The 51,351-nt window shown below is 74.6% G+C and carries 48 protein-coding genes, 1 pseudogene and 1 riboswitch (1 of these 50 running past the window's edge); of the genes and pseudogenes, 32 read left to right on the top strand and 17 right to left on the bottom strand.

The genetic code is table 11. The features are described from left to right. Window positions 1-2,089, top strand: partial view of a transglycosylase domain-containing protein gene (locus tag BLP29_RS18850; protein WP_243470096.1) — the 3' portion only. The gene continues 299 nt to the left of window position 1, outside the view; the window shows 2,089 of its 2,388 coding nt (coding positions 300-2,388); its start codon lies beyond the left edge, outside the window; it ends in the stop codon at window positions 2,087-2,089. A gap of 26 nt (window positions 2,090-2,115) precedes the next feature. Next, complete coding sequence (locus tag BLP29_RS18855; RefSeq protein WP_243470097.1) at window positions 2,116-3,702, top strand: glycosyltransferase family 87 protein; 1,587 nt, start codon at window positions 2,116-2,118, stop codon at window positions 3,700-3,702. Window positions 3,703-3,743: 41 nt separating this feature from the next. On the opposite strand, the gene BLP29_RS18860 is transcribed toward BLP29_RS18855, so the two are convergent. After that, a complete protein-coding gene (locus BLP29_RS18860; RefSeq protein ID WP_092807392.1) occupies window positions 3,744-4,556 on the bottom strand; it encodes a deoxyribonuclease IV in 813 nt (270 codons plus the stop codon). A 145-nt stretch (window positions 4,557-4,701) separates the two neighbouring features. Here BLP29_RS18860 and BLP29_RS18865 point away from each other — a divergent pair, with 145 nt between their 5' ends. From BLP29_RS18865 to BLP29_RS18895, 7 genes are all read left to right on the top strand, one after another. Then, window positions 4,702-5,724: a hypothetical protein gene (locus tag BLP29_RS18865; RefSeq protein ID WP_092807394.1), complete on the top strand. Its 1,023-nt coding sequence runs from the start codon at window positions 4,702-4,704 to the stop codon at window positions 5,722-5,724. Window positions 5,725-5,840: 116 nt separating this feature from the next. After that, window positions 5,841-6,140 (top strand): 30S ribosomal protein S6, encoded by a 300-nt coding sequence (gene rpsF / locus BLP29_RS18870; protein WP_279385469.1) that lies wholly within the window; start codon window positions 5,841-5,843, stop codon window positions 6,138-6,140. 2 nt (window positions 6,141-6,142) lie between these two features. Further along, window positions 6,143-6,643, top strand: coding sequence for a single-stranded DNA-binding protein (locus tag BLP29_RS18875; RefSeq protein WP_092807396.1), 501 nt, complete (start codon window positions 6,143-6,145; stop codon window positions 6,641-6,643). Window positions 6,644-6,674: 31 nt separating this feature from the next. Next, on the top strand, window positions 6,675-6,911 hold the full coding sequence (gene rpsR / locus BLP29_RS18880) for a 30S ribosomal protein S18 (protein ID WP_056296079.1): 237 nt from the start codon (window positions 6,675-6,677) through the stop codon (window positions 6,909-6,911). A gap of 2 nt (window positions 6,912-6,913) precedes the next feature. Further along, window positions 6,914-7,369 carry a 50S ribosomal protein L9 gene (gene rplI / locus BLP29_RS18885; protein WP_092807398.1) on the top strand — a complete coding sequence of 152 codons (456 nt, stop codon included), beginning with the start codon at window positions 6,914-6,916 and terminating at the stop codon, window positions 7,367-7,369. Between the two features lie 534 nt (window positions 7,370-7,903). Further along, window positions 7,904-9,274: a replicative DNA helicase gene (gene dnaB, locus BLP29_RS18890; RefSeq protein ID WP_207798595.1), complete on the top strand. Its 1,371-nt coding sequence runs from the start codon at window positions 7,904-7,906 to the stop codon at window positions 9,272-9,274. Between the two features lie 53 nt (window positions 9,275-9,327). After that, a complete protein-coding gene (locus BLP29_RS18895; protein ID WP_092807402.1) occupies window positions 9,328-10,176 on the top strand; it encodes an aminoglycoside phosphotransferase family protein in 849 nt (282 codons plus the stop codon). Between the two features lie 107 nt (window positions 10,177-10,283). Here BLP29_RS18895 and BLP29_RS18900 read toward each other — a convergent pair whose 3' ends face one another. Continuing rightward, window positions 10,284-10,568, bottom strand: a complete 285-nt coding sequence (locus BLP29_RS18900) for a hypothetical protein (protein WP_133379295.1) — start codon at window positions 10,566-10,568, stop codon at window positions 10,284-10,286. Between the two features lie 111 nt (window positions 10,569-10,679). Between BLP29_RS18900 and BLP29_RS18905 the strand changes: the two genes are divergently transcribed. After that, window positions 10,680-11,384, top strand: a complete 705-nt coding sequence (locus tag BLP29_RS18905; RefSeq protein ID WP_092807406.1) for a VOC family protein — start codon at window positions 10,680-10,682, stop codon at window positions 11,382-11,384. Here the strand turns inward: BLP29_RS18905 and BLP29_RS18910 are convergent. Next, window positions 11,368-11,826 (bottom strand): cupin domain-containing protein, encoded by a 459-nt coding sequence (locus BLP29_RS18910; protein WP_092807408.1) that lies wholly within the window; start codon window positions 11,824-11,826, stop codon window positions 11,368-11,370. The genes BLP29_RS18905 and BLP29_RS18910 overlap by 17 nt on opposite strands. A gap of 82 nt (window positions 11,827-11,908) precedes the next feature. On the opposite strand from BLP29_RS18910, the pseudogene BLP29_RS21355 reads away from it, so the two are divergent. Further along, a pseudogene (locus BLP29_RS21355) lies at window positions 11,909-12,730 on the top strand (alpha/beta hydrolase fold domain-containing protein). Window positions 12,731-12,750: 20 nt separating this feature from the next. Further along, window positions 12,751-13,140: an MmcQ/YjbR family DNA-binding protein gene (locus BLP29_RS18920; protein WP_092807552.1), complete on the top strand. Its 390-nt coding sequence runs from the start codon at window positions 12,751-12,753 to the stop codon at window positions 13,138-13,140. A gap of 55 nt (window positions 13,141-13,195) precedes the next feature. Here BLP29_RS18920 and BLP29_RS18925 read toward each other — a convergent pair whose 3' ends face one another. Then, window positions 13,196-13,867, bottom strand: coding sequence for an NUDIX hydrolase (locus tag BLP29_RS18925; RefSeq protein WP_092807410.1), 672 nt, complete (start codon window positions 13,865-13,867; stop codon window positions 13,196-13,198). 39 nt (window positions 13,868-13,906) lie between these two features. Here BLP29_RS18925 and BLP29_RS18930 point away from each other — a divergent pair, with 39 nt between their 5' ends. Both BLP29_RS18930 and BLP29_RS18935 read left to right on the top strand, forming a co-directional pair. Next, the gene (locus BLP29_RS18930) at window positions 13,907-14,947 is read left to right on the top strand and encodes an SPFH domain-containing protein (protein ID WP_243470098.1); all 1,041 of its coding nucleotides are present in this window, start codon (window positions 13,907-13,909) and stop codon (window positions 14,945-14,947) included. After that, window positions 14,944-15,822, top strand: coding sequence for an NAD(+)/NADH kinase (locus BLP29_RS18935; RefSeq protein ID WP_092807413.1), 879 nt, complete (start codon window positions 14,944-14,946; stop codon window positions 15,820-15,822). Before BLP29_RS18930 ends, BLP29_RS18935 begins: the two co-directional genes overlap by 4 nt. 18 nt (window positions 15,823-15,840) lie before the next feature. Here the strand turns inward: BLP29_RS18935 and BLP29_RS18940 are convergent, their stop codons facing one another. Then, complete coding sequence (locus BLP29_RS18940; RefSeq protein WP_092807415.1) at window positions 15,841-16,431, bottom strand: class I SAM-dependent methyltransferase; 591 nt, start codon at window positions 16,429-16,431, stop codon at window positions 15,841-15,843. 11 nt (window positions 16,432-16,442) lie between these two features. Continuing rightward, entirely contained in the window at window positions 16,443-17,681 is a 1,239-nt protein-coding gene (locus tag BLP29_RS18945) for an alpha-hydroxy acid oxidase (protein ID WP_243470099.1), read from the bottom strand. A gap of 55 nt (window positions 17,682-17,736) precedes the next feature. On the opposite strand from BLP29_RS18945, the gene BLP29_RS18950 reads away from it, so the two are divergent. After that, a complete protein-coding gene (locus tag BLP29_RS18950; RefSeq protein WP_092807556.1) occupies window positions 17,737-19,107 on the top strand; it encodes a DNA polymerase IV in 1,371 nt (456 codons plus the stop codon). Here the strand turns inward: BLP29_RS18950 and BLP29_RS18955 are convergent. The 4 genes from BLP29_RS18955 to thiM form a co-directional block, all read right to left on the bottom strand. Beyond that, a complete protein-coding gene (locus BLP29_RS18955) occupies window positions 19,026-19,703 on the bottom strand; it encodes a TenA family protein (protein WP_092807417.1) in 678 nt (225 codons plus the stop codon). The two genes, BLP29_RS18950 and BLP29_RS18955, sit on opposite strands and share 82 nt — an antisense overlap. Continuing rightward, window positions 19,700-20,548: a bifunctional hydroxymethylpyrimidine kinase/phosphomethylpyrimidine kinase gene (thiD, locus tag BLP29_RS18960; RefSeq protein WP_092807419.1), complete on the bottom strand. Its 849-nt coding sequence runs from the start codon at window positions 20,546-20,548 to the stop codon at window positions 19,700-19,702. The genes BLP29_RS18955 and thiD overlap by 4 nt, the downstream gene beginning before the upstream one ends. Then, window positions 20,545-21,177, bottom strand: coding sequence for a thiamine phosphate synthase (thiE, locus tag BLP29_RS18965; RefSeq protein WP_092807421.1), 633 nt, complete (start codon window positions 21,175-21,177; stop codon window positions 20,545-20,547). Before thiE ends, thiD begins: the two co-directional genes overlap by 4 nt. Beyond that, window positions 21,174-21,953, bottom strand: coding sequence for a hydroxyethylthiazole kinase (gene thiM, locus BLP29_RS18970; protein WP_092807423.1), 780 nt, complete (start codon window positions 21,951-21,953; stop codon window positions 21,174-21,176). Before thiM ends, thiE begins: the two co-directional genes overlap by 4 nt. Further along, a riboswitch (TPP riboswitch) is annotated at window positions 21,948-22,044 on the bottom strand. (Overlaps the previous gene by 6 nt.) 117 nt (window positions 22,045-22,161) lie before the next feature. Here thiM and BLP29_RS18975 point away from each other — a divergent pair. Genes BLP29_RS18975 through BLP29_RS18985 form a run of 3 tightly spaced genes read left to right on the top strand, consistent with a single transcriptional unit; the run spans window position 22,162 to window position 24,693 of the window. Further along, window positions 22,162-22,707: a hypothetical protein gene (locus BLP29_RS18975; protein WP_092807425.1), complete on the top strand. Its 546-nt coding sequence runs from the start codon at window positions 22,162-22,164 to the stop codon at window positions 22,705-22,707. Beyond that, the gene (locus tag BLP29_RS18980) at window positions 22,704-24,230 is read left to right on the top strand and encodes a flotillin family protein (protein WP_092807427.1); all 1,527 of its coding nucleotides are present in this window, start codon (window positions 22,704-22,706) and stop codon (window positions 24,228-24,230) included. Before BLP29_RS18975 ends, BLP29_RS18980 begins: the two co-directional genes overlap by 4 nt. A gap of 22 nt (window positions 24,231-24,252) precedes the next feature. Continuing rightward, a complete protein-coding gene (locus tag BLP29_RS18985; RefSeq protein WP_207798599.1) occupies window positions 24,253-24,693 on the top strand; it encodes a GNAT family N-acetyltransferase in 441 nt (146 codons plus the stop codon). Between the two features lie 81 nt (window positions 24,694-24,774). Here BLP29_RS18985 and BLP29_RS18990 read toward each other — a convergent pair whose 3' ends face one another. Both BLP29_RS18990 and BLP29_RS18995 read right to left on the bottom strand, forming a co-directional pair. Next, window positions 24,775-26,646: a DEAD/DEAH box helicase gene (locus BLP29_RS18990; protein WP_243470100.1), complete on the bottom strand. Its 1,872-nt coding sequence runs from the start codon at window positions 26,644-26,646 to the stop codon at window positions 24,775-24,777. A 37-nt stretch (window positions 26,647-26,683) separates the two neighbouring features. Next, window positions 26,684-27,388 (bottom strand): glutamine amidotransferase-related protein, encoded by a 705-nt coding sequence (locus BLP29_RS18995; RefSeq protein WP_165839452.1) that lies wholly within the window; start codon window positions 27,386-27,388, stop codon window positions 26,684-26,686. 81 nt (window positions 27,389-27,469) lie between these two features. Here BLP29_RS18995 and BLP29_RS19000 point away from each other — a divergent pair, with 81 nt between their 5' ends. Both BLP29_RS19000 and BLP29_RS19005 read left to right on the top strand, forming a co-directional pair. After that, on the top strand, window positions 27,470-28,303 hold the full coding sequence (locus BLP29_RS19000; protein ID WP_165839453.1) for an ATP-grasp domain-containing protein: 834 nt from the start codon (window positions 27,470-27,472) through the stop codon (window positions 28,301-28,303). Beyond that, a complete protein-coding gene (locus BLP29_RS19005) occupies window positions 28,300-29,175 on the top strand; it encodes an alpha/beta fold hydrolase (protein ID WP_092807433.1) in 876 nt (291 codons plus the stop codon). Before BLP29_RS19000 ends, BLP29_RS19005 begins: the two co-directional genes overlap by 4 nt. Window positions 29,176-29,245: 70 nt before the next feature. Here the strand turns inward: BLP29_RS19005 and BLP29_RS19010 are convergent, their stop codons facing one another. Beyond that, window positions 29,246-32,554: a DEAD/DEAH box helicase gene (locus BLP29_RS19010; RefSeq protein WP_133379297.1), complete on the bottom strand. Its 3,309-nt coding sequence runs from the start codon at window positions 32,552-32,554 to the stop codon at window positions 29,246-29,248. A gap of 147 nt (window positions 32,555-32,701) precedes the next feature. Here BLP29_RS19010 and BLP29_RS21870 point away from each other — a divergent pair, with 147 nt between their 5' ends. Both BLP29_RS21870 and pgm read left to right on the top strand, forming a co-directional pair. Beyond that, window positions 32,702-33,256: a DUF4190 domain-containing protein gene (locus BLP29_RS21870; protein ID WP_092807437.1), complete on the top strand. Its 555-nt coding sequence runs from the start codon at window positions 32,702-32,704 to the stop codon at window positions 33,254-33,256. 46 nt (window positions 33,257-33,302) lie between these two features. Further along, the gene (pgm, locus tag BLP29_RS19020) at window positions 33,303-34,937 is read left to right on the top strand and encodes a phosphoglucomutase (alpha-D-glucose-1,6-bisphosphate-dependent) (protein ID WP_092807439.1); all 1,635 of its coding nucleotides are present in this window, start codon (window positions 33,303-33,305) and stop codon (window positions 34,935-34,937) included. 68 nt (window positions 34,938-35,005) lie between these two features. Here pgm and glpK (BLP29_RS19025) read toward each other — a convergent pair whose 3' ends face one another. Both glpK (BLP29_RS19025) and BLP29_RS19030 read right to left on the bottom strand, forming a co-directional pair. Beyond that, entirely contained in the window at window positions 35,006-36,526 is a 1,521-nt protein-coding gene (gene glpK, locus BLP29_RS19025; protein WP_092807441.1) for a glycerol kinase GlpK, read from the bottom strand. A 37-nt stretch (window positions 36,527-36,563) separates the two neighbouring features. Continuing rightward, the gene (locus BLP29_RS19030) at window positions 36,564-37,304 is read right to left on the bottom strand and encodes an MIP/aquaporin family protein (RefSeq protein ID WP_243470101.1); all 741 of its coding nucleotides are present in this window, start codon (window positions 37,302-37,304) and stop codon (window positions 36,564-36,566) included. A gap of 180 nt (window positions 37,305-37,484) precedes the next feature. On the opposite strand from BLP29_RS19030, the gene BLP29_RS19035 reads away from it, so the two are divergent. Both BLP29_RS19035 and glpK (BLP29_RS19040) read left to right on the top strand, forming a co-directional pair. Beyond that, window positions 37,485-38,201, top strand: coding sequence for an IclR family transcriptional regulator (locus BLP29_RS19035; RefSeq protein WP_092807443.1), 717 nt, complete (start codon window positions 37,485-37,487; stop codon window positions 38,199-38,201). Between the two features lie 69 nt (window positions 38,202-38,270). Next, a complete protein-coding gene (gene glpK, locus BLP29_RS19040; protein WP_207798600.1) occupies window positions 38,271-39,773 on the top strand; it encodes a glycerol kinase GlpK in 1,503 nt (500 codons plus the stop codon). Here glpK (BLP29_RS19040) and BLP29_RS19045 read toward each other — a convergent pair. Then, complete coding sequence (locus BLP29_RS19045) at window positions 39,770-41,005, bottom strand: APC family permease (RefSeq protein WP_243470102.1); 1,236 nt, start codon at window positions 41,003-41,005, stop codon at window positions 39,770-39,772. The two genes, glpK (BLP29_RS19040) and BLP29_RS19045, sit on opposite strands and share 4 nt — an antisense overlap. Window positions 41,006-41,134: 129 nt before the next feature. Between BLP29_RS19045 and BLP29_RS19050 the strand changes: the two genes are divergently transcribed. From BLP29_RS19050 to BLP29_RS19075, 6 genes are all read left to right on the top strand, one after another. Beyond that, entirely contained in the window at window positions 41,135-42,865 is a 1,731-nt protein-coding gene (locus BLP29_RS19050) for a glycerol-3-phosphate dehydrogenase/oxidase (RefSeq protein WP_092807449.1), read from the top strand. 194 nt (window positions 42,866-43,059) lie between these two features. After that, complete coding sequence (locus BLP29_RS19055; protein WP_092807452.1) at window positions 43,060-43,494, top strand: SRPBCC family protein; 435 nt, start codon at window positions 43,060-43,062, stop codon at window positions 43,492-43,494. A 123-nt stretch (window positions 43,495-43,617) separates the two neighbouring features. Continuing rightward, complete coding sequence (locus BLP29_RS19060) at window positions 43,618-44,235, top strand: TetR/AcrR family transcriptional regulator (protein ID WP_165839454.1); 618 nt, start codon at window positions 43,618-43,620, stop codon at window positions 44,233-44,235. Window positions 44,236-44,245: 10 nt separating this feature from the next. After that, the gene (locus tag BLP29_RS19065) at window positions 44,246-46,528 is read left to right on the top strand and encodes an MMPL family transporter (RefSeq protein WP_092807456.1); all 2,283 of its coding nucleotides are present in this window, start codon (window positions 44,246-44,248) and stop codon (window positions 46,526-46,528) included. A gap of 34 nt (window positions 46,529-46,562) precedes the next feature. Continuing rightward, a complete protein-coding gene (locus tag BLP29_RS19070) occupies window positions 46,563-47,252 on the top strand; it encodes a hypothetical protein (RefSeq protein ID WP_092807458.1) in 690 nt (229 codons plus the stop codon). A gap of 30 nt (window positions 47,253-47,282) precedes the next feature. Then, window positions 47,283-48,383: a M20 family metallopeptidase gene (locus BLP29_RS19075; protein ID WP_243470103.1), complete on the top strand. Its 1,101-nt coding sequence runs from the start codon at window positions 47,283-47,285 to the stop codon at window positions 48,381-48,383. Here BLP29_RS19075 and BLP29_RS19080 read toward each other — a convergent pair. Beyond that, window positions 48,367-49,368 (bottom strand): LacI family DNA-binding transcriptional regulator, encoded by a 1,002-nt coding sequence (locus BLP29_RS19080; protein WP_243470104.1) that lies wholly within the window; start codon window positions 49,366-49,368, stop codon window positions 48,367-48,369. The two genes, BLP29_RS19075 and BLP29_RS19080, sit on opposite strands and share 17 nt — an antisense overlap. A 206-nt stretch (window positions 49,369-49,574) precedes the next feature. Between BLP29_RS19080 and BLP29_RS19085 the strand changes: the two genes are divergently transcribed. Then, a complete protein-coding gene (locus BLP29_RS19085; RefSeq protein ID WP_243470105.1) occupies window positions 49,575-50,414 on the top strand; it encodes a BtpA/SgcQ family protein in 840 nt (279 codons plus the stop codon). Then, window positions 50,411-51,289: a carbohydrate kinase family protein gene (locus tag BLP29_RS19090; RefSeq protein WP_165839455.1), complete on the top strand. Its 879-nt coding sequence runs from the start codon at window positions 50,411-50,413 to the stop codon at window positions 51,287-51,289. Before BLP29_RS19085 ends, BLP29_RS19090 begins: the two co-directional genes overlap by 4 nt. The last annotated feature ends 62 nt before the right edge of the window (window positions 51,290-51,351 follow it).

Below are 51,351 nucleotides of genomic sequence, written 5' to 3' on the forward strand. Positions count from 1 at the left end.
GCTGCTCGGGGTCTTCGTGGGCGTGGTCTACGCCAACACCAAGGTGCCCAGCCTCGACGACGTCTCGCAGGCCCAGACCACGATCGTCTACTACTCCGACGGCACCACCGAGATGGCCCGGCTGGGCAGCGAGAACCGCATCGCGGTGAGCCTGGACCAGGTCTCCGAGCCTGCCCGCGACGCGATCCTCGCCGCGGAGAACCGCAACTTCTACTCCGACCCCGGCATCTCGGTCACCGGCATCGCCCGGGCGGCCTGGAACAACCTCACCGGTGGTGCCACCCAGGGCGGGTCGACGATCACGCAGCAGTACGTGAAGAACACGCTGCTCACGGCCGACCAGACGTTCAGCCGCAAGTTCCAGGAGCTGTTCCTGGCGGTCAAGCTGGACAACAACTACTCGAAGGACGAGATCCTCGAGGGCTACCTGAACACCATCTACTTCGGTCGCGGGGCCTACGGCATCCAGGCCGCGGCGCAGACCTACTTCGGCGTCGACGCCAGTGCGCTGACCGCCCAGCAGGGCGCCGTCCTCGCCGTCCTCATCCGCAGCCCCAGTGCCTACGACCCGGCGAACAACCCCGAGGGCGCCCAGGACCGGTGGGGCCTGGTGCTCGACGGCATGGTCGAGCAGGACTGGCTGAGCCAGGCCGACCGCGACGCCTCCACCTACCCCGCGGTGCTGCCGGTGACCGGGTCCTCCCTCGGCCTGCCCGACGGCCCCGAGGGGCTGATCGTGCAGCAGGCGCTGGCCGAGATGGAGTCGCGGCTGAGCCTGACCCAGGACGAGGTCCTGAGCGGCGGGTACCGGATCGTGACCACGGTCAACCCCGCTTACCAGCAGGCCGCCGTCGAGACGGTCGCCTCGGTGATGGAGGGCGAGCCCGAGACGCTGCGCCAGGCGCTCGTCGCCGTCGAGCCGCGCACCGGAGCCGTGCTCGCCTACTACGGCGGCACCACCGGCACCGGCTTCGACTACGCGCAGGCGCAGCGGCCGCCGGGCTCGTCGTTCAAGCCGTACGCGATGGCCACCGCGCTGGAACAGGGCATCTCGATCAGCTCCCGGCGCGACGGCAGCTCGCCGCAGACCTTCTCCGACCGTGAGCAGCCGGTGCGCAACTCCGGTGGGGCCTCCTGCGGCGACTGCACCCTCGTGCAGGCGATGACCCGATCGCTGAACACCACGTTCTACGGCCTGGCCCTCGAGGTCGGCCCGGAGAACGTACGCGCCACCGCCCTGGCCGCGATGGGGCTGGGCGACACGTGGCAGTCGGGCACCCTCGCCGGCGCGAAGACGCTGGCCAACAGCGAGGGCTTCACCGGCTCGGCGATCGGCATCGGTGAGTACGAGGTCCGCCCGATCGACCAGGCGGTGGGCTTCGCCACGCTGGCGAACGGCGGGGTCCGGCACGCCACGCACTTCATCCAGCAGGTCACCGACTCCGAGGGCGGTGTGGTCGTCTCCCCCGAGTCCGTGGTCGACGCCGGCACCCAGGCGATCCCGGCCGACGTGGCCAGCGACACCACGCTGTCCACCGAGGGCGTCGCCGCGTACTCCAAGCGCAGCCTGGACGGCGACCGCCCGGTGGCCAGCAAGACCGGTACCCAGGGTCTGCAGGGGTCGACCAGCGACAACACCGATGCCTGGATGGTCGGCTACACCCCGTCGATCTCCACCGCGGTGTGGATGGGCTCGGACACCCCGTCGGCGATCGAGAACGCCAGCGGCGGGCCGATCTTCGGGTCGGGACTGCCGGGGCAGATCTGGCAGGAGTTCATGGACCGGGTGCTCGACGGCACCCCGGTCGAGGAGCTGCCCACCGAGCAGCTGATCGACGGCGACACGGGCAACAGCAACGCCGTCCCCGACCCCACCACCGAGGCCCCGCGGACCACCGAGGCGCCGGCGCCGAGCACCACCCAGGCCCCGGCTCCGGCCCCGACCACCGAGGCCCCGACCACGACGGTGCCCCCGACCACGGCGCCGCCCACCACGGCGCCCCCGACGACCCAGCCCGCGCCCGGCGGGGGCGGGGGCGGGCTGGTCCCGGTGCCGGGGCAGCCCGGCAACGGGCAAGGGGGCGGCTGACCGACCCGGCACGGCAGGATGACGCCGTGAGCACGCACGACACGGGCCCGTCCCCGGCCGACCAGCCGGAGGGCGGGCCCGCGCCGTCCCCGCAGCCCCTCCCCCAGCGCAGTGCCCCGCCGCAGATCGCGGCCCCGCCGTGGCCCGACCGGGTGGTGCCCACCTGGACCGACCGGGTCGCCGCCCAGGCCAGCGAGGCCGTGGGCGGCCCGTGGGGCCGGCACGCCGTCACCGGGCGCGCGCTGTTCTGGACGCCGCTGCGCGCCTGCCTGCTGTTCTGCGTGGTCGGCCTGGCGCTGGCCTGGGCCAAGCAGAACCCGTGCGCGGACGGCGACTGGACGGGCTCCAAGCAGTACACCCACCTCTGCTACTCCGACACCGTGCCGCTGTTCGGCCTGCGCGGTCTGGCCGAGGGCCGGGTGCCCTACCTGGAGTCGCCGCTGGAGTACCCGGTGCTCACCGGTGGCTTCATGTGGGTGGCCTCGGTGCTGGCCCGCGGCTACGACTCGCTGGCCTCGACCGTGGGCCTGCTGCCGACGGTCGTGCCCGTGCAGAGCTACTACGTCGTCACCTGCCTGATGCTCAGCATCTGCGCGCTGCTGATCACGCGTTCGGTGGTCGGGCTGGCCGGTCGCCGTCCCTGGGACGCCGCGATGATCGGGCTCTCACCCCTGCTGGTCGTGCACGCCTTCACCAACTGGGACCTGTTCGCGGTCGCCCTCGCCACCCTGGCGATGTGGGCGTGGGCGCGCGAGCACCCGGCCCTGGCCGGCGTCCTCGTCGGCCTCGGGACGGCGGCCAAGCTCTACCCGGTGCTGCTGCTGGGCGTGCTGCTCGTGCTCTGCCTGCGCACCGGCAAGCTGCGGGCCTGGGCGGTCACCACCGTCGCGGCCGTCGGCGCGTGGGTGCTGGTCAACGCACCGATCGCGGTGCTGGCGCCGGAGAACTGGCGGGAGTTCTTCACGCTCAACGACAGCCGGCCGGCCGACCCGGACACGCTGTGGAACATCGCGCTGAACGCCACCGACTTCCGGCTGTTCGACGGCCCGCTCGCCGCGGGTCAGTCGCCCACCGTGCTCAACACCTGGGTGGCGGTGGCCACGGTGGCTGTCTGCGCCGCGGTGGGCTGGGTGGGGCTGGCGGCGCCGGTGCGGCCGCGCGTGGCCCAGCTGGCGTTCCTGCTGGTGGCCGGGTTCCTGCTGGTCAACAAGGTGTGGAGCCCGCAGTACTCGCTGTGGCTGCTGCCGCTGGCGGTGCTGGCCCGCCCGGCCTGGCGGTCGCTGCTGGCCTGGCAGGTCACCGAGGCGCTCGTCTGGGTGCCCCGGATGCTCTGGTACCTGGGCACCGACAACAAGGGCGTCGACGTCCAGTGGTTCTTCCTGGCCGTCGGGGTGCGCGACGTCGCCGTCCTCGTGCTGGTCGGGCTCGTGCTGCGCGACGTCTGGCACCCCGAGCTGGACCGCGTGCGGCGCAGCTGGCCGGGCACCGACGACCCCGCCGGCGGCGTCCTGGACGGCGCCGACGACCGGTGGGTGCTGTCCCGACGAGGGGGGCTCGGAGGGTCCCGCGAGGAGGGACGGACGCGCTCGTCGGCGGTGGGGGACGGCACCTGATCGCGGTGCGATCCGGAGGATCGCGATGTCGTGGGCCGACCTCAGCCCAGTGCTCGGCGCACCATGGCGATCTCGGCCGCGTGGCTCGGCCCGTCGCCGGGGGTCTCGAGGACGACGGGGCACCCGGCGGTCCGCGCCACCTCGAGCAGCAGGTCCACCGGGATCTGCCCCTCGCCGAGGGGGGCGTGCCGGTCGCGCATCGAGCCGGCCTCGTCGCGGCTGTCGTTGAGGTGCACCAGGTCGATGCGGCCGGTGATCGCCCGCACGTCGTCGACCACGGTGGCGAGGTCCCAGCCGGCCGCCCAGGCGTGGCAGGTGTCGAGCACGAACCCCGCCCCGAACTCGCCGACCGCGTCCCAGAGCCGGGCCAGCGCCTCGAGCTCGCGGGCCATGGCCTTCTCGCCGCCGGCGGTGTTCTCGACGAGCACCGGCACGGGGAAGCCGCCGTCGTCGGCCTGCCGCTCGAAGAGCTTGCGCCAGTTGTCGAAGCCTGCGGCCGGGTCGTCCCCGCCGGTCACGTGCCCGCCGTGCACCACCATGCCGGCGGCACCGATGGCCGCCGACGCGGCCGCGTGCTGACCCAGGAGCTTGCGGCTGGGGATGCGGATGCGGTTGTTCGTCGACGCCACGTTGAGCACGTAGGGCGCGTGCACGACGACGGTGAGGTCGGCGGCCCGCAGCTCCTCGGCGTCGGGACGCGGCTTGGGCGCCTTCCAGCCCTGCGGGTCGGCGAGGAACACCTGGACGGCGCTCGCGTCGACCTCCGCGGCGCGGGCCAGCACCCCGTCGTCCGCGACCTCGCCGTCCTCGGTGAGACCGGAACCGACGTGCACTCCTACCGGCTGTGACGACATGCTCCCGACCGTAGGCGGTGGGTCCGACGTCGAGATGCGTGCGTATCTCGCAGGTCACACACTCGTTCTGGGATGTGATAGGTGTTACTCACAGGTACTACCAACGGGTAACCAGGCTCGGGTCTCGACGGAGAGGCACAGGACGATGCAGAGCGGACGGATCGGGCGGACGGCACGGCGCGGGGTCGCCGTCCTCACGCTGGGGTGGCTGCTGGCCATGGCCGGCTCGGTGCTGGCCGCGCCCACGGCGAGCGCGGCGCCCACGGCGACGGTCGAGATCCGCACGCTGACCCCGCCCGTGGTGAGCATCGACGCCGGCGGCACGGCCACCTTCGTCAACTCGGTGGCCTCCTACCCGGCCAGCATCACCCTGCCGCTGGTGGGCACCCTGGGCGCGACGGTGTACACCGACATCGCGGTCAGCTTCAACGGCAGCACGCAGACGCTGCAGCCGGGCCAGTCGGCCAGCTACACCTTCCCGGGCAGCACGGTCGGGTCGATCACCTACACCTACCGGGTGGTCTCGGGCACCAACCTGTCCGCGGCCGTGCTCAACCAGCTGGTCAACGGCATCGTCGGCACGCTCCCGCCGCTGCCGGTGGGCACGCCCTTCGTCGTCAACACCCTGGTGCCGCTGCCCAACCTGCCCTCGGCCAACCTGCCCACGCTGCCGCCGGTGAACGTCGCGGTGCCGACCACACCGGGTACCGCTCCCACCGCACCGCCGGTCACCGGCACCGACCCGGGTACCGCGCCGGTCGCCGAGCAGCCCGCGACCGAGGCCCCGGCCGCCGGCGACGGAACCGGGTACCAGTACTCGCTGCCCGGCTCCGGTGGCGGCCAGCTGGCGCCGGTCGACACCTCCGCCGCCGCCGCCTTCGACCCCTCCCGCTTCACCACCAGCGACGCCGCCTCCTCGGCCCGCAGCGGTGGCGGCGGCGGCCCGGGCAGCTACGACGGCGCCTCGGTGCCGGTCTTCGGCCAGCTGGCCGGGCTGAACGGCTCGTCGCTGCCCAGCGGTGGCGACGACGTCGAGATCGCGTCGGACACCTCCAGCCGCCCGGACCCGGCGTTGTCGGTGCCCGCACTGGCCGCGGTGGTCGCGCTGGCCGGGGTCACCGCGGCCCTGGTGCGCACCCACCTGGCGCAGCGCGCCGCCAAGCGCTGACGGCCTGCTAACCTGGCCGTTGCGCTCCTGACCGGTTGCAGTTCCGGGCCGTCGGGGGCGCGACGCGTGCTAGCCCTCCTGCTGCAGACATCCTGCAGCCGCCGAGACCAGAGGAGGTGGGGTTCTCCGTGCGTCACTACGAATTGATGATCATCCTCGATCCCGAGCTGGAGGAGCGTTCGATCGCTCCCAGCCTCGATCGGTTCCTCTCCGTCGTCACCAACTCCGGTGGCACCGCGAAGACCGAGATCTGGGGCCGTCGCCGCCTGGCGTACGAGATCAAGAAGAACGTCGAGGGCATCTACGCCATCGTCGACATCCAGGCCGAGCCCGCTGCGGTCGCCGAGCTGGACCGTCAGCTCAACCTGAACGAGTCCATCCTGCGCACGAAGCTGATGCGGCCCGAGGTCCACTGACCATGGCCGGCGAAACCGTCATCACCGTCATCGGCAACCTCACCGCCGACCCGGAGTTGCGTTTCACGCCGTCCGGCGCCGCCGTCGCGAACTTCACCGTGGCCTCCACGCCGCGGACCTTCGACCGTCAGACGTCGGAGTGGAAGGACGGCGAGGCCCTCTTCCTGCGGTGCAACGTGTGGCGCCAGGCGGCCGAGAACGTCGCCGAGTCGCTCACCCGTGGCTCCCGGGTCATCGTCAGCGGTCGTCTGAAGCAGCGTTCCTTCGACACGAAGGAAGGCGAGAAGCGCACCGTCATCGAGCTCGAGGTCGACGAGATCGGCCCCTCGCTCCGCTACGCCACCGCGAAGGTCACCAAGGCCAACCGCGGCGGCGACGGCGGCGGGTTCGGTGGCGGCTCCGGCGGTGGCGGGGGCTTCGGCTCCTCCGGCGGCGGGGGCGGCAACTCCTCCAGCGACCCCTGGTCGACCCCGGCGTCGTCGTCCGACGAGCCCCCGTTCTGATCTCGTAGCAAAGCCCTAGAAAGAGAAACCTGTGCCCAAGCCTCCCATTCGCAAGCCGAAGAAGAAGGTCTGCCAGTTCTGCAAGGACAAGGCGACCGGCGTCGACTACAAGGACACGACCCTGCTGCGGAAGTTCATCTCCGACCGCGGCAAGATCCGTGCCCGTCGCGTCAGCGGCAACTGCTCCCAGCACCAGCGCGACGTCGCCGTGGCCGTGAAGAACAGCCGCGAGATGGCCCTGCTGCCCTACACCTCGACGGCGCGCTGATCATGAGTGCATCGAAGCTGATCCTGACCCAGGAGGTCACCGGCCTCGGTTCCGCCGGGGACACCGTCGAGGTGAAGGGCGGGTACGCCCGCAACTACCTCCTGCCCCGCGGCCTGGCCATCGTGGCCACCCGCGGTGCCGAGAAGCAGGTCGCCGGCCTGCGTCGCGCCCGGGCCGCCCGGGACGTCGCCACGCTGGACGAGGCCAAGCAGGTCGCCGGCCAGCTGGCCGGCCTGACCGTCACCGTCCCGGCCAAGGCCGGCAACGGCGGTCGCCTGTTCGGCTCGATCACCACGGCCGACGTCGTCGCCGCGGTGACCGCCGCCGGTGGTCCCTCGCTGGACCGTCGTCGCGTCGAGCTGCCCAGCTCGATCAAGTCGACCGGCTCGCACACCGTCACGGTGCGCGTGCACCCCGAGGTCAGCGCCACGCTGGCCATCGAGGTCGTCGCCGCGTAGTCAGCACCACCCCGGAGGGGCGTCGGACCGCGAGGTCCGGCGCCCCTTCGGCGTTCCCGGGGTCTCCCGCCCAGCGTTGATCAGGGGGGTGCACGATCGTCCGTCCCCCTCCACCGGATCTCGTGGATGGGGACGGACTTCCGTGGAGGGAGACGGTGGTCGGACGGCGCTTGGGGCAGGTGGGACGACGACGCGCCCGGGCGTGGTCGCGAGCGAGATTTATCTTCCGTCCACAGCGGGGGGACAGCCGCGGGGCAGGTGACGGGCCCCTTTCCGTCAGGTGACGGGAGCCCGTCCCGCGGCCCTCCACACGGCTACCCACCCCGTCCACGGGTCCGTCCACAAGTTGTGCAGAGCCCTGTGCACAGCGCTCGTGGACGACGGCCCCCGCTGTGCATAACGTCCTCCCCCGGTGCCGGCGGGGCGGCTGTTGAGCAGGAACTGTCGGTGCCCCGCGGTAGCAAGGGACCACGCCGTCGCCCCCCGGGTGCGCGGCGATGGTGGGTGAACGACGAAGGACGGGAGTCTCCTCAGGTGGCAGTGGTCGACGACATCAGCAGGCCGGTGGCCACGCCTCCCCAGTACGACCGTCAGCCCCCTCAAGACGTCGCTGCCGAGCAGTCGGTCCTGGGCGGCATGCTGCTGAGCAAGGACGCCATCGCCGACGTCGTGGAGGTCCTGGCCGGGGGCGACTTCTACCGCCCGGCGCACCAGGTCGTCTTCGACTGCATCCTCGACCTCTACGGCCGCGGCGAGCCCGCCGACGCGATCACCGTCGCCGCCGAGCTCAACCGCACCGACCAGCTGTCCAAGATGGGCGGCGCGGTCTACCTGCACACGCTCATCCAGTCCACGCCCACCGCGGCCAACGCCGGCTACTACGCCGCGATCGTCGCCGAGCAGGCCGTGCTCCGCCGCCTGGTCGAGGCCGGCACGCGCGTGGTCCAGCTGGGCTACGGCGCCGCCGGCGGCAAGGGCGACGTCGACGACATCGTCGACCGGGCCCAGCAGGAGATCTACGACGTCACCGAGAAGCGCATGAGCGAGGACTACTCGCGTCTTGAGGACGTCCTGCAGCCCACCATGGACGAGCTCGACGCCATCGCCAGCCGCGGTGGCACCGCGCGCGGTGTGCCCACCGGCATCCGCGACCTCGACGAGCTCACCAACGGCCTGCAGGCCGGCCAGATGATCGTCATCGCGGCCCGCCCCGGTGTCGGCAAGAGCACGCTGGGGCTCGACATCGCGCGCAACGCCTCGGTGAAGCACCACCAGGCCGCCTGCATCTTCTCCCTCGAGATGAGCAAGCACGAGATCACCATGCGTCTGCTGTCGGCCGAGGCGAAGGTGCCGCTGCACCACATGCGCGCCGGGTCGCTGAGCGACGAGGACTGGTCGAAGCTGGCCCGCCGCATGGGCGAGGTCGCCGACGCCCCGCTGTACATCGACGACTCCCCGAACATGACGATGATGGAGATCCGGGCCAAGGCGCGGCGGCTCAAGCAGCGCAACGACCTGAAGCTGGTGGTCATCGACTACCTGCAGCTGATGACCTCGGGCAAGCGCGTCGAGTCCCGCCAGCAGGAGGTCTCGGAGTTCTCCCGTGCGCTCAAGCTGCTGGCCAAGGAGCTCGAGGTCCCCGTGATCGCGATGAGCCAGCTCAACCGTGGCTCCGAGCAGCGCCAGGACAAGAAGCCGATGCTCTCCGACCTGCGTGAGTCCGGCTCGATCGAGCAGGACGCCGACATGGTCATGATGATCCACCGCGAGGACATGTACGAGAAGGAGTCCCCGCGGGCCGGCGAGGCCGACATCATGCTGGTCAAGCACCGCAACGGCCCCACCGCCAACGTCACGGTGGCCTTCCAGGGCCACTACTCCCGCTTCGTCGACATGGCCAACTGACCCCGGGGACCGGGCCCGCGGTCCACCATCAGGCAGAGCCGGCAGGAGAGCTGATGGATGCGGGCACGGTGCGCGCCCTGGTCGCCGAGCAGTTCCCGCAGTGGGCGGACCTGTCCGTCACCCCCGTGGCGCAGCAGGGCAACGACAACCGCACCTTCCGACTCGGCGACGGACTGGCTGCCCGGTTGCCGGCCGGGCCCGAGTACGCCGCGGCCGTCGAGAAGGAGGACCGCTGGCTGCCCGTGATCGGCCGCCACGTCACCGTCGCCGTCCCGGAGGTGGTGGCGACCGGGCGTCCGGGCCAGGGCTACCCCCACTCCTGGTCGGTACGGCGCTGGCTGCCCGGAGACGTCCTGCCCGCCGCCGGCCCGGTCGACGACGCACGGCTGGGCGCCGACCTGGGTGGCTTCCTCCGCGAGCTGCAGCGCACCCCAGCCACCGGCGGGCCGCCGGCCGGCGCGCACTCGTTCGACCGCGGCCGGCACCCGAGCCGCTACGAGGGCGAGGTGCGTGCGGCGCTGGCGCGGCTGGGGTCCACCGTCGACCAGGCCGCCTGCGCTGCGGTGTGGGCCGACGCGCAACCGACCTCCTGGTCCGGTGACCCGGTCTGGTTCCACGGCGACCTGGCCCCGGGCAACCTGCTGGTCCGCGGCGGGCGGTTGTCGGCGGTGATCGACTTCGGCGTCTGCGGGGTCGGGGACCCCGCCTGCGACCTGGTCATCGCCTGGACCTGGCTGGGCGACGCGGGCCGTGCGGCGTTCCGCGACGCCGTCGACCTCGACGAGGGCACCTGGGCCCGCGCCCGCGGCTGGGCGCTGTGGAAGGCGCTGATCACCGACCCGGGCTCACCGCTGCACGGTGAGCAGCGGCGCGCTCGGACGGCACTGCTCAACGGCCGGTAGCGGGTCCTGCACGGCCAGCCGCCCGCGGTGGCCCAGCACCGGGAGGCACAGCGCGGCGGTCACGACGCAGATCCCCTGCCAGGCAGTGGAGCCAGCGCTCCAAGAGGTCACCGCCGTGGCCGGGAGCAGCAGCATGGCCACCGTCCGGGCGAGGGCCGCCCGCCCGTGCCGCAGTGACCAGGTGCGGCCAACGCCAGGCCGAGGAAGGCGAGTCCGCCCGCGGTCAGGGGCAGGAGGGCGATCGCGCCGGCGTACCACCGGACGGCGGCGTCGAGGTCGCCGCCGACGAGCGGCGCGGCGGTGGCCAGTCGTCGGGCCATCCCGGCCAGCGACACGGTGTTCAGGCCGGCGGCGCAGACGACGGAGAGACCGAGGTAGGGGGCGCGGGTCATGACGTCCAGCGTCACCGCAGGGCCCGGCCCGCACCTGAGAAGTCCTACCCGGTCGTGCTCGGGGGCCGCACCCGACCCGGTTCGTCGGACCCAGGGGGCAGCATGCCCGGCATGGACGACGACGCCACGCCGATCACCCGCACCGAGGCGCAGGGCGCCGTGACCGAGCTCGGGTGGCGGCTGCTGCTCGGCGAGCTGGTCACCGTCGTCCCGCTGGACTCGCTCGCCGAGGGCGCCGGCCTGCTGGCCGCGGTCACGGCCGAGCTGGGCGCCGGGGGCGACGCGCACCTGCGCGCCGACCTGCGACCCGACCGCCTGCGGCTCGCCCTGCAGCACCGGGCCAGCGGGCGCGTGACCGCCGCCGATCTCGCCCTGGCCCTGCGGGTGACCGGCGTGCTCGACCGGCCGATGACTCCGGTGGGCGACCACCGCACCGACCCGGTGCAGGAGCTCGAGATCGCCGTCGACGCGCTCGACGTCGCCGCCGTCCGCCCGTTCTGGGCCGCCGTGCTGGGGATGGTCCCCCAGCCCGGCGACGACGATGCCCTGGTCGACCCGGCCGGTCGGCTGCCCGCGGTCTGGTTCCAGCAGATGGACGCCGAGCGGCCGCAGCGCAACCGCATCCACCTCGACATCACCGTGCCGCACGACGTCGCCGAGCAGCGTGTGGCCGCGGCCCTGGCGGCGGGCGGCACCCTGCTGTCCGCCGACGCAGCCCGCGCCTTCTGGGTGCTGGCCGACGCCGAGGGCAACGAGGTCTGCGTGTGCACCTGGCAGGACCGCGACCGGCCCGGCCAGATCAGTCCCGCAGGTTGAGCTGGTCGTACCGGGCGGCCAGCTCGTCGAGCTCCTCGGTGGTCGGCACCCGCCCGCCGGCCCGCAGCTCGACCATGCCGCGGAAGTAGTCCTCCCGCGGTGCGCCGGGGGTGAACAGGATCAGGAACCGGCACCCGGCGTCGTCGTCCGCGGCTCGGAACCCGTGCACCCCCGACCGGGGGACGTAGACCAGGTCGCCCGGCCCGGCCGTCGTCCAGGTGTCGCCGTCGAGCACCGCGAGCCGGCCCTCCAGCACGTGGAACGACTCGCTGAACGTGCGGTGCACGTGCGGCCCCGGCCCGCCGCCACCGGGCGGCAGGGTGACCTCGAACAGCCCGAAGTCGCCCTGGGTCTGCGCGCCGGTGGCCACGAAGCGGGTCCGGCCCGCCACCTCCTGGTCAGCGTGCCGGGAGACGGTGGCGGCGCCGGGCAGGTAGCTCATGCGCTCGTCCTACCCGAACCGGTCGGGCACGTGCACGCGAACCCCGGGCGTGCGGATCGGCGACCGGCTGCAGGCCATGGCGATGCACGCGACCGCGCGCTGGACGGTCCGGTACGGGGAGGAGCTCCGGTTCGCGGGGTCCGAGCTGCCCGCGCCGGCCGTCGTCCGGGTGGGCACCCGGCACGGCCGGGTGCCCGTGCACGTGTACGGCAATGGCACGGACGGCGGGACCTCGGCGCACGTGCACCTGCACGGCGGCGCCTGGCTCATGCGGTACCCGCAGATGGACGACTGGTGGTGCCGCTACCTCGCCGCCACCACCGGTGCGGTGGTGCACGACGTCGACTTCCGCGCCGGCCCCTAGGTCGCCTACCCGGTCGCCCAGGAGCAGGCGCACGACGTCGCCGCGTGGGTGGCCGCACGCCACGCCCGCACGTCGGTCGGCGGGTTCTCCTCGGGCGGAGGGATGGCCGCGGCGGTCGCCCTGATGGCCCGCGACCTGGGCTCGTTCACCCCGGCCCTCCAGGTGCTGGGCATCCCGGCCCTGGACATGGCCTCCGAGGTGCCCGCCGGCGCCGGGATGATCTCGCCGTCGCTGCGGGCGCTGGTGCGCCGGGTCTACTTCCCCGACGTCGCGAGCCGCCGCGAGCCCTACGCCTCACCGCTGCTGGCCCCCGACCTCACCGGCCTGCCCCCGGCGCTCGTGCTCACCGCCGGCCGGGACACCCTGCGACCCGACGGTGTCGCCTACGCCCAGCGGCTGCGGGAGGCCGGGGTCGACGTCTGGCACCACGACACCCCCGGCGTCGACCACTACTTCCTGACCGAGGACCCGGTGCGGGCCCGCGACACCATGGCCCAGGTCGCCGACCGCGTCCGGGCAGCCCTTGCCCCCCAGCCCTGACGGAGGCCAGGGTGGGCGGCATGGCCACCTGGGCGGACGTCGAACGCATCGCCACCGGACTGCCGGCGGTCGAGGAGAGCACCACCTGGGGCAACCGCTGCTGGAAGGTCGGCGGGAAGACCTTCGTGTGGGTGCGGCCGCTGGGGAAGAAGGACCGCGCCGACCTCGGTGACGCCGTGCCCGACGGCGAGGTCATGGCCGTGCGCGTGGACGGCGAGGGAGGCAAGGCCGAGCTGCTGGCCGCCGAGCCCGAGGTCTGCTTCACCGTCCCGCACTTCGACGGCTTCCCCGCGGTCCTGGTCAGGCTCGACGACGTCGAGGGGACGCTGCTGACCGAGCTGGTCGAGGACGCCTGGCAGGTGATGGCCCCGCCGAAGGTGCGCAGCGACCACGGACCCCGGGACGCCTGAGCACGGCGCGGCGCTCGCACAGGTCCGTGATCGACTCGGGCACGGGGGTCAGGGCTCAGGTGTCGGCGCGCAGCAGCGGGGGGTGCAGTTGCTCGGCCGGGCCGCGGCGGTAGAGCTGGGCCGGGCGGCCGCCGTCCCGCGTGGTGGTCTCCCCCGTGGGGTCGAGCAGGCCGGGGGTGCCGGTGACCTTGCGGTGGAAGTTCCGGGGGTCCAGCGCCCGGCCCCAGACCACCTCGTAGACGCGGCGCAGCTGGGCGACGGTGAACTCGGGGCCGCAGAACGCCGTGGCCAGGGCGGTGTACTCGAGCTTCGCGCGGGCCCGCTCGACCCCGTCGGCGAGCACCCGGTCGTGGTCGAAGGCCAGCTCGCGGGCCTGCGCCACCGGCACCCAGCGGGCGTCGGCGGCATCCGTGCCGGCGGTGGGCGCCGGCTGGTCGGGCACCAGGGCCAGGTGCGCCACGGTGACCACGCGTTGGCGGGGGTCGCGGTCGGGGGCGCCGTAGGAGGCCAGCTGCTCGAGGTGGCCGACGTCCAGGCCGGTCTCCTCGGCGAGCTCCCGGGTGGCAGCTGCCGCGAGGTCCTCGTCGGGCCGGACGAAGCCGCCGGGCAGCGCATCGCGCCCGAGGAAGGGCTCCTCGCCGCGGCGCACCAGCAGGGCGCACAGGTCGTCGCCGCGCACGGTCAGCACCACGAGGTCGACCGTCACCGCGAACGGGGGGAACGCCATGCCGCCACCCTAACGTCAAGTTGACGACAAGGTCTTCTCGTGCTTATCGTCGTGATGACGACAACGAACGAGGAGGACGTCATGGCCGACATCGCCCGCTATCCCTTCACCCGCCACCTCCGTGGCTCGGCGACCGCCTACGTGCAGCACGTGACCGCCGGCCGCACGCGGCACGCCGGCACCGGGGCCAGCTTCTGGTTCCGCCCGCTCTCGGCCGTGCTCAGCGAGATCCCGGTCGACGACCGCGAGCTCCCGCTGCTGTTCCACGCCCGGACGGCGGACTTCCAGGACGTCACCGTGCAGATGACGCTGACCTTCCGTTTCGCCGACCCGGCCCTGGCCGCAGGCCGCGTGGACTTCTCGATCGACCCCGACACCGGCCTGTGGCGCGGCACCCCCCTCGAGCAGGTCGCCGGACTGCTCACCGAGTCGGCGCAGCAGCACGCCATCGACCTGCTCGCCGGCGCCGTGCTCACCGCCGCGCTCACCGGTGGCGTCGGGCCGGTGCGGGAGGCGGTGGCCGCCGGTCTGGCCGCCGACCCGCGGCTGGTGGAGACCGGCATCGTGGTGGTCGACGTCCGGGTGGTGGCGATCCGGCCCGAACCCGAGATGGAGCGGGCCCTGCGGACGCCGACCCGCGAGCAGGTGCAGGCCGACGCCGACGCCGCGACCTACGCCCGGCGGGCCACGGCCGTCGAGCGCGAGCGGGCGATCAGCGAGAACGAGCTGGCCAACCAGGTCGAGCTCGCCCGGCGCGAGGAGGAGCTGGTCGGCCAGCGCGGCGTCAACGCCCGGCGGGAGGCCGAGAACGCCGCAGCCGCCGCCGAGGTCGCCGCGGAGTCGAAGGCCCGCCGGGACCGCGCCGCCGCGGTGGTCGAGGCCGAGCGCACCCGGGTGCAGGGCGAGGCCCGCGGCGCGGCCAACCGCGCCGAGTGGGCGGTCTGGGTCGACATGCCGGTCGAGACTGTGCACGCGCTGGCCCTGCGGCAGCTGGCCAGCAACCTGCCGCAGATCCAGAACCTCACCGTCACCCCGGACATGCTGACCGGGCTGCTGGCCAAGCTCGGGACCGACCGGTGAGCCTGGCCCCCCGTGTGGTGCTCGTGACCCGGGCCACCGAGCTCACCGAACTGGTGGCCCGGCACGGCACCCGCGGGCAGGCCGCGTTCTTCCTGCGCAGCCGGGGCCGCGACGTCGACGAGGTGGCCGCACGCGACGCCGCCCAGCAGGCCGCGGTCGCCGCGGCGCTCGCCCAGGTGCCGCTGGACTGGCGGCGGGGCAGCGTCGAGCGGGGTGACCTGCCACGGTTCCTGTTCGCGCCCGACGACGTCGTCCTCGTGGTGGGGCAGGACGGCCTGGTGGCCAACGTGGCCAAGTACCTCGACGGCCAGCCGGTGGTGGGTGTCGACCCCGAGCCCGGCCGCAACGCCGGGGTGCTGGTGCGGCACCGGGCCGAGGAGGTCGGCGAGCTGCTGGCGGCCCGCGACCGCGCCGACGCGCTGACGATGGTGCAGGCGCGCACCGACGACGGGCAGGTGCTGACCGCGCTCAACGAGGTCTACCTGGGCCAGCCCACCCACCAGACCGCCCGCTACCGGCTGCGCGCCCCCGGCGGGGAGCCCGAGCGGCAGGCGTCGTCGGGGCTGCTGGTGTCGACCGGCACCGGGGCCACCGGGTGGTGCCGGTCGGCCTGGCTCGAACGGCACAGCGCCCTCGCCCTGCCCGGGCCCACCGATCCGGCGCTGGCCTGGTTCGTGCGCGAGGCGTGGCCGTCACCGGTCACCGGCACGACCTGCACCGAGGGCCTGCTCGGCCCGGACGACGAGCTGGCGCTGACCGTCGAGAGCGACCGCCTGGTGGCCTTCGGCGACGGCCTGGAGGACGACCACCTCACGCTGACCTGGGGCCAGCAGGTCACCGTGGGCCGGGCGCCCCGCCGGCTGCGGTTGGTCTGATCCACGCTGGGGCGACGGCTACGCGGGGCGGAGGAGGGCGACGAGGAAGTCGGACTCCGCGGTGAACGGGCGGAGGTCCCAGGTGGACAGCAGCACGTCCTCGGCCCAGCCGGTCGCGGCGGCGTCGGCGCGGAACTCGTCGAACCCGTAGCCGCGGTGGTCGCCGAACCCGATCGCCATGCGTCCACCGGGCTCGAGGTGGGCCAGCAGCCGGGTGAGCGCGGTACGGCGCGACGTGGGGTGGACGAAGGTGATCACGTTGCCGGCGCACACGATGCCGTCGAAGGTCTCGCCGAGGTCGAACGTCGTCAGGTCCTCGACCAGCCAGCGGGGGCCCGGGTGGTCGACCTCGGCGGCGGCCACCAGCACGGGGTCGCCGTCCACACCGGTGACGACGTGGCCGGCGCGGTGCAGCGCGCCGCCGACCCGGCCCGGCCCGCAGCCGGCGTCGAGCACCCGTGAGCCGCGCGGCAGCAGCGCGTCGACCAGCCGCGCCTCGCCGTCGAGGTCGGCGCCCTCGGCGGCCAGGCCGCGGAAGCGGTCGACGTACCACTGCGAGTGGTCGGGGTCGGCGGCGACGATCTCGGCCCAGCTGGCGTTGTCCTCCACGTCCCCCATCCTCAGCCCCGGGGCAGCAGGCGGTGCAGCTGGGTGACGTGGCGTGGCTCGAGCTCGGCGATCGAGCTGACGCCCAGCAGCCGCATGGTGCGCACGACCTCGGTGCGCAGGATCTCGATCGTGCGGTCGACGCCCTCGCGCCCGCCGGCCATGAGGCCGTAGAGGTAGGCGCGGCCGATCATCGTGAACGAGGCGCCCAGGGCCATGGCGGCCACGACGTCGGCGCCGTTCATGATGCCGGTGTCGACCATGACGCAGGCGTCCGCGCCGAGCTCCTTGCGCACCGCGGGCAGCAGGTGGAAGGGCACCGGGGCGCGGTCGAGCTGGCGGCCGCCGTGGTTGGACAGCACGATGCCGTCGACCCCGGCGTCCATGAGCTTGGCGGCGTCGGCGACCGACTGCACGCCCTTGACCACCAGCTTGCCCGGCCACATGCCGCGGATGACGTCGAGGTCGTCGTAGCTGATGGTCGGGTCCATCGCCCAGTCCAGCAGCTCGGCGACGGTGCCCCCGGTGGTCGACAGCGAGGCGAACTCGAGCTTCGGGGTGGTCAGGAAGTCGAACCACCACCACGGTCGGACGGCGGCGTCGAGCACCGTGCTGGCCGTCAGCTGGGGCGGGATGGAGAACCCGTTGCGCTTGTCCCGCAGGCGGGCGCCGGCGATCGGGGTGTCGACGGTGAACTGCAGGGTGTCGAACCCGGCGGCCGCCGCGCGCTCGACCAGGCCGTAGGAGATCGACCGGTCGCGCATGACGTAGAGCTGGAACCAGTTGCGGCCGTGCGGGTTGGCCGCCCGGACGTCCTCGATGGTCGTCGTCCCCAGCGTGGAGAGCGTGAACGGGATGCCCGCCGCGCCCGCGGCGCCGGCGCCGGCCGACTCGCCCTCGGTCTGCATCAGCCGGGTGAACCCGGTCGGGGCGATCCCGAACGGCAGGGCGCTGGGCCCGTCCAGGACCTCGACCGAGGTGTCGACGTCGACGGCGGGCCGCAGGACGTCGGGGTGGAACTCGACGTCGGCGAACGCCTGCCGGGCGCGGGCCAGGGACAGCTCGCCCTCGGCGGCACCGTCGGTGTAGTCGAAGGCGGCCCGCGGGGTGCGCCGCTGGGCGATCGTGCGCAGGTCGGCGATGGTCAGCGCCGACTCCAGGCGGCGCTTCTTCCCGTTCAGCTCGGGCTTCTTGAACCTCACCAGCTCCAGGAGCTCGGCCGGACGGGGAGCTTGACGGCGGGTTCGTGGCACGGGCTCTCCTCGGGTCATGGGCGCCTGACCGCCACCCGAGGGCATCATGCACGGGGTGCGATCCGAGGCCAGCGTGCTCCACCTGGACCTCGACGCCTTCTTCGCCGCCGTCGAGCAGCGCGACAAGCCCTCGCTGCGCGGCAGACCGGTCATCGTCGGCGGCACCGGCGGTCGCGGCGTCGTCGCCACCGCCTCGTACGAGGCCCGTGCCTACGGGGCGCGCAGCGCGATGTCCGGCGGCGAGGCCCGCCGCCGGTGCCCCCCGGGGACGGCGTTCCTGGGCGGACGGTTCGCCGCGTACTCGATCACGTCGCGGGTGGTGATGGACCAGCTGCGCGAGCTGTCGCCGCTGGTCGAGCAGGTGAGCGTCGACGAGGCCTACGTCGACCTCGCCGCGGGCGGCCACGACCTCGGCACCGAGGGGCTCACCGCCCTGGGTGCCGACGTCAAGCAGCGCATCCACGAGGCGACCGGTGGGGTGCGCGCCTCGGTGGGCATCGCCTCGTCGAAGACCCTGGCCAAGATCGCCAGCGAGCTGGACAAGCCCGACGGGCTGCGGGTGATCCCGGCCGGCACCGAGCTCGACGTCCTCCACCCGTTGCCGGTGCGCTCGCTGCCCGGGGTCGGCCCGGCCACCGGTGACCGGCTGTCCGCGGTCGGCGTCCGCACCGTCGCCGACCTGCACGAGAGGTCCCTGGCCGACCTGGTCACACTGGTCGGGCAGGCGCACGGCAGCGGGCTGTTCCGGCTGGCCCGGGCGCTGGACGACCGGCCGATCGTGCCCGACCGCGAGGCCAAGAGCGTCTCCGCCGAGCGCACCTACGCCACCGACCTGACCGACCTCGGCCGGCTGGAGTCCGAGATCCGCTGGCTGGCCGACCGCGTGGTCACCCGGCTGCAGAAGGACGGGACGGCCGGCCGCACCGTCACGCTGAAGTTCCGCCGCTACGACTTCACCACCCTCACGCGCTCGCAGACGCTCCCCCAACCCGTCGACGACGCCCGCACGATCGCCGAGGTCGCCCGCCGGCTGCTGGCCGGCATCGACCGCACCGGCGGCGTCCGGCTGCTCGGCGTCGGCGTCTCGGGGCTGGCCGACTACGTGCAGGGCGACCTGTTCGCCGCGGACGACGACCTGCCCGATGTCGACACGGGGGCCGACGGGGCCGCCGAGGGCGACGTCGTCCCCGACGACCCGCACCCCGGTCCGACGGCGCCGGTGTGGCATCCCGGGCAGGACGTCGAGCACGCCCGGATGGGCCGCGGTTGGGTGTGGGGCAGCGGCCTGGGCCGGGTGACGGTGCGCTTCGAGGGTCCGCGGACGCCGCCCGGCCCGGTGCGCACCTACGCCACCGACGACCCCGACCTGAGCCCGGCCGATCCCCCCGACTGGCGGGGCACCGACGACCAGAAGTCGCGTTCGTAGGCCGTGGCGATCGCGAACGCGCGCAGCATCGCCGGCGCCGTCTCCGGGGTGGCCGCGGCGTCGGTGAGCTCGCGGGCGCGCCGGGTCGACTGCTGGAACGCGGGGTCGTCGTAGGTGGTCACCCAGCGCAGGTACGGGTGGTCGACGACCGCCCGGGCCGCGGGGGCCAGCCGGGCGCCGGTGTGCGCGTAGACCCAGAAGCAGGGCAGCACCGCCGCGCACCCGACCGCGTAGGGCTCGGTCGCGGTGGTGGCCACCAGGTAGGAGACGTAGGCCAGGCACGTGGGGCTGTGCTCCGTGGTGCGTTCGCCCCCGCCGAGCAGCTCCAGCAGGTCGCCGTGCAGCGCGGTCTCGACCACCGCCGCGGTGTGCGCCGAGCTCGCCCAGAACGACGCCGCCTGCGGGTCCGGGGCGCGGGCCGCCAGCAGCGCCAGAGCCTTGGCGTAGCCGGCCAGGTAGAGGGCGTCCTGCTCGAGGTAGCACCGGAAGGCTGCCGACGACAGGGTGCCGTCGGCCAGCTCGGCCAGGAAGGGCAGCGCGTCGATCTCGGCGCGCACGGCTGCGGTGGCTGCCCAGGCGTCGTCGGTGACGCTCACAGCTCGCCCCAGGCGTACGCCCCGTGGGACACCGGTCCGTTGCCCGACCCGACGCCCAACCGGTCGGCGTGCAGCAGACCTGCCTGCAGCACGTCCCGGGCCTCCTCGACCAGCGCCGGCCAGTCCGGGGCGGCGCCGGTCGTGCCGGCCGTGGTCGCCCCGGCCGCGAGCGCCGCGGACAACGTGCAGCCGGTGCCGTGGGTGTTCGAGGTGGCGACCAGCGGACGACGGCTGAGGTGCACCGACGTCCCGCCGCCGGGTCCGCGCACGGCCAGGACGTCGGTGCTCTCGCCCAGCGCGTGCGCGAGGTGGCCGCCCTTGACCAGGACCGCTCCCGGACCGAGGTCGAGCAGCGCGACGGCCTGGTCGCGCAGGTCGTCGACGGCGCGGGCCTGTTCCACGTGCAACAACCGGGCCGCCTCGGGCACGTTGGGCGTCAGCAGGTCGCAGATCGGGAGCAGCGCCGTGCGGACCGCGTCCACGGCGTCGTCGTCGATCAGCTGGTCCCCGCTGGTCGCCACCATCACCGGGTCGACGACGAGCGGGCCCACCGGCCGTCGCGAGAGCACGTCGACGACCGCGTGCACCACGTCGGCCGAGCCGAGCATCCCGGTCTTGGCGGCGTGCACGGTGACGTCGTCGAGCAGGGTCTCCAGCTGCTGGGCGACGAAGGCGGCCGGGACCGGGTGGACCCCGGTGACTCCGCGGGTGTTCTGCGCGGTGAGCGCGGTGACGACGGCGCAGCCGTAGGTGGTGCGCCCGGCGAAGGTCGCCAGGTCGGCCTGGATCCCGGCGCCCCCGCTGGGGTCGGAGCCGGCGACGGTCAGCGCCACCCGCGCGCTCATCGCAGGGCCTTGCGCAGGGCGGCTGCGGCGGCGCGGGGGTCGGCAGCGGCGCAGATGTCGCTCACCACGCAGATCCCGTCGACCCCGGTGGCGGCCACCGCGGCGGCCCGGTCGGCGTGGATGCCGCCGATCGCGACCGTGGTCAGCCCACCGGCGCCGCGCACCAGCTCGGCCAGTCCCTCGGGGCCCAGGGCCGCGGTGGCCTCCGGCTTGGTCGGCGTGGCCCACACCGGGCCCAGGCCGAGCAGGTCGACCGTGCCCGCCGGCAGGGCGAGCGCCGCGGCGAGCTCGTCGGGGGCGCCCACGGACAACCCCAGGTGCAGCCGGGGCGCCAGCGCCCGGACGTCGGTGACGGGGAGGTCGGACTGGCCCACGTGCACGCCGTCCGCCCCGGCCAGCAGGGCGACGTCCAGGGCGTCGTCGACGACCACCGCGACGTCGCGCCGGTCGGCGAGCACCGCCTGCACCGACCGGGTCAGCGCGAGCAGCTCGCGCCGCGAGGCGGTCTTGTCCCGCACCTGGACGGCGGTGACCCCGCCGGCGACCGCGGCCGCGACCACCTCGGGCACCGAGCGCGGGGCGCAGAGGGCGGTGTCGGTGACCAGGTAGAGGGTGGGGTCGAACCTCACCGCAGGTCCGCGGCGGCGAGGTCGTCGACGGCGTCGAGCGCGTCGAGCCAGGCGGTCGCGAACGAGCCGGGGCCCCCCGCGGTGGCGGCGGCGCGCTCGGCGGCCAGCGCCACGTGCGCGTGCGCGGCCACCGCGCCGACCAGCCCCGGGGCGGCCGCGGCGTAGGCGGCGACGACCGCGCCGAGCGCGCAGCCGGCGCCGGTGGTGCGGGTCAGCCACACGTGCCCACCACCGACCCGCACGCCGGTCGCGCCGTCGGTGACGTAGTCGGTCACCCCGCTGACCGCCACCACCCCGCCCGTGCGCCGGGCGAGCTCGTCGGCGACGTCCACGGCGTCGTCCGAGCTGGTCGTGCTGTCGGTGCCCCGGCCCCCGGCGCCGGCGCCCGCCAGCGCGAGCACCTCGGAGGCGTTGCCGCGGACGACGGCCGGCCGCAGCTCGAGCAGCTCGGCCGCCAGGTCGGTGCGCCAGCGCAGCCCACCCACCGCCACCGGGTCCAGGACCCAGGGCGTGCCGGCCTCGGCGGCCGCGCGCACCGCCAGCAGCATCGCCTCGGCGGTGTCGTCGTGCGGGGTGCCCAGGTTCACCAGCACCGCGGAGGCGATGCGGGCGAAGTCGGCGGCCTCGTGCGGGTTGTCCACCATCGCCGGGGAGGCGCCCACGGCCAGCAGTGCGTTCGCGCTGATGGTCTGGACGACGGTGTTGGTCAGGCACTGCACGAGCGGTGCCGTGCCGGCGACCCCCGTGCGCGCCGCGGTCAGGTCAGCAGGATCCATCGAGCTCGACATCCCTTCGCCAGTACGAGCTGGAGCAGGTTCGACGGGTGTCATCTCAGCCCCCTCGGTGGGGGCACCCCGTGTCGCCGCCGATCCTGGCACGCCTCCCCCGGACGGGTGAGCGCGGCCGGGGTTCCGGCACCCGCCTTGCTCGCATCGGTGGCGCTCTGTGAGGCTGGGCGCCCGCAGCCCGCCCGGGAGGAGACCGTTGGACGCCACCGCGATCGCGTTCCTCGCCGTGGGCGGCGTCGGCGTCGGCGTCCTGCTGCTCTCGCTCGTCGTCGGCGAACTGGGCGACCTCGGCCACGGCGACGCCGACGGCCCCTTCTCGCTGCCGGCTATCGCGGCGTTCCTCGGCGGGGTCGGGTTCGGCGGGGCCGCCGCCTCCGCCCTGCTGCCCGCCCTGCCCGGCGGGATCACCGTGCTGCTGTGCCTGCTGGTCGGGCTGGTCGTCGCGCTCCCGTTGGCCGCCGGGGCGGTCAAGCTGTCGTCGTCCCTGCGCGACATGAACACCACGCCCACCCTCACCAGCGGCGACCTGCTCGGCGCCCAGGGCGTGGTGGTCTCCGCCGTCCCGGCCGGCGGGTTCGGCGAGGTGCGGCTCGCCCTGCACGGGCAACAGCTGAAGTACGCCGCGCGCAGCGAGGTCCCGCTGCCGACCGGCACACCCGTCTACGTCGTCGACACCCCGTCGCCGACCTCGGTGGAGGTCGTCTCGACCGCCCCGGACCCGTCAGGAGGCACCATCCCGTGACCCTGCTCTACGCGATCGGCGGCATCGCCGTCCTCGTCGTCCTGCTCGTGCTGCTGGTGCTCTCCCGCATCAAGGTGGCCGGGCCCAACCAGGCGTTCCTGGTCACCGGGCGGCAGGGCCGCTCGGTGACCGGCGCCGACGGCACGGTCAGCCGCGACATGAGCGGGCAGAAGGTCGTCATGGGCGCGAGCGTCTTCGTGCTCCCGGTCGTGCAGAAGCTGCACACCCTCGACCTCTCCAGCCGCCGCATCCCGGTGGGCATCCGCGGCGCGGTGAGCAAGCAGGGCGTGAAGTGCGACCTCGAGGGCGTCGCGATCGTCAAGGTCGGCGGCAACGAGTCCTCGATCCGGGCCGCCGCGCAGCGCTTCCTGCAGCAGCAGCAGGGCATCGACACCTTCACCTCGGAGGTGCTGGCCGGTGCGCTGCGCTCGATCGTCGGCCGGCTGACGATCGAGGAGATCATCCGCGACCGCGCCGCGTTCGCCTCCGCCGTCGCCGAGGAGGCCGAGACCTCGCTCACCGGCCAGGGCCTGGTGCTGGACACCTTCCAGCTGCAGGACATCCAGGCCGAGGGCACCTACCTCGCCGACCTCGGCCGCCCCGAGGCCGCCCGCGTTCTCAAGGAGGCCTCGATCGCCGAGGCCCGCGCCCGCCAGGCCGCCCAGCAGGAGCAGCTGCTCGCCGACGAGGCGATCGCGGTGTCGCAGCGTCAGCTCGCGCTCAAGCAGGCCGAGATCGACTCCGAGATCGACGCCGCGAAGGCCCGCGCCGCGGCCGCCGGTCCGCTGGCCCAGGCCGCCCAGGACCAGCAGGTGCTCGCCGAGCAGGAGAAGGTCGCCGAGCGCACCGCGACCCTGACCCAGGCCCAGCTCGACACCCAGGTGCGCCGTCCGGCCGACGCCGAGCGGTACCGCGTCGAGCAGGAGGCCGAGGGCCGCAAGAACTCGAAGATCCTCACCGCGGAGGCCGACCGGCAGGCCACCATCGCCGCCGCCCAGGCCGCGGCCGAGCAGGCCAAGCTGTCCGGTGAGGGTGAGCGGGCCCGCCGCTCGGCGCTGGCCGAGGCCGAGGCCATCGAGGGCGCCAAGCGCGGTGAGGCCGAGAAGCTGCGCCGCGAGGCCATCGCCGACGCCGTCGAGCGCGAGGGTGCCGCCGAGGCCGCCGCGATCCTGGCCAAGGGCAAGGCCGAGGCCGAGTCGATGGACGCCCGCTCGCAGGCGTTCAGCACCTACGGCGAGGCCGCGATCCTCGACCTGCTGGTCAAGGTCCTGCCCGAGGTCGTCTCCGCCGCGGCCGCGCCGCTGTCCAGCGTGGACAAGATGACCGTGATCAGCGCCGACGGCCCGGGGTCGCTGTCGAAGTCGGTGGCCTCGAACGTCGCCCAGGGCCTGCAGCTGTCCGGCGACCTGACCGGTATCGACGTGCCCGCCCTGCTCAAGCGGCTCTCGGGCTCCGCGGCCCAGGGCATGGGCGCGGCCCCGGCGCAGCAGGTGGCCGTGGACGGCGACGGCACGCACGGCTGACCGGCGGGCGAGGATGGTCGGCGTGATCGTCGAGAAGCGGTTCGCCGACCTGACCCCTGCCGAGCTGTACGGCCTGCTGAAGCTGCGGGTCGACGTGTTCGTGGTGGAGCAGACCTGCCCCTACCCCGAGCTCGACGGCCGGGACGCCGAGCCGGGCACCCTGCACGTCTGGGTGCCCGGTGACGGCGGCGAGGTGCTGTCCTGCATCCGCGTGCTGGAGAACGGCGAGGACCGGGCCATCGGGCGGGTCGCCACGGCGGCGTCCGCCCGGGGCCGGGGCCTGTCCGCCCAGCTGGTCGCGCGGGGCCTGGAGGTGTGCGCCGGCCGCACGGTCGACATCGGCGCCCAGGCCCACCTGGAGACCTGGTACGCGAGGTTCGGCTTCGGGCGGTCCGGTCCGGACTACGTCGAGGACGGCATCCCCCACCTCCCGATGCGAACGGTCGCCCCCCTCCCCCGTTGACCATGCAGAACGGCAACGCCGCCACGCCGTGCACCGGCGCGTCGTCGGTGCGGTTCTGCATGGTCGACAGACATCCCTGCTTCAGTCGGCGCCGGTGAGGGAGGCCTGCGGGAGCCAGTCGGCGTCCAGCAGCTCCGCGATCTGCTGCAGGCCCGCGGTGTCGCCGCCGGCGGTCGAGCCCGTGACGGCCAGGCGCTCGACCATCACCTTGGCCACCTGCTCCTCGACGGTGTCCTCGGCGTAGGCGATGCGCCAGGGCGACACCTGGTGGTCGCGGTGCGTGCGGCCGGTGACCTGCCGGGCGGCGATGCCGGAGAACCGCGGCTGGTGGAACAGGCCCACCCGCGGGGTGCTCGAGGCCGTCCGTCCGCCGGGCAGCTGCTCACCGGCGTGCAGGCTGATCGAGGCGGTGACGGTGAAGACGCACACCTGCGACTCCCCCGTCTGGAACCGCAGCCGCTCGGCCTCGACGTCGAACCGGTCCCGGCCGAAGATCCCCGACACCCCGATGCCGGCGGCCAGCAGGGCCTCCCGGATCGGGTCGGCGGCGGTCTCCACGAACTCCACCGACACCGCGACCTGCCGGCCGGCCTCGACCTGCGCCCTCACCCAGTCGACGGTGGCCGGCACCCGGATCAGCCCCGCCTTCTGCCGGAACCGCAGCAGCGCCGCCCGCCCGCGCGCGGTCTGCTTCGCCCGCCGGGCCAGCTGCATCTCGGCCCTGAAGGAGCTCCACTCCTGCTCGTAGGCCGCCCGCTCGGCGGGGGTGAGCGCCACCGGCGTCCCGGTCACCTGGACGTCGCCCCACGGTGCCGGCCGGTGCAGCGTGGCTGGCGGGTCGGTGTCGGCCAGCCAGCTGCGCAGCAGCGTGAGGTCGGCCCGGCGCTCGTCGGGGTCCTCGGTCCAGGTGCTGCCGTAGCGACCGCGTTCCACGTGGAACCCGTGCTCGGCCAATCGGGCGGGCAGGTCGGCCCAGGCGCGCAGCGGCTCGCCGTGCAGCGTGGCGAAGTGCGGCGCCAGGTAGGGCAGCTCGAGCGGTGAGTGCGCCGGGGTCGCCGTCGCCAGCAGCACGAACGGGGCGTCCTTGACCCGGCCCGACCCGGAGACCGCCTTCCAGTGCTTCCAGCGCTGGGTGGTGGTGTGCCGCACCATGTGCGCCTCGTCGGCGACGACGACGTCGAAGTGCAGGTCGCGGACCTTCGCCAGCCGGTCCCAGGTGGTGACGCACCAACGCAGGTCGCCGGCGCCGAAGGCGGTGATGGAGCGCGTCCAGTGCGGGACGGTGATGGCGGCCGGCCGGTCGGCGACCACGAGCACGCTGCGGGCACCGCGGCGCGCGGCGATCTGCTGGACGGCGAGCACGGCGGTGCCGGTCTTGCCGACGCCGGGGTCGTCGCCGAGCAGGAACATGCGCCCGCCGGCGGCCTCGTGCGCGGCGACCACCTCGGCGCCGGTGACCTGCTCGGCGCGCGGGGTCATCCGGTCACCGGCAGGGAGCGGGCGGGGGGTCTCGTTCAGCTCGTCCTCGAGGAACCGCTCGAACGTGTGCGGTCCGGGGACGTAGCCGGCCAGCTCGGGCGGCGGGCTGGTCCCGACCCAGACGTGGGCCTGCAGGTCCTTGTCCCAGACCGCACCCGGGGCCGGGGCCCGGAACGGGACGGCGAGCACCCAGACCCGCTCCCCCGGCCCGGCGACCGGCCTCCCGGCCGGTGCCTTCCGAGCAGCTGCCGTGCGGGGCGCGGCCGAGCGGGGTGCGGCCTTCCGGGCAGCTGCGCCCGTGGTCGTCGCCTTCTTCGGGGTCGCCTTCTTCGGGGCCGCCTTCTTCGGGGCCGCCGTGCTCGCGGCCTTCTTCGCCGCGGTCGCAGCCGTGCCGGTGGTGGCCGCGCCGGATGCGGCCGTGCGGGTGGCGGCCGTGCGGGTGGTCCTGCGGGTGGTCCTGCGGCGTCCGGGCACGGCGTCCGACGCTACGTGCCGCCGGGCCCGACGGCGGTCAGGCGGCGAGCGCGCCGAGCGGCCGGGCGACGCCGGCGGCGGACAGCACGGCGGTGAGGGCCCGGACCGGGTCGACCTCGCCGGAGGCCGGCGGCGCGTCGGGCACGTCGAGCATCGTGCGGAAGGCCGCGGTGGCCCGCTCGCACTGCTCGGCGGTGAGCTCGGGGTGGAACTGGACGCCGACCGCCCGGGTGCCGACGGCGAAGCCCTGCACCGTGCTGACCGGGCTGCTCCACAGCAGCCGCACGTCGGGGTCGGTGAGCACCCCGGCCGGCACCTCCTGCACGTGCGCGGTGGGCACGGTCAGGTCGGGCACCCCGTGGCCGCGCACGGTGGTCACCCCGGCCTCGCCGCCGCAGCTCACCGGCAGCGGACCGGTGCCCGCGGCGACGGCGGCCAGCATCTGCGCGCCCAGGCAGACCCCGAGCACCGCGGCGTCCCCCTCGCGAGCGGCGGTCAGGGCGGCGCGGACGGCGTCCAGGCGCTCGGCCATGGCCGCCGTCCCGGAGTCCACCGCCTCGAGGCCGCCGCTGAACACGTGCAGCACGTCGGTGCGGCCCCGGTGCTCACCGGCGGGATCACCCCACGGCACGAGCGAGACCCGCCAGCCGAGCGCGGCCAACAGATCGGCGAGGGGCTCGCCCCAGCCGACCCCCGACCAGGCCGTACCGCTGCCCGCCCACACCACCGCCTCGTCGACCACGCCGATCACCATGGGCGGCTGCGGCGCCGTCGCCGGAGCACGACACGGCTGCCGGGCGCGGGTCGCGGTCACACTGGTCCCGTGCTGCTCCTCCTGCCCCGTGACCCGCTCGCGCCCCGCCGCGCCGACGAGCACTTCGCCCCGGAGGCGGCCGCGGCCGCGGAGCTGGGGCTGCCGACCGCGCTGGTCGACCACGACGAGCTGACCGCGACCGAGCCCGACCCGGCGCGGGCGGTGCGCGGCGTCCCGGCCGACGCGGACGCGGTCTACCGCGGCTGGATGCTGCGCTCGGAGCAGTACGCGGCGATGGCCGGGGCGCTGGCGGCGCGGGGAGTGCGGCTGCGCACCTCGCCCGAGCAGTACCGCGCCGCCCACGAGCTGCCGGGCTGGTACGCCGCACTGTCGGACGTGACGCCGGAGTCGCGGTGGGACACCGACGGCGACGTCGGCTGGCTGGGCAGCGGCGCGGCCGTGCTGCGCGACCACACGAAGTCGCTCAAGCACGCCTGGTCCGAGGCGTGCCTGGTCCCCGACGTCACCGACGCGGCGGCGGCGCAGCGGGTGGTGGCGAGGTTCCGCGAGCTGCGCGGGGAGGACCTGGTGGGGTCGGTCGTGGTCCGCCGGTTCGAGGAGTTCATCGGGCCCGAGGCGCGCACCTGGTGGGTGGGCGGCCGCTGCGTGCTGGTGACCGCGCACCCCGACACCCCCGACGAGCTGCCGGCCGACCCGGACCTCGAGCTGGCCGCACCGGCGGTGGCGACGCTGGGGTTGCCGTTCGTGACGGTCGACCTGGTGCGCCGGGCGGACGGACGGTGGCGGGTGGTCGAGCTGGGCGACGGCCAGGTGAGCGACCGGCCCTCGACCACCCCACCGGTCGAGCTGCTGACCGCGCTGGCCGCCGGCGGCGCCGCGTGAGCGCCGACCTCGAACTGTCGACCCGCACGATCGGCGACGCCGGCCCGCGGCTGGCGTTCGTGCACGGTCTGTTCGGGCAGGGCCGCAACTGGACGACGATCGCGCGCCGGCTGGCCGAGCCCGCCGACGGCGGCCCCGGGCGCCGCGTGACGCTGGTCGACCTGCCCAACCACGGTCACTCGCCGTGGACCGACCGGGTGGACTACGTCGACATGGCCGGGGCGGTGGCCGACCTGCTGGCCGGGTTCGGCGAGCAGGTGACGCTGGTGGGGCACTCGATGGGCGGCAAGGTGGCCATGCAGGTGGCCCTGCGGCACCCGGAGCTGCTGCGCGGGCTGGTGGTCGTGGACATCTCGCCGTCGGTCTACCCCGAGACCGGGGGCCGCACCGACGACCCGGACGAGGAGGCGTCGCCGTTCGCCGCGTTCATCGCGGCCATGCAGGCGATCGACCTGGACGGGCTGGCGTCGCGCGAGGACGCCGACGCCGCGCTGCGGGCGGCGGTGCCCAGCGACATGGTGCGGGCCTTCCTGCTGCAGTCGCTGGTCCGCGACGGAGCGGTCGGGGGTGGTGGGGCGGGTGGCAGCAGGGGATGGCGGTGGCGGCTGAACCTTGAGGTGCTGGGCCAGGACCTGGGCGTGCTGCGCGGCTTCCCCGACCCGCCGCCGGGTGCGGTGTTCGACGGTCCGGTGCTGTGGATCGCCGGTGCCGACTCGACCTACGTGCTGGACCGGGACCGGCCCCGGATGGAGGAGCTCTTCCCGCGGGTGCGCCTGGTGCGGGTGAAGAACGCCGGCCACTGGGTGCACTCGGAGGCGCCCGAGGTGTTCACCGAGGCGGTCCGCCGCTTCCTGGTGCAGGTCGGGGGCTGATCATCCCGGGTCGGGTGCTGCCTCGCGGCCCCCGAGGCGGCGCCTGACCCGTGGTGATCGTGCGCTCGGGTCAGGCGAACAGGCCCCGGATGTCGTCGGCGGTGAGCGGGGCGGACAGCACGCCGTCGTCGTCGACCACCTGGTCGAAGACGGCCTGCTTGCGGGCCTTGAGGGCCATCACCTTCTCCTCGATGGTGTCCTTGGCGACCAGCCGGTAGACCATCACGTTGCGGGTCTGGCCGATGCGGTGCGCGCGGTCGACGGCCTGCGCCTCGGCGGCCGGGTTCCACCACGGGTCGAGCACGAAGACGTAGTCGGCGGCGGTGAGGTTGAGCCCGAACCCGCCGGCCTTGAGGCTGATCAGGAACACCGGCACCTGGCCCGCGGTGAAGCTCTCGATGACCGCCGGCCGCTGCCGGGTGCTGCCGTCGAGGTAGGCGTAGCCGATGCCCTCGGCGTCGAGCTGGGCGCGGATGCGGGCCAGGTAGCCGGTGAACTGGCTGAACACCAGCACCCGGTGGCCCTCGGCCAGCACCTCGCGCAGGTGCTCGAGGAAGGCTTCGGTCTTGTCCGACCGCACGGCGTCGTGCTCGGGGTCGGCCAGCGCCGGGTCGAGCGCCAGCTGCCGCAGCAGGGTCAGCGAGCGCAGGATCTCGAACCGGTGGGCGTCCATGTCCTCGACCAGGCGCAGCACCTTGCGGCGCTCCCGCTGCAGCGCCGTGCGGTAGAGCGTCTCGTGCCTGCCGGTGAGCCGGACCTCCAGCACCTGCTCCTGCTTGGGCGGCAGGTCGGCGGCCACCAGCTCCTTGGTGCGCCGCAGCATCAGCGGGCGCAGCCGCCGCCGCAGGGTGCCCAGCCGACCGGGGTCGGTGCCGCGCTCGATGGGCCGCCGCCACTGCTCGTTGAAGCCCTCGGGGTCGGGGAACAGGCCCGGCGCGCAGATGGACAGCAGGGACCACAGGTCCATCAGGCTGTTCTCCATGGGCGTGCCGGTGATCGCCAGCTTGAACGGCGCGTCGACGGTGCGGGCCGCCCGGTAGGCCTTGGCCTGCCGGTTCTTCACGAACTGGGCCTCGTCGAGCAGCATGCCGCGCCACGTCTGCTGCGCGTACTGGTCCTCGTCGAGGCGCAGCAGGGTGTAGGAGGTGATCACCAGGTCGGCGCCGGCGACCCGCTCGGCCAGCGGTACCCCGGCCTTCGCGGTGGTCTCCTCCACCGCGGTGACCCGCAGCCCGGGGGCGAAGCGTGCGGCCTCGGACACCCAGTTGCCCACCACGCTGGTGGGGGCGACGACGAGCACCGGCGCGGTGAGCTCGCCGGCGTCCTTGGCCCGCTGCAGCAGTGCCAGCGCCTGCAGGGTCTTGCCCAGGCCCATGTCGTCGGCGAGCACCCCGCCGAGGTCGTGGTCCCAGAGGAAGGACAGCCAGCGGTAGCCCTCGAGCTGGTAGGGCCGCAGCTGCGCCGTGATGCCGGCCGGGACCTCGGGTACCGGCAGCTCGTCGAGCTCGAGCAGCGCGGCGGTGCTGCGCTCCCAGCGGGCGCTCTGCTCGGCGACCACGCCCAGCTGCCGCAGGTCGCCCCACAGCCCGGCCTGCCACCGGTTGATGCGGGTGGGCGGCTTGCGGGGGTCCTGCATGGCCCCGGCCTCGGCGATCAGGTCGGCGAGCACCGCGAACTCGGGCCCGTCGAGGGGGAAGTAGGTGCCGCCGGGCAGGAACAGGTGCTTCTGCTTGGTGGCCAGCGCCCGGAACAGGTGCGCGAACGGGACGTCCTGGCCGTCGACGGTCACCGTGATGCCCAGGTCGAACCAGTCGGCGCCCTCGGCCGCGGTGTCGGTGACCGACACGCTGACCACCGGGGCGGAGGTGGCGGCCCGGTAGTCGGGGGCCTCGCCCCGCTCGGCGACCCGCACCCCCTGCTCGCGGAGGGAGGGCAGCACGCCCTCGCAGAAGACGGCGGCGTCGAGCTCGCGCAGCTCGACCGAGGGGGTCAGGCCGCGGTGCACGGTGGCCTGCCGCAGCTGGGGGAAGCGGCCGTCGGGCAGCACGAGCCCGCCGAGCAGGGCCCGCTCGGCCCGGGGATCGCGGCCGGGGTCGGTGCCGGAGCCGGTCAGCGGGACCGACCGGCCCTCGGGGATGCCCGCACCCTCGGCCGGCCGGGCCGGGTAGACGATCGACCACTCGAGGGTGAGCCGGGCGCCCTCGGCGTGGCTGACGGTCAGCGCCAGCACCGGCGGCTCGACCGAGGGCAGCTCGACCGAACCGTCGGGGGACACCAGCGTGACCATGCGCTGCAGGGCCGGCACCAGCTCGGCCCGCACCCGGGGCACGTCGGCGGCGGGCACCTCGAGCCGCGGGAACCGGGACACCATGCGGGACAGCTCGGCCGGCACCCGGCCGGCGAAGGGCACCAGGCGCAGGGCGTCGCCCACCACCACGAAGGCGCCGTGCACCGGGGTGCCCACGAGGGTGAGGTCGGCCAGCGGCCCGAGCCCGCCCGCCCGGTCGACGACCGCCTCCAGCAGCAGGTCGCCGGCAGTGGACGCGGAGGCCTGCATGCGCAGCTCGGCGGGCGGTTCGATCACCACCCGGTCGGCCGGGGTCTTGGCGGTCACGAAGGTGACGCCGGCGCGCTGGGCCTCGCGCAGCAGCCGCCACAGCTGGGGGCCGACGTCGTCGAGGAACACCGCGTCGGTGGTGCCGTAGTAGCCGTACCCCGACGACCCGGTGGACTGCGCGGCCCGGTAGAGCTCGACGAGCACGTCGCGGTGCTCGGGGACCCGGCGCACGGGCCCGTGCTCGAAGGGCAGGTCGCGCCAGGAGACCCCGGTGCGCACCCACCGCCCGGCACGACCGGGCACGACGGGGCGCAGCCGCACCTGCACGGGCACCCGCTGGCCCGCCCGGCCGGTGGCGGCGTTGAGCTCGAACTGCAGGCCCACCGGCACCAGGTCGGCCACGGCGGCGTCGGGCACGAGGTCGGCCAGCGCCGTCTCCCATGCCGGCCGGGGCCTGGTGACCCGCGGGGCCGCGGGCTGCGCCGCCGCCGGCCAGGCCTCGACCACCCCGCCGGCCCGGTCGACCGCCGTGCCCTGGCCGTCGGGGCCGAGGCTGAGCAGCACGGCGACCGCGTGCTTGCAGTCCTGCACGACCGGGCACGTGCACCGGCTGACCCACTCGTCGACGTCGGCGAAGGCGGCCACCTGGTAGACCTCGCCGCGCGACCCGGCGACCACCCCGCCGACGTGGTCGCCGGCGTGCACGGTGACCGAGCGGACCTTGCGCTCGCGCAGGCACTCGCGCCCGCGGAAGGTCACGGCGTCCCCGAAGCAGGACACCAGGAACTCCTCGTCGAGCGGGAGGGAGAGCGCTGCGGTCACGACGACGACGGTAGCCACGGGCACCGACAGGCGGGGGCCGTCGCCGGGAGGTGTGGACAGGGCACCCGGGTGTGGACTCCGGACCGGGTCGTGTCGGTGCTGCGCCGTAGGCTGCGGGACCCACCTGTGCGCCCGAGACGAGGACCGATGACCGAGCGGGACGACCAGCAGCCGACCGGCCCGCAGCCCCACGGCGCGCTGCCGCACGACGGGCAGCCCCACGGCACGCAACCGGCCCAGCCGCACGCCGCGCCGTCCGGGTACACCGCGCCGTCCGGGTACGCCGCGCCGTCCGGGTACACCGCGCCGTCCGGGTACGGCACGTCCGCCGGGTTCGGGGAGTCGCCCGGGTACCCGGCACCCGCCGGGTACGGCACGCAGCCCGGGTACGGCGCACCACCGGCCGGGTACGGCGCCCCCCAGGCCTGGCCGGGCCCGTACGCGCCCTACGGTCAGCCGGCCTACGTCGTCCAGCGTTCGACGAACGGCATGGCCGTCGCCTCGATGGTTCTGGGCATCCTCTGGATCTACTGGATCGGCAGCGTCCTCGCGCTGGTGTTCGGCTACGTGGCGCGGCAGCAGATCAGGCAGCGGGGCGAGGCCGGCGACGGCATGGCCATCGCCGGCATCGTGCTGGGCTACGTCGGGCTCGGGATGCTCCTGCTCGTCCTCGTGATCGGCATCAGCAGGTCCACCTCCTGAGCGGTCCCGGTCGCCACGGGCGGCCGGGACGGGCCAGGATCACCGCATGAGCAACGAGCGCGCCGGCACCCCGGCCCAGCCGTCGGACCTGGTCGACGTCCCGCACCTGGTCACGGCCTACTACTCCACCCAGCCCGCCCCGGAGAACCCCGACCAGCAGGTGGTGTTCGGCACCAGCGGGCACCGCGGGTCCAGCCTCGACGGCGCGTTCAACGAGGCGCACATCCTGGCCACGACCCAGGCGATCGTCGAGTACCGGCGCGGCCAGGGCTTCGACGGCCCGCTCTTCGTCGGCCGCGACACCCACGGGCTGTCCGAGCCGGCGTGGGTCAGCGCGCTCGAGGTGCTGGTGGCCAACGACGTCACCGTGCTGGTCGACGACGCCGACCGCTACACCCCAACCCCAGCGGTCAGCCACGCGATCCTGCGGGCCAACCGGGGGAAGACCTCCGGCCTGGCCGACGGCATCGTCGTCACGCCCAGCCACAACCCGCCGCGCGACGGCGGCTTCAAGTACAACCCGCCGCACGGCGGCCCGGCCGACTCCGACGCCACCGGCTGGATCGCGAACCGGGCCAACGAGCTGCTGCGGGCCGGGTTGGACGGCGTCCGGCGGGTGCCGTTCGCCAGGGCCCGGGCGGCCGCGCAGGGCCACGACTTCACCGGCGACTACGTCGCCGACCTCCCCGACGTCCTCGACCTGGACGCCGTCCGCGCGGCGGGCGTGCGCATCGGCGCCGACCCCCTGGGCGGGGCCAGCGTCGACTACTGGGGCCGCATCGCCGAGGCGCACGGGCTGGACCTGACCGTGGTGAACCCGCTGGTCGACGCCACCTGGCGGTTCATGACGCTGGACTGGGACGCCAAGATCCGCATGGACTGCTCCTCCCCCAGCGCCATGGCCTCGCTCATCGAGCAGAAGGACCGGTTCCAGATCGCCACCGGCAACGACGCCGACGCCGACCGGCACGGCATCGTCACCCCCGACGGCGGGCTGATGAACCCGAACCACTACCTCGCGGTGGCCATCTCCTACCTGTTCGCCAACCGGCCCGGCTGGGCGCCGTCCACCGCGGTGGGCAAGACGCTGGTGTCGTCCTCGCTCATCGACCGGGTGGTCGCCGACCTCGGCCGCGAGCTGCGCGAGGTGCCGGTCGGGTTCAAGTGGTTCGTGCCGGGGCTGATCGACGGGTCGGTCGGGTTCGGCGGCGAGGAGTCGGCCGGGGCCTCCTTCCTGCGCCGTGACGGCAGCGTCTGGACGACGGACAAGGACGGCATCCTGCTGGCCCTGCTGGCGTCGGAGATCCAGGCCGTGACGGGCTCGTCGCCGAGCGAGCTGCACCGCGAGCTGACCGCGAAGCACGGCGAGTCCGCCTACGCCCGGGTCGACGCCGCCGCCAGCCGCGAGCAGAAGGCGAAGCTGGGCAAGCTCTCCCCCGCCGACGTCATCGCCACCGAGCTGGCCGGCGAGCCGATCACCGCCAAGCTCACCGAGGCACCGGGCAACGGCGCGAAGGTCGGCGGCCTCAAGGTGACCACCGAGAACGCCTGGTTCGCCGCCCGCCCCTCGGGCACCGAGGACGTCTACAAGATCTACGCCGAGTCCTTCCGCGGCCCCGACCACCTCGCCCAGGTCCAGGAGGAGGCCCGCGCCGTGGTGTCGGCGGCGCTGGGCAGCTGAGCCTCGAACGTCGAGGGCCCAGAACCGGTGCGGTTCTGGGCCCTCGACGTCCATGGGTCGGCAGGTGTTCAGCTCACGTCGTCGTCGACCCAGTCGAGGGTCTTGGTGACGGCCTTCTGCCAGTTGCGGTAGTTGCGCTCACGCTCGTCGGCCGCCATCTGCGGTTCCCAGCGCTTGTCCTCGGCCCACTTGGCGGTGAGCTCGTCGAGGGAGCCCCAGAACCCGACGGCCAGACCGGCGGCGTAGGCGGCACCCAGCGCCGTGGTCTCGACGATCTCGGGCCGGATGACGGGGACGTCGAGCACGTCGGCCTGGAACTGCATGAGCAGCTCGTTGCCGACCATGCCGCCGTCCACGCGCAGCTCGGTGAGGTCGACCCCCGAGTCGGCGTTCATGGCGTCGAGCACCTCGCGGGTCTGGAAGGCGGTGGCCTCCAGCACGGCGCGGGCGATGTGGCCCTTGTTCACGAACCGGGTGAGGCCGACCAGGGCGCCGCGGGCGTCGGAGCGCCAGTGCGGGGCGAACAGGCCGGAGAACGCCGGGACGATGTAGGCCCCGCCGTTGTCCTCCACGCCGGCGGCCAGCGTCTCGACCTCGGGGGCGGCCGAGATCATGCCCAGGTTGTCGCGCAGCCACTGCACGAGCGACCCGGTGACTGCGATCGAGCCCTCGAGGGCGTAGACCGGCGCCTCGTCGCCCAGCTTGTAGCAGAGCGTGGTGAGCAGGCCGTTCTCCGACGGCACGGCCTCGGTGCCGGTGTTGAGCAGCATGAAGTTGCCCGTGCCGTAGGTGTTCTTGGCCATGCCCTTCTCGAAGCAGACCTGCCCGAAGGTGGCCGCCTGCTGGTCGCCCAGCGAGCCCGAGATCGGCACGCCGGCCAGGAAGCCGGACGCCCGGCCCTCGCCGTAGACCTCGGAGTTGCTGCGGATCTCGGGGAGCATGGACATCGGGATGCCCATCTCCTCGGCGATGTCGGGCAGCCACTCGAGGGTGCGGTAGTCCATGAGCATGGTGCGGCTGGCGTTGGAGACGTCGGTGAGGTGCTTGCCGCCGTCGGTGCCGCCGGTCATGTTCCAGATCAGCCAGGAGTCGATGGTGCCCATGAGCAGGTCACCGGCCTCGGCCTTCTCCCGGGCGCCGTCGACGTTGTCCAGCACCCAGCGGACCTTGGGCCCGGCGAAGTACGTCGCCAGCGGCAGGCCGACGCGGTCCTTGTAGCGCTCGTCGCCACCGCCCAGGGCGGCGAGGGCGTCGCAGATCTTCCCGGTGCGGGTGTCCTGCCAGACGATGGCGTTGTAGACCGGCTGGCCGGTGGTCTTGTCCCAGACCACGGTGGTCTCGCGCTGGTTGGTGATGCCGACGGCGACGATGTCCGACGTCGAGGCGTTGCCGCGGGCCAGGGCCTGGCCGACGACCTCGCGGGTGTTGGCCCAGATCTCCATCGGGTCGTGCTCGACCCAGCCGGCGCGCGGGAAGATCTGCTCGTGCTCCTTCTGCCCGGTCGCGACGATCTTGCCGTCGTGGTCGAAGAGGATGCAGCGCGTGCTGGTGGTGCCCTGGTCGATTGCGGCGACGTACTTCCCTGCCATGGGGTGTCTCCTCAGCTCTGAGTAGGGGTTGCGGTGGTCAGATGGCGACGTGGGCGAAGAGGCCGGCCAGCACGGCGCCGATCACGGGGCCGACGACCGGGACCCAGGAGTAGCCCCAGTTGCTGACGCCCTTGTTCCTGATGGGCAGGATGGCGTGGGCGATGCGGGGGCCGAGGTCGCGGGCCGGGTTGATGGCGTAGCCGGTGGGGCCGCCGAGCGAGGCGCCGATGCCGACGACCAGCAGGGCGACGGCCAGCGGGCCGATCTCGGTGGGCGTGTCGCCGAACCGGATCACGATGTAGACCAGCACGAACGTGCCGATGGCCTCGGTGATCAGGTTGTCGACGGTGCTCTTGATCGCCGGACCGGTGGAGAACGTGCCCAGGATGGTGCCGGCGTCGGTCTCGGCCTCGTAGTGCTTGCGGAAGGCCAGCCAGGCCAGCACGGCGCCGAGGAAGGCGCCCACGAACTCACCGGCGAAGTAGGTCAGCGTCGACGCCACCGTGACGTCGACCCCCGGCGCGTAGCTGTCCGCCCCGCTGACGAGCAGGCCGATGGTGACGGCCGGGTTCAGGTGCGCGCCGGACGTCGCCGCGGCGTAGACGCCGGCGAAGACCGCGAGGCCCCAGCCGAAGATGATGACGATGTAGCCGCCGCCGAGCGCACCTGACTTGGCGAGCAGGACGTTGGCGACGACGCCGACGCCCAGCAGGATGAGGATCGCCGTTCCGGTGACCTCGCTGCCGAAGACGGTGAGCAGACTGGTGGTCTGGTCCAAGGGGAACTCCTGTCGAGAAAGCCCGCGGCGGTGCGGGCGGTCCGGTGCCAGGGGTCCCGCCTGTGTCCCCGATCACCCCGGCGACTGGACGCTAGGTGGCGCCCGTCACCGGGCGGAAGCGATCTCGTACGACATGGTCGGACAGGACGACGGCGTACCGGATGCCCTACCGTCCGCGGTGTGCCCGGAACCGTGCAGTCCCTCGAGCGGGCGGCGGCGATCCTGCAGGTGGTCGCCGGCAGCGGGGGCACGCTGGGCGTCACCGACATCGCCGCGGCGGTGGGCCTGCCCAAGACCACCGCGCACAGCCTGCTGCGCACGCTGCTCGGCGTCCGGTTCGTCGAGCAGGACCGGGCCGGCCGCTACGCCCTGGGGCAGGGCCTGCTGCGGCTGGGCACTGGGCACCTGGACGTCAACGAGCTGCGCTCGCGCGCCTCGAACTGGACCGATGCGCTGGCCTCGCGCAGCGGCCAGGCGGTGCGGCTGGCCACCCTGGAGGGGGAGCGGGTGGTCGTCGTCCACCACGTCTTCCGGCCCGACGACTCGGCCCAGGTGCTCGACGTCGGCACCGTGCTGCCCGCCGACCGCACCGCGCTCGGCCGGGTGCTGGTCGCCTTCGCACCGCACCGCACCGTCCGGGGCGTGGACCCGGCCCGCGCCGACGTCGCGGCCGTGCGGGCCCGGGGCTGGGCGGTCGAGGACAGCGGCTGGGAGGCCGGGGCCGCCGGACTGGCGGCACCGGTGCGCGGCTCGACCGGCCTCGTGGTCGCCGCGCTGGGCATCAGCGGTCCGGCCGAGACGGTGCTCGACGGGCACCGCGGCGCCCGCCCGCGGCTGGTGGCGATGGTGACCGAGTCGGCCCAGGCCATCTCGCGGGAGCTGGGCTGGCATGGCTGACCGCGCAGCGGTGCGGCTGACCGCGGCCCGCCGGCCCGGTGCCGACGTCGCCGCCACGGGGGTGGCGTGATGGACCGCTTCGTGCTGGCCGTGGACCAGGGGACGACGTCCACCCGCTCGATCGTCTTCGACCGCGGTGGCCGCATGGTCTCGGTGCGCCAGCGCGAGCACCGGCAGTTCTTCCCGCGGCCGGGCTGGGTCGAGCACGACCCGATGGAGATCTGGGCGAACACCCAGCGGACGGCGGCCCAGGCGCTGCGCGACGCGGCGTCGTCGGCGGGTGAGGTCGTGGCGCTGGGCATCGCCAACCAGCGCGAGACCACCGTGGTGTGGGACCGGGCCACCGGTCGCCCGATCACCCGGGCGATCGTCTGGCAGGACACCCGGACGGCGGACCTGGTCACCCGGCTGACCGCCCGGCCGGACGCCGGGATCGTGCGCGAGCGCAGCGGCATGGACATCGCCGGCTACTTCGCCGGTCCCCGGCTGCGCTGGGTGCTGGACGCGGTGCCGCGGGCGCGGGAGCGGGCCGAGCGCGGCGAGCTGCTGTTCGGGACGATGGAGACCTGGCTGATCTGGAACCTCACGGGCGGCCCGGACGGCGGCGTGCACGTCACCGACGTGACCAACGCCAGCCGCACCTCGCTCATGGACTGCCGCACCTGCGCCTGGGACCCGGAGCTGCTGGAGTTCTTCGGCATCCCGGCCGCCCTGCTGCCCGAGGTCCGGCCGTCGGTCGGCGAGCTCGGGACGGCGACCGCGCTGGGCCAGCCGATCCCGATCACCGGGGCGCTGGGCGACCAGCAGGCGGCGCTGTTCGGGCAGGCGTGCTTCGCCCCCGGCGAGGCCAAGTGCACCTACGGCACCGGCAGCTTCCTGCTGCAGAACACCGGCACCGAGCTGGTGCGCACGCGCTCGGGCTCGATCTCCACGGTGGCCTACCAGCTGGCCGGTGAACCGGTGCACTACGCGCTCGAGGGCTCAGTCGCGGTCGCCGGGGCGCTCGTGCAGTGGCTGCGCGACGGCCTGGGGCTGATCGGCACGGCCCCGGAGATCGAGACGCTGGCCCGCACGGTCGACGACAACGGGGGCTGCTACGTCGTCCCGGCGTTCTCCGGCCTGCTGGCACCGCACTGGCGGGGCGAGGCCCGCGGCCTGGTCGCCGGGCTGACCTCCTACGTCACCAAGGGCCACCTGGCCCGGGCGGTGCTCGAGGCGACCGGCTGGCAGACCCGCGACGTCGTCCTGGCCATGGCCGCGGACTCCGGCCTGGCGCTCCCCGCCCTGCGCGTGGACGGCGGGATGACCACCAACAACCTGCTCATGCAGTTCGTCGCCGACGTGCTGGACACCCCCGTGGTGCGGCCGATGGTCGGCGAGACCGTCTCGCTGGGGGCGGCCTACGCCGCCGGCCTGGCCGTGGGGCTGTGGGCCGACGTCGAGGCGCTGCGCCGCAACTGGCACCGCTCGGCGCAGTGGAGCCCGGTGCCGGCCCGCGCCGCCCAGCTCGACGCCGAGTACCCCACCTGGGAGAAGGCGGTGCGGCTGTCGATCGCCTGGGGCGCCGACTAGCGCCGCAGGGCCACGCGCACCAGCAGGGCGACCGCCAGCACGCCGAGCGCCACCAGCACCGACCGCACCGGCAGGGCCGCCACGAGCACCAGGCAGGCCACCAGCCCGGCGGCCGGCACCCACCGGGCGGGCCGCTCGCCGGCGGGCAGGGTCCACGCGGCCGCGTTCGCGACGGCGTAGTAGACGAGCACCCCGGCCGACGAGGCGCCGACCACCGCGGTGAGGCCGCCGGTGAGCACGAGCGCGCCGACCGCGACGGCCAGTGCGGCGTGCGCGACCAGGGGTGTGCCGCGGCGGGCGTCGACCCGGGCCAGCGGGGCGGGCAGATCGCGCTCGCGAGCCATCGCCAGGGCGGTGCGGGTGAGCCCGGCGACCAGGCCGAGGAGGGCACCCCCGGCTGCCGCGACCGCGCCGACGGTGACCACCCAGCGCAGGGCCGGCGCGGGGCCGGCGGCGACCGCGTCGGCCAGCGGGCGGTCGGACCCGGCCAGGGCGGCCGGGCCCACCGCGACCAGGAGGGCCACGCCGACCACGACGTACACCGCCAGGGCCACGCCGAGCGCCACGGACACCGCGCGCGGGATGGTGCGCGCCGGGTCGCGCACCTCCTCGGCCAGCGTGGCGATGCGCGCGTAGCCGGCGAAGGCGAAGAACAGCAGGCCCGCGGCGGCGAGCACGCCGCCGGGCCCGCCGGTCGGCGTCGCCGTCCGGACCGGTCCGTCACCGACCGTGGCCGCCACGAGCGCCAGTGCGACCACCACGGCGAGCACGAGCAGGGTGACCGCCAGCAGCACCCGGGTGGCCCGGGCCGTGCGGGTGATGCCGGCGGCGTCGACGGCCACCAGCACCAGGACGGCGACCAGGGCGACCACCCTCGCCTGCCCCGGCCACAGGTAGGTGCCGATGGTCAGCGCCATCGCGGCGGCCGAGGCGGTCTTGCCCACCAGGAACGCGCAGCCGGCCAGGTACCCCCACCACGGCCCGAGCCGGGCCCGCCCGAAGGCGTAGGCCCCGCCGGAGACCGGCAGGTGGACGGCGAGCGCGGCCGTGCTGGTGGCGTTGCACCAGGCCACCCCACCGGCGACGGCCAGCGCGGCCAGCAGCCACCACCCGGCCGCGGCCGCGGCGGGCGCCCACACGGCGAACACCCCGGCGCCGAGCATCGAACCCAGCCCGAGGACGGCGGCGTCACGGGTGCCCAACCTCCGCCGCAGCGCGTCGTCCCCGTGCACACGGGCAGTGTGGCTGTTCGACATGGTCGTACACGTCGCGTCGCCGCGGCCCGTGCCCGGTCCTACCGTGGAACGCGAGCGACCGGGCTGCACCGAGGCTCCCGGTCCGCACCGAACCGAGGAGTGCGCATGTCCGCCGTCCCCCCGATGGGTCCTGAAGCGCGTGCCGCGGCCTGGGCCGCGCTGGCCGCCGAGGAGTTCGAGGTCCTGGTCGTCGGCGGTGGCGTCACCGGCGCCGGCGTGGCGCTGGACGCCGCCACCCGTGGCCTGAGGACCGCGCTGGTCGAGGCCCGCGACTTCGCCTCCGGCACGTCGTCCCGCTCGTCCAAGCTGTTCCACGGCGGCCTGCGCTACCTGGAGCAGTTCGACTTCGGCCTGGTGCGCGAGGCGCTGCACGAGCGCGACCTCGCCGTGAACCGGATCAGCCCGCACCTGGTCAAGCCGCTGCCGTTCCTCTACCCGCTGACCCACCGCGTCTGGGAGCGGCCCTACGTCACCGCCGGCCTGGCGCTGTACGACGGCCTGGCCCGCTTCGGCGCGCTCAGCGAGCCCATGCCCTCGCAGAAGCACCTCTCGCGCACCGGCGCCCGCAAGTTGTTCCCGGCGCTCAAGCCCGACGCCCTCGTCGGCGCCGTGCGCTACTACGACGCCCAGGCCGACGACGCCCGGCACACCCTCACCGTCGCCCTCACCGCGGCCAAGTACGGCGCCACCGTGCTCAACTCCGCCGAGGTCGTCTCCTTCACCCGCGTGGGCGGCCGCGTCGTCGGCGCCCGGGTGCGCGACGTCGAGACCGGCCAGGAGGTCGACGTCAGGAGCCAGGTCGTGGTCAACGCGACCGGCGTCTGGACCGACGACCTGCAGACCCTCGTGGGCGGCCGCGGCCGGTTCCACGTGCGGGCCTCCAAGGGCGTGCACATCGTCGTCCCGCGCGACCGGATCAACGGCGAGACCGGCCTGATCCTCAAGACCGAGAAGTCGGTGCTCTTCGTGATCCCGTGGGGCTCGCACTGGATCGTGGGCACCACCGACACCGACTGGGACCTCGACAAGGCCCACCCGGCGGCGTCGAAGGCCGACATCGACTACATCCTCGAGCACGTCAACAAGGTGCTGGCCACCCCGCTGACCCACGAGGACATCTCCGGCGTCTACGCCGGCCTGCGCCCGCTGCTGTCGGGTGAGTCCGAGGACACCAGCCAGCTGTCCCGCGAGCACGCCGTGGCCCGTCCCTCGCCCGGTGTCATCTCGGTGGCCGGCGGCAAGTACACGACCTACCGCCCGATGGCCGCCGACGCCGTCGACGCCGTGGCCGAGGACGTCACCCGCGCCGTGCCGGCCAGCGTCACCGAGGACATCCCGCTGGTCGGGGCCGAGGGCTACCACGCGATGGTCAACTCCCTGGACCGGCTGGCCGAGCAGTGGGGCATCGGCGCCTACCGCGCCGAGCACCTGCTCAACCGCTACGGCTCGCTGACCCCCGACGTCCTGGCCCTGGCCGCCGACGACCGGTCGCTGCTGCAGGCCGTGCCCGGCGCGGAGGAGTACCTCATGGTCGAGATGGTCTGGGGCGCCACCCACGAGGGCGCCCTGCACCTGGACGACCTGCTCGCCCGGCGCACCCGCATCTCGATCGAGACCCCGCACCGCGGCACCGAGTCCGCGCAGGCCGTCGCCGAGGCCGTCGCCGGCGTCCTCGGGTGGGACGACGAGCGGGTCGCCAACGAGGTGGCCGCCTACGCCGCCCGCGTCGAGGCCGAGCGCCGCTCGCAGACCGAGGCCGACGACCAGGCAGCCGACGCCGTGCGCGTCGCCGCCCCGGACACCCGCGCCGTGGCGGTCGGTCGAGCCCTGGTCTGAGCACATGGTCGGCCTTCGGCCTCCGACCGCGGCCAGGTGCCGGGTCGGGGGCCGTTGAGCCGTTGCTGCTCGTCCTCGAGGAGGGACCGCTCGTTCCTCGGGTCCCTCCCGTCGTCCTCGCGTGCGCGGGGTCCGGTCGGCTGACCTGCGGAACCGGTGGTTGGCGGGGTGCGATCCGGGGGAAGGACGGCTGCATGCCGACCGTCGAGCGCACCTTCGTCGTCCCTGCCCCCGTCGAGAAGCTGGGGCCCTACCTCGCCGACTTCGCGAACGCCGAGGAGTGGGACCCGGGGACGAAGACCTGCACCCCGGTCGACGGGCAGCCCGTGCAGGTCGGGTCCCGGTGGCGCAACGTCAGCGAGTTCATGGGCCGGGAGACCGAGCTGGAGTACCGGCTCGAGGTGTGGGAGCCCGGCCACGTGCGGCTGGTCGGGGAGAACAAGACGGTGACCTCGCACGACGACATCACCCTGCGTGCGGTCGACGCCGCGTCCACCGAGGTCACCTACCACGCCGAGTTCGACTTCCACGGCGTCGCGGCGCTGGCCGGCCCATTGCTCAAGCCCGCGCTGGAGAAGCTGGGCAACGACGTGGTCGAGCAGCTGACCGGGGCCGCCCGCCGTCTCTGACCGCTGCCCGCGCCGGGTAGGGGATCCCTTCCGTACCGATCGGACCGGCATCCGTCGGGGAGGGATCCCCTGCCTCGGTGGCGGCGAAGCGATGCACGGATGCATCCAATACAGTCGTGCATCGTGAGCGCCCCGACGACCCGCCGCCGGGCGATCACCGTCGAGCGGCTGCTGGACGCCGCGCTGGAGACCTTCGCCGAGGCCGGGTTCGCGGCGGCCAGCGTCGAGGACGTCTGCCGCCGCGGCGGGTTCACCCGCGGCGCCTTCTACTCCAGCTTCAGCACCAAGCACGAGCTGTTCGCTGCTCTGATGACCCGCGAGACCGCCCGTGACCTCGCCGCCGCGGAGCGGCTGGTGGCCGAGGTGTCCGGTGCCGCGGACCCCCTGGTGGCCGCGATCGACCGCGTCGGCGAGCTGCTGGCCGCCAGCCGCACCTGGACCCTCGTGCTCACCGAGTACCAGCTGCTGGCCGCCCGCGACGCCGACGCCGCGGCCCTGCTCGACCGGTTCGCCGACGGCATGGCCACCCAGGTCGCCGGCCTGCTCTCCCGCGCGGCCGGCACGCTCGGGCTCACGCTGACCGTCCCCGTCACGGACGTCGCGCAGGCGTTCCTCGCCTTGCACCACGGCCTCGCGCTGTCCGCCGCCTGCTCCCCCGGCGTCCCGACGGCGTCCCTCGAGCGCACCGCCCTCCTGGCCCTCGTCCGCGGCGTCACCGCCTCGCCCGCCTCCCCGTCGTAGGAGCTCTCCCGTGTCGACTCTGCTGCAGCGGCTCGGCCGCGCCTCCTTCCGCAACCGATGGGTGGTCGTCGCCGTCTGGCTGGTGGTGCTGGCCGGGGTCGCCGCGGCCGTGCTGGTGCGCGGGCTGTCCTTCGACGACCGGTTCACCATCCCCGGGTCGGAGTCCCAGCAGGCCCTCGACCGGCTCACCGAGGTCTCGCCCGCGGCGGCGGGGGCCAGCGCCCAGGTGGTCTTCATCGCCCCCGACGGGCAGAGCGTCACCGACTTCCAGCAGGCGATCGAGCAGACCGTCCAGGCCATGGGCCAGGTCGCCGACGTGGGCGCCGTCGTCGACCCCTTCCAGTCGCAGGCCGTCAGCCTCGGCGGCCAGGCCGCGCTGGCGAACGTGCAGTACACGGTCAACAACACCCTGCTGGCCGACGACGCCCTGGAGCAGCTGCAGGACGCCACCGCGGCCGCCTCGGACGCCGGGCTCACCGTCGACGTCGGCGGCAACGCCTTCCAGACGACGGCGGTGACGGTGGGGCCGCTGGAGTTCGTCGGCGTCGCGGTCGCCGTCGCCGTCCTCGCGATCGCCCTGGGCTCGCTGCTGGCCGCCGGGATGAACCTGCTGACGGCGCTGGTCGGCGTCGCCGTCGGGCTGCTCGGGTTCCTCGCGATCGGCAGCTTCACCACCCTGTCCTCGTCGGCCCCGACGCTGGCGCTGATGATCGGCCTGGCGGTCGGCATCGACTACACGCTGTTCATCCTGTCCCGGCACCGCACCCAGCTCGCCGCCGGCGCCGATCCCGAGGAATCCGCCGGCCGGGCCGTGGGGACGGCGGGCTCCGCGGTGGTCTTCGCCGGCCTCACCGTCGTGGTCGCCCTCGCCGGGCTCTCGGTGGTCGGCATCCCGTTCCTGACCGTGATGGGCCTGGGGGCCGCCGGCACCGTGCTGGTCGCCGTCGCGGTGGCGTTGACGCTGGTGCCGGCGCTGCTGGGCTTCGCCGGTGCGCGGCTGACCCCGGAGCCGGGCAGCCGGGCCGCACGCCTCGAGGAGGCCAGCGCGTCGGGCAGCCGGTCGATGGGGGTGCGGTGGGCCGCCCTGGTCACCCGCCTGCCGTGGCTGACCGCGCTCCTCGTCGTCGCCGGCCTGCTCGTGGTCGCGATCCCGACCACGAAGCTGGAGCTGGCGCTGCCCGACAACGGCACCGCCGCCGAGGGCAGCTCGCAACGGACCACCTACGAGGCGGTCGCGGAGTACTTCGGCCCCGGCCTCAACGGCCCGCTGGTCGTGCTGCTCGACGGCGTCGACGCCGCCAGCGGCCAGGCCGGGGCGCAGGCCGTCGCCGAGGCCGTCGGGGGCACGCCCGGGCTGCTGCCGGGCACCTCAACGGGTGGGTTGGACGACGTCCTGGCCGCGGTCCCCCAGCAGCTCGGCGAGACCACCTGGCTGATCCAGGTCATCCCCGAGAGCGGACCGCAGGACGAGGCGACCACCCGGCTGGTCGGCGACATCCGGGACCTGGCGCCGCAGCTGGAGCGCCAGACCGGCGGCACGATCGCGGTGACCGGCCAGACCGCGGTGGCGATCGACGTCTCCAGCACGCTGGGGGCCGCGCTGGTGCCCTTCGCCCTGGTGGTCGTCGGGCTGTCGGTGGTCCTGCTGCTGCTGGTGTTCCGCTCGGTGCTGGTGCCGGTCAAGGCCGCGCTGGGGTTCCTGCTGTCGGTGGTGGCCTCGTTCGGCGCGGTCGTCGCGGTGTTCCAGTGGGGTTGGCTGATCGACCTGTTCGGGGTGGCCAGCGCCGGGCCGGTGGTCAGCCTGATGCCGATCATCCTCATCGCGGTGCTGTTCGGCCTGGCGATGGACTACGAGGTCTTCCTGGTCTCGCGGATGCGCGAGGCCTACGTGCACGGCGCCTCCCCGCGCGAGGCCGTGCTGGAGGGCATGCGGCACGCGGCCCGGGTGGTCACGGCCGCGGCGCTGATCATGTTCTCGGTCTTCGCCAGCTTCCTGACCATCGACGAGCCGGTGGTGAAGTCGATCGCGTTCGGCCTGGCCGTCGGCGTGCTGGTCGACGCCTTCCTGGTGCGCATGACGCTGGTGCCGGCCGTCCTCGTGCTGCTGGGGCGCTCGGCCTGGTGGCTGCCGCGCTGGGCCGAGAAGGTGCTGCCCGACCTGGACGTCGAGGGGGCGAAGCTCGGTGTCCCCGCCACCGGCCGGGGTGCGCACGAGGCGCCGGAGGACGCGCCCGCGCCGCCGACCGGGCACGCACCCCGGCACGGCCGGCACGAGGCGCCGGAGCGCACTTGACCACCGCGGACGGGGCGTCGGACAGACTGGGCCGGTGAGCGCAGACCACGGCCACGACGACCACCCCGGTTACGCGGGCCCGCCGCCGTCCACCCCGGGCCCGCCGGCCGGGCAGCCGTGGGGAGCCCAGCCCGGGGCGGTCCAGCCCGGCACGGCTCAGCCCTGGGGTGCGCAGCCCGGCTACGGGCCCCCACCGGCCTACGGACCCGGGTACGCCCCGGCGTACGGGGCGCAGCCGGGCTGGTGGACGCCCCCCGCGCCGCCGCCGCCCTCGTGGCCGAACGGCCCCGGTCGGCCGCAGCAGGCCGGCGCCGCCGCCACGCTCGCGTTCATCGCCGGCGGCATCGCCCTGATGTGGGGCCTGGTGGGCATCGTGCTGCTGGCCGGTTCCGACGGCGGCAGCGCGAGCTGGCTGGGCGTCGCGGTGGGTCTGCCCTCGGGTGTCGCGCTCATCGCCGGCGGCACCCGGCTGCTGGCCGGGGCCGACCGCTGGGTGGTGGTCGGCGGCGGCGCGGCGCTCGCGCTGGCCGTGCTCGCCCAGGCCGTGGTCAGCGCGGCCACCTCCTACGGCTCGGCGTTCGGCCAGGCGTTCCTCGTCGTCCTGCTGCTGCCGGTGCCCACGATCGCGGCGGTGCTGGCCGGGCTGCCCGTCGTCGGCGGCTGGGTCGACCACGTGCGCAGCGGCCCGTCCGGCGGGCACCCCGGGACGCCGCCCACCTGGTGACCGCCGGTTCCACGTGGAACCCTCGGCCCGGTGACCGACCCCGCACCGATCGACCCCGTCGACCTCGTCCGCGAGCTGGTGCGCCGGCCGACCGTCTCCGGTGACCCCCGCCCGCAGCGCGACGTGATGGGCCTGGTCACCGAGGTGCTCACCGCGCACGCCCCGCACCTGCAGCGGCGCACCGGCGACGACCCCGACCAGCCCTGGACCCTGCTCACCACGCCCACCGACCCCGACCGGCCGCGGCTGCTGTTCGCCTGCCACGTCGACACGGTGCCGGCCGCCGACGCCGCGCAGTGGCAGCGCGACCCGTTCGGCGCCGACGCCGACGGGGGCCGGGTCTGGGGCCGCGGGGGGTCGGACATGAAGGCCGGGCTGGTCGCCGCGGTCGCCGCGGTGGCCGCCGCCGACCCCGACGTGCCGGTGGGCTTGCTGCTCACCAGCGACGAGGAGATCGGCTCGCGGGGCGCCCAGGTGGCGGCGGCCGCGCTGGCCGGCACGCGCACCGGGGCGGTCGTCGTCCCCGAGGCCACCGGCAACGAGGTGGTGCTCGGTCACCGCGGCGCGCTGTGGCTCGCCGTCCGAGCGGCAGGGCGGGCCGCGCACGGCAGCACCCCGCACCTGGGCCACAACGCGGTGCTCGACCTGGTCGCCGTCCTGGCCCGGGCCGGTGGCCCGGGTGGCGCGGGGCTGCCGCTGGCGACCGAGGACTTCCTCGGCACCGAGACCTGGAACCCGGGGGTGATCGCCGGCGGCACGGTGCCCAACGTGGTCCCCGACGCCGCCGAGGTGGTCGTCGACATGCGCACGGTCGGCGACGGCGCCACGTTGCAGGCCTGGTGGCGGGCCCAGCCCGAGGTGGCCGACGTCGAGGTGCGGGTCGACCTGCCGCCGCTGCGCACCCCCGCTGACGACCCGTGGGTGCGGGCGCTGCCGGCGGTGGTCCGACCCGACCCGGCCACCTACTTCACCGACGCCTCGGTGCTCGGCCCGGTCGCCGACGGCGCGCCGGTCGTGGTGTGGGGCCCGGGCACGCCCGCGGTGATGCACGCCCGCGACGAGTACGTCGAGGTCGCCGAGCTGGAGCAGGCGGTGCGGGTGTTCGGCGAGGTGGTCAGCCGCTGGGGGTGAGGCCCGTGCTCGCCCGCACGACCAGCGAGGGCGCCAGGGCCGACCGGGCCGGTGCCGCGCGGTCGGGGCCGAGGGCGGCCGACAGCAGCCGCACGGCCTCGTCGGCGATGTCGTCCTGCGGCTGTCGCACGGTGGTGAGCGGTGGGTCCGACAGCGCGGCGTAGGGGATGTCGTCGAACCCGGTCACCAGCAGGTCACCCGGGACGCCGACGCCGGCCTCGGCGCAGACCTGCAGCACGCCCAGCGCGATGAGGTCGTCGGCGCAGGCCACGGCGTCGGGCAGCGGGCCGGCGGCGAGCAGGCGCTGCATGGCCTCCCTGCCCCAGCCGATCGAGTAGTCGCCGAGCAGCACCTGGTCGACCGAGACCCCCCGTCGGGCGGTGTGCTCGCGGAAGCCTGCGACGCGCAGCTCGGTGGAGGAGTTGGTCAGGGTGGAGCTGACGAACGCCGCCGAGCGCACTCCGCGGTCGGCCAGGTGGTCGACGACCAGCTGCAGGGCGAGGTCGTCGTCGACCCCGACCCAGTCGCTGTCGACGCCCGCGACGTAGCGGTCGACCTGCACCAGCGGTAGCTGACCGGCTGCCCAGGACACGGCCTCGAGGCTGCGGATCCCGTGCACCGGGCTGATGACGATGCCGTCGACCTGGCGGGCCACCAGGCTGCGCAGCCGTTGCGCCTCGAGGTCGGGGTCCGAGCGGGACGAGCAGAGGAACAGCTGGCGCCCGGCCTGCTGGAGGGCGTGCTCGACGCCTTCGACCAGCGCGGTGAAGAACGGGTTGGCGATGCTGGGCACCACCATGCCGACCGTGTCGGTGCGGCTGCGGCGCAGGGCGCTGGCGATGCCGTTGCCGGAGTAGCCGAGGTCGTCGGCGGCGCGGGTGACCTGCTCGTGCACCGACGGCGAGACCGGTCGGGCCCCCGAGAGGGCACGGGAGACGGTGGCGGTCGAGACGCCGGCGCGCTCGGCGACGTCCCGGATGGTCACCCGGCCCACGGTCCCCCCGTCCCGGCCCGGTTCCGGGCCGTGCGCCCATCATGTCCGACGGCGTCGACATGCGCTCGTGTCGGTCGTGTGTCATCGACCTGACCAGGCGGAACAAGAAAGTAATCGTTTGCCCATTGACGCCGGCAGGGGAGTGCGATGTAGCGTCCGTCACGTCTTGGCAATCGATTACACGGATGGTGTCGACGGTGTCCTCCCCCCTCGGGGTCTACCCCCGCAAGCCCTCGGCCACCGCCGAGCTGTTCGGGGAGGGCACCGCCCTGATCGGCGCCGTGCACCTCCCCGCCCTGCCCGGCAGCCCGGCCTACCGCGGCCAGCCGGTGGCCGAGATCGCCCGCTACGCCGTCGAGGAGGCCCTGGCCTACACCGGCAACGGGTTCGACTCGGTGATCGTCGAGAACCACTGGGACCTGCCCTTCCTCAAGCCCGGCGAGCACGGCTACGAGGTCGCCGCCTCGATGGGCGTGATCACCGCGGCCGTCGTCGCCGAGCTCGGCAGCAAGGTGGGCGTGAGCGTGCTGTCCAACGCGGGCGAGTGCTCGGTGGCCAGCGCGTGGGCCGCCGGCGCCGGCTGGGTCCGGGTGAACCAGTGGGTCAACGCCTACGTGGCCAACGAGGGCTTCATCGAGGGCCAGGCCGCCCGCACCAGCCGCTACCGGCACGGCATCGGCGCCGACCCGCTCAAGGTGTTCGCCGACGTGCACGTCAAGCACGGGGCGCACGCGATCGTCGCCGACCGCACGCTGGCCGAGCAGACCGAGGACGCCGAGTTCTTCGACGCCGACGTGCTCATCGCCACCGGGTCGCGCACCGGCCACGCCACCAGCGTCGAGGAGGTCGTGGGCATCCGCGACCACACCCAGCTGCCGGTCATCATCGGCAGCGGGGTGGACCCGACCAACGCCGCCGCCCTGCTCGCCGAGTGCGACGGCGCGATCGTGGCCTCGGCGGCCAAGGACAACGGCCGCTGGTGGGGCCGGGTCGCCCCGGAGAAGGTGCGCGCCGTCGCCCGGGCGGCCGGCAAGTGACGCCCGGCGCCCCGGTCGTCTTCTGCGGCTACGCCAACCTCGACGTGGTCGGCCGGGTGCCCCGGTTCCCCGCCCCCGACGAGCGCGTGCACGCCACCGCCATCGACCAGCTGCCCGGTGGCATGGGCGCCAACGCCGCCGTGGCCTGCGCGCGGGCCGGCGCGACGACCGCGTTCGCCGGGGTCGTCGGCACCGACCCGGCCAGCGACCTCTTCCTCGCCCAGCTGGCCTTCGAGGGCGTCGACGCCGGCTGGACCGACCGCACCGGCTACCTGTCCACCGCCATCGTGCTGGTCGACGGCGCCGGCCGGCGCTCGGTGGTCAGCCAGGACGACGCCCTCGACGCCGAGCACGTGGCCCGCACCGCCGACCGGCTGGCCGGGCTCGGCGGCGGGCTGCTCTACCTCGACGGCTACCGCGCAGCCCAGCTGCCCGCGGCCGCCCGTCCGGGTGTGGTGCTGACCGTCGACCTCGACGGCTGCGAGAACCCCGACGTCGCCCGCGCCGCCCTGGCCGCCGCCGACCACGCCGTCGTCGGACGCACCCGGCTGACCGAGCTGCTCGGCCTGACCCCGGCCGACCGCGGCCCGCGGACCACCCTGGTGGTCACCGACGGCCCGGCCGGGTGGCAGCTGGCCGGCCCCGACGGCATCGCCTCCGGGGCAGCCCTGTCCGTCGAGGTCGTCGACGACACCGGCGCCGGCGACTGCTTCGTCGGCACCCACCTGGCCGGGCTCGCCGCCGGCCTGGGCCCGGTCGAGGCCGCCACCCGGGCCGGCGTCGCGGCCAGCCTCTCGTGCACCCAGGAGGGCGCCCGCGCCGCGCCGTCCCCGGCCCGGGTCACCGAGGCCCTCCACCAGCTCGCCACCGCCTGACCGCTCCCCCCTGCACCTCCCCGCCCGCACCGCCCCGCACCTCCCCCGCCCGCACCGCCCCG

Origin of the sequence: Klenkia marina (assembly GCF_900101025.1) — a bacterium.
GTDB lineage: Bacteria > Actinomycetota > Actinomycetes > Mycobacteriales > Geodermatophilaceae > Klenkia > Klenkia marina.

What these genes read in the sequence shown, in the direction of transcription:
- pgm (WP_092807439.1), top strand. Translation starts at nt 33,303, where the DNA reads ATGAGCAACGAGCGCGCCGGCACCCCGGCCCAGCCGTCGGACCTGGTC.
- BLP29_RS18900 (WP_133379295.1), bottom strand. Translation starts at nt 10,568, where the DNA reads ATGACCCGCGCCCCCTACCTCGGTCTCTCCGTCGTCTGCGCCGCCGGC.
- BLP29_RS18905 (WP_092807406.1), top strand. Translation starts at nt 10,680, where the DNA reads ATGGACGACGACGCCACGCCGATCACCCGCACCGAGGCGCAGGGCGCC.
- BLP29_RS18875 (WP_092807396.1), top strand. Translation starts at nt 6,143, where the DNA reads ATGGCCGGCGAAACCGTCATCACCGTCATCGGCAACCTCACCGCCGAC.
- thiM (WP_092807423.1), bottom strand. Translation starts at nt 21,953, where the DNA reads ATGGATCCTGCTGACCTGACCGCGGCGCGCACGGGGGTCGCCGGCACG.
- thiD (WP_092807419.1), bottom strand. Translation starts at nt 20,548, where the DNA reads ATGAGCGCGCGGGTGGCGCTGACCGTCGCCGGCTCCGACCCCAGCGGG.
- BLP29_RS21870 (WP_092807437.1), top strand. Translation starts at nt 32,702, where the DNA reads ATGACCGAGCGGGACGACCAGCAGCCGACCGGCCCGCAGCCCCACGGC.
- rplI (WP_092807398.1), top strand. Translation starts at nt 6,914, where the DNA reads ATGAGTGCATCGAAGCTGATCCTGACCCAGGAGGTCACCGGCCTCGGT.
- glpK (WP_092807441.1), bottom strand. Translation starts at nt 36,526, where the DNA reads ATGGCAGGGAAGTACGTCGCCGCAATCGACCAGGGCACCACCAGCACG.
- BLP29_RS18895 (WP_092807402.1), top strand. Translation starts at nt 9,328, where the DNA reads ATGGATGCGGGCACGGTGCGCGCCCTGGTCGCCGAGCAGTTCCCGCAG.
- BLP29_RS18920 (WP_092807552.1), top strand. Translation starts at nt 12,751, where the DNA reads ATGGCCACCTGGGCGGACGTCGAACGCATCGCCACCGGACTGCCGGCG.
- BLP29_RS18925 (WP_092807410.1), bottom strand. Translation starts at nt 13,867, where the DNA reads ATGGCGTTCCCCCCGTTCGCGGTGACGGTCGACCTCGTGGTGCTGACC.
- glpK (WP_207798600.1), top strand. Translation starts at nt 38,271, where the DNA reads ATGGACCGCTTCGTGCTGGCCGTGGACCAGGGGACGACGTCCACCCGC.
- BLP29_RS18865 (WP_092807394.1), top strand. Translation starts at nt 4,702, where the DNA reads ATGCAGAGCGGACGGATCGGGCGGACGGCACGGCGCGGGGTCGCCGTC.
- BLP29_RS19055 (WP_092807452.1), top strand. Translation starts at nt 43,060, where the DNA reads ATGCCGACCGTCGAGCGCACCTTCGTCGTCCCTGCCCCCGTCGAGAAG.
- BLP29_RS19050 (WP_092807449.1), top strand. Translation starts at nt 41,135, where the DNA reads ATGTCCGCCGTCCCCCCGATGGGTCCTGAAGCGCGTGCCGCGGCCTGG.
- BLP29_RS18910 (WP_092807408.1), bottom strand. Translation starts at nt 11,826, where the DNA reads ATGAGCTACCTGCCCGGCGCCGCCACCGTCTCCCGGCACGCTGACCAG.
- BLP29_RS18860 (WP_092807392.1), bottom strand. Translation starts at nt 4,556, where the DNA reads ATGTCGTCACAGCCGGTAGGAGTGCACGTCGGTTCCGGTCTCACCGAG.